A 55,954-nucleotide genomic window follows, 5' to 3' on the forward strand; every position below is an offset into this window, starting at 1 on the left:
TGTGGGAGCGGGTTGTGAGTTAGAAGAAGCCCAGCGGGTTGATGTCGTAGCTCACCAGCAGGTTTTTGGTCTGCTGATAGTGATCAAGCATCATCTTGTGGGTCTCACGGCCCACACCGGACTTCTTGTAACCACCGAACGCGGCATGCGCCGGGTACAGGTGATAGCAGTTGGTCCATACACGCCCGGCCTTGATCGCCCGGCCCATGCGGTACGCGCGGTTGATGTCGCGGGTCCACAGGCCGGCACCCAGGCCGAACTCGGTGTCGTTGGCGATCGCCAGGGCTTCGGCTTCATCCTTGAACGTGGTGATGCTCACCACCGGGCCAAAGATTTCTTCCTGGAACACCCGCATCTTGTTGGTGCCCTTGAGCAGGGTCGGCTGGATGTAATAGCCGGTGGCCAGATCGCCGGTCAGCTTCTCGACCTTGCCACCAGTCAGCAACTCGGCGCCTTCGCCTTTGGCGATTTCGAGGTAGGACAAAATCTTGTCGAACTGCTGCTCGGACGCCTGGGCGCCGACCATGGTGTCGGTGTCCAGCGGGTCGCCACGTTTGATCGACTCGACCTTCTTCATCACCACTTTCATGAAGTCGTCGTAGATCGACTCTTCCACCAGTGCGCGGGAAGGGCAGGTGCACACTTCGCCCTGGTTGAAGAACGCCAGCACCAAACCTTCGGCGGCCTTCTCGATGAATTGCGGTTCGGCTTTCATGATGTCGGCGAAGAAGATGTTCGGCGACTTGCCGCCCAGTTCAACGGTAGACGGAATGATGTTCTCGGCGGCCGCATGCATGATGTGCGAGCCAACAGGCGTGGACCCGGTAAAGGCGATCTTGGCGATGCGCTTGCTGGTGGCCAGGGCTTCGCCGGCTTCTTTGCCGTAGCCGTGCACCACGTTGAGTACGCCCGGCGGCAGCAGGTCGCCGATCAGTTCCATCAGCACGTTGATGCCCAGCGGGGTTTGCTCGGCGGGTTTAAGCACCACGCAGTTACCGGCAGCGAGGGCCGGCGCGAGTTTCCAGGCGGCCATCAGCAGCGGGAAGTTCCACGGGATGATCTGGCCGACCACGCCCAGCGGTTCGTGGAAGTGGTAAGCGGCGGTGTGTTCGTTGATCTCGGCGCTGCTGCCTTCCTGGGCTCGGATGCAGCCGGCGAAGTAGCGGAAGTGATCCGCGGCCAGCGGGATGTCGGCGTTCAGGGTTTCGCGCACGGCCTTGCCGTTGTCCCAGGTTTCGGTGATGGCTAGCAGTTCGAGGTTCTGTTCGATGCGGTCGGCGATTTTCAGCAGTACCAGCGAGCGGTCCTGGGCCGAGGTCTTGCCCCAGGCGTCAGCGGCGGCGTGGGCGGCGTCCAGGGCCTTGTCGATATCCTTGGCAGTGGAGCGCGGGAATTCGGCGATGGGCTTGCCGTTGACCGGCGAGGTGTTGGTGAAATAGTTGCCATCGACCGGCGCGACAAACTCACCGCCGATGTAGTTGCCGTACTTGGCCTTGAACGAAACGATCGCGCCTTCAGTACCGGGGTGTGCGTAACGCATGGTGGGTATCTCCTGGCTTTTTGTGTTTATTGGAGGACGCACGGTTGTGCTTGTTAAAGCGTAGAGCAAAGGTCGGGCCAGTGCCTCGTAGAGCCTGTAAATCAAGGGTTTAGAGGTTGTTGCAAACCGTTGCTGTGGCAAGCTTGGTACAGCCTGGGTGACAGTTTGTGCCATAAGCGGTACAGCCTGTGACCGGTGGGTCTGCTCGGGATTGCAATGGTCGGGAGGCTGGAGGATGCTGGGCACTCGCGCGCGGTGTACTTCACGCAGGGAGAATAATAAGAACATGCAAAACGATCATTTCAGTCGCCATGCCCAACAAGTCCTGACGGTCACCCGTGGGCAGGACCTGCTGCATGGCCCCGGCAGCGATCCGTCCATCGCCCGCTCCTGGCTGCGTTGTCTTGAGGACTATCACCTCGACCCCGCATTGACCATCGCGCCCACGGTGCTCGAACATGGCCGCCTGCTGGAAAGCCGCGAACGCCTGCAACAAGTGCTGAGCATCGCCGGCAATGAAATGAACAGCCTGCATCAACAGCTCTCCGGCGCCGGCCATGCGGTGCTGCTGACCGACGCCCGCGGGGTGATCCTCAACTGCGTCACCGCCCCCAGCGAGCGCAAGATCTTCGAGGGTGCCGGGCTGTGGCTGGGTGCCGATTGGAGCGAGGCCTGCGAAGGCACCAACGGCATCGGCACCTGCCTGGTGGAGCGCCAGTCCCTGACGATTCATCGCGATGAACACTTTCGCGGCCGACATACCGGCCTGACCTGCTCGGCCAGCCCGGTGTTCGACCCTCATGGCGAACTGCTGGCGGTGCTGGATGTGTCTTCGGCCCGGGAGGCGGTGTCGCGTCAGAGCCAGTTCCACACCATGGCGCTGGTCAATCTTTCGGCGAAGATGATCGAGAGCTGTTACTTCCTGCGGCACTTCGAGAACCAATGGTTGCTGCGCTTTCATTTGCAGGCCGAATCTATGGGCCTGTTCAGTGAAGGGTTGCTGGCATTTGATGGTGAAGGGCGCATTTGCGCGGTTAACCAGAGTGCGTTGAACCTGCTCGGGCAAATCCGTGGCGGGTTGTTGGGGCAGCCGGTCGAGGCGTTTTTCGATTCTTCGCTCGATGAGTTGCTCGGGCGTGCCAGCGCGAACGCCAGCGCCAGTTGGCCCCTGCGTACCCGCGATGGCCGTGGCTTGTTCGCGGTGTTGCGCGGCCAGCCACGCAGCGTACCGGTGCCGGTGGCCCACGCCTTGCCGGAGCGGCCGCGATTGCCGGGCATTTGCCTTGGAGACGCGGCGCTGCAAAACGATTTCCGCAGAGCCTTGCGGGTGTTCGAGCGTGATGTGCCTTTGCTGATCCAGGGTGAAACCGGGTCTGGCAAAGAGGCGTTTGCCAAGGCCGTACACCATGCCAGCCTGCGCGCAGATAAAGCCTTTGTGGCCCTCAACTGCGCCGCGATCCCGGAGAGCCTCATCGAAAGCGAGCTGTTCGGTTATCGCGGCGGCAGTTTTACCGGCGCCCGCAAGGAGGGCATGCGCGGCAAGCTGCAGCAGGCGGACGGTGGCACGTTGTTTCTGGATGAAATCGGCGATATGCCGCTGGCTTTGCAAACCCGGCTATTAAGGGTGCTTGAAGACCGCTTGGTGGTGCCCATCGGCGGTGAACCGCAAGCGGTGGATGTCAGAATTATCAGCGCTACCCACCGTAATCTGCTTGATCGGGTGCAGGACGGTAGTTTTCGTGAAGACCTGTATTACCGGCTCAATGGCCTGGAAGTGGCCTTGCCGCCGTTGCGCGAGCGCAGTGACAAGTTGCAACTGCTGGACTTCCTGCTGGCAGAAGAAGCGGGAGATCAGGCGGTGCAGCTTGACGGCGAGGCCCGCCAGGCCCTGTTGGCGTTCGCGTGGCCGGGCAACGTGCGGCAGTTGCGCACGGTGTTGCGCACGCTCGCCGCACTGTGTGAGGACGGGCGGGTGAGGCTTGATGACCTGCCTGCACAGATTCGTGCCGTGCAAACCGTGCCGGTGGCGATGAGTGAACCGGCAAACTCATTGCTGGATGCTGCCGAGCGCCAGGCATTGCTGGCAACATTGGTGCAGCAACGCTGGCATATGACGCACGTGGCGACGGTGCTTGGAGTCAGCAGAAATACGCTTTATAGAAAGTTACGTAAGTATGGAATAGCGCGCCAGGTGTAATGATGGCGTTACTTGCTCCGGCTGTGAATGATCAAGCTGTGTTGTGGGCGACAGTGCGTTAAATAATTGGTGTGCACAGTATTAAAATTTTGTCATATATTTGCGCGTGTCGGTGCCGGTCTTCTGGAACGTTAATTGTCTGTTTAGTTACTAATTTGGTGGTTGTCGGCGGTTCCGATAACTCGATAGTAGCGCTTATGCGTAAATAGTAACAACAAGTGAGATAATAACCATGAATATTACTAGATCTCGGCCCACCACGGTAAATATACCTCCAGTGAATACAGGGCCGGTCACGCGCAATGGTGGTGCACATCCTCCGGTAATACGTACCGGTAGCCAGGGCAGCCCCCATGCGCCCAAAGGCCCCCAAAACAAACCTACCTTAGGAAAAAATCCGGGCACGGAAAAAAGACCAACCCAACCCAAATCGGAGAAAACCAATACCTTTCAAACGCTGACACAACAAAAATTGATGAACCAAACGCCTGCCAACCGGCCGTTCAAGCCTCAGGTCAGCGCAGAGCCGAAAAGCATGGAACAGGTGACTCAAAACCTGATGGTTGCTGATCGCCTGTTCAAAGCCGGGGTGTTCAAGACTCAGTCCGGCCCGGCGACGGTAACTCGCGACGCCTTTATCAGTGCGGGTGTAACCGGTCTGGTCAGTGCTCCCTTCAGTATTGGCACCTACGCAGGCTCGGTTTGGTCTGGGGAGAAAATCAAGGCGCAGTTTACAAACAACACGCCGATGCTCCCTCCGGCTCACCAGCCGGCCCCAAGCACGCAGGTGCCTGCCGCGAAAACCGACGGGACAACATCGGTCGATGCCGGGCAGGACTCCGACGCGGGTACCACGACCGCGCGTTTGAGCCTGGCCGAGTTGCGCATCGACGTCATTGCCAACACTATGGTGGCAATGCGTGAAGGAACAAGTGCTCCGGCACTTCAGATGAGCGACACCTCGTCGGATACGCCAAGCAAACGCCTGAAAACGCTTGAGGACTTGTATAAAGCTGCGGAGGAACAGCTTAAAAAAATGGCGGACGAAAACTCCATGGTATTCCGGCCTTACATTGCCACTACCGCAGACGGCACCGATGATAAAGGCCGTCTGGATGTTATTGATAAAAAATTCGAAGCAATAATCAAGTTTATTGGGAAGTTGTTGCACATGAAAACGCTGGAATTACCGGCGGAGTCAGCAGAAACAAAAGTCGTGTGACATTACCCCGCGTAAACTTTCGAGTCATGGATGATGCTCAGTCAAACTGGCGATGGGTCCGATGCCATGCATGCATCCTGTGGCACCGGACTTATCTAATATTCCCCTACGCGCTGAGAAACAATGGCGGCTACCCGCAAGGCCTGCGTGCTACAGCTAAAGAGTGCGATTTTCCCTTCCCTGCGCTAACCTGCCTCGATGTTTTACGAGGTCGACTATGCACATTCATATTCTCGGTATTTGCGGCACGTTCATGGGCTCGATGGCGGTGCTCGCCAAAGAACTGGGCCATCATGTTACTGGCTCCGATGCCAACGTTTACCCACCCATGAGCACGCAACTGCAGGCCCAGGGTATTGAGCTGACCCAAGGCTACGACCCGGCGCAGTTCGACCCGCTCCCGGACCTAGTGGTGATCGGCAATGCCATGAGCCGCGGTAACCCGGCGGTCGAGTACGTACTGAATAAAGGTTTGCCGTACGTGTCTGGCCCGCAATGGCTGGCCGACCATGTGCTGCAAGGCCGTTGGGTACTCGCCGTTGCCGGTACCCATGGCAAGACCACCACCAGCAGCATGCTGGCCTGGGTGCTGGAGCATGCGGGCATGAGCCCGGGCTTCCTGATTGGTGGCGTGCCGCAGAATTTCTCGGTGTCGGCGCGCCTCGGCGACACCCCGTTTTTTGTCATCGAAGCCGATGAATACGACAGTGCGTTCTTCGACAAACGCTCCAAGTTCGTTCACTACCGCCCGCGTACGGCGATCCTGAACAACCTGGAGTTCGATCACGCGGACATCTTCCCTGATCTGGCGGCCATCGAGCGGCAGTTCCACCACTTGGTGCGCACCATTCCCAGCGAAGGCCTGGTGATTCACCCCACCACCGAACCTGCCCTGCAGCGAGTTATCGAGATGGGCTGCTGGACCCCGGTACAAACCACCGGTGCTGGCGGCCAATGGCAGGTCAAACTGCTGAGCGAAGATGGCTCCAAATTTGAAGTACTGTTCGAAGGCGTCGCCCAAGGCATCGTCGATTGGGACATGACCGGCCAGCACAACGTCGCCAATGCCTTGGTCACCCTGGCGGCTGCGCGGCATGTCGGCGTGGTGCCGTCCATGGGCATTGCGGCCTTGAGCGCGTTCAAAAGCGTCAAGCGCCGGATGGAAAAGGTCGCCGAAGTGAATGGGATTACCATCTATGACGACTTTGCCCACCACCCGACGGCCATCGCCACCACCCTGGATGGCTTGCGCAAGCGTGTGGGTGATGCCCAGGTGATCGCGATTATCGAGCCGCGCTCCAACTCCATGAAGCTGGGCGCCCACCGTGATGGTTTGCCGGAAAGCGTCAACGATGCCGACCAGGTTGTGTGGTACGCGCCGGCCAACCTCGGTTGGGACCTGCCTGCCATCGCCGCGTTGTGCACGGTGCCGTCGATTTGCCGCGACTCACTGGAAGGCATCATCGAGCACGTGAAACACCAGGCCAGGCCCGGCACTCACGTGGTGATCATGAGCAACGGCGGCTTTGGCGGCCTGCATGGCAAACTCGCCGAGGCCCTGAAGTGAGCGGCCCGGAACGCGTCACCCTGGCGATGACCGGCGCGTCCGGCGCGCCCTATGGCTTGCGGCTGCTGGACTGCCTGGTGCGCGAAGACCGCGAGGTGCACTTCCTGATCTCCAAGGCCGCGCAACTGGTGCTGGCCACCGAGACCGATGTGGCGTTGCCGCCCAAAGTGCAGATGATGCAGGCCTTCCTCACCGAGTACACCGGTGCGGCGGCGGGGCAGATCAAGGTCTATGGCAAGGAAGACTGGATGTCACCGGTGGCGTCGGGCTCCGGTGCGCCGGCCGCGATGGTGGTGGTGCCGTGTTCCACCGGGACCCTGTCGGCGATTGCCACGGGCGCCTGCAACAATCTGATCGAGCGCGCGGCGGACGTGACCTTGAAGGAGCGTCGCCAGTTGATTCTGGTGCCGCGCGAAGCGCCGTATTCGAGCATCCATCTGGAGCACATGCTCAAGCTGTCGAACATGGGCGTGACTATCTTGCCGGCGTCGCCGGGCTTCTATCACCAGCCGCAGACCATCGATGACCTGGTGGACTTTGTGGTGGCGCGGATTCTCAACCTGCTGAACATTCCCCAGGACATGCTGCCGCGCTGGGGCGAGCACCATTTGAGCAGTGATGAATAAACTATTGATGGTGCTGCTGGCGCTGCAACTGACCGGGTGTGCGACTGCGCGAACCCTGGACGCAGCCCAGCCCGGCGCGCCGGTGGTGTATGCCGGCACGCGGCTGGACATGTATGCGATTCAGGGCGGGTGCTGCGCGATGGACCGTTTTGGAGCCGAGGCGCCGAGCTATCCCCATGTCGACCTGCCGGCCAGTGCCTTGCTCGACACGCTGCTGTTGCCGCTGTCGGTGCTGACGGTGCTGGGGGTTGGGTTTAACGCGACGGGCGGGCTGTAGTACTTAATCCCAGTATTAACAGAAATCCAATGTGGGAGCGGGCTTGCTCGCGAATGCGGTGGATCAGTCACTGTATCATTGACTGATCCACCGCATTCGCGAGCAAGCCCGCTCCCACATTTTGATTGTGTTCGGCCTGGAATACGTGTTATTTGCCGAGCTTGCGCAACTCGTCCGACTCTATAACCCGCACCCCATCCTGCTCTTCCAGCGCCAGTCGCCACATCGCCCGCGCCAGTTCGCACACTTCAATGCCGTGGTACTTGCCCGGAATCAGCCGCGACAATGGCCCGGCCAGTTGCTCGGCCAGCCGCGGTTCCAATCGCTCACCCAACAACAGCGACGGTCGGACGATGGTCAACTGCGGCCAATCCTGGGCTTTCAACGCCTGTTCCATCTCGCCCTTGACGCGGTTGTAGAAGATCGACGATTTCGGGTCGGCGCCGATTGCGCTGATCACGATCAGGTGCCGCGCCCCCATTTCCCGGGCGCGCTTGGCAAAGGCCACGACCATGTCCAGGTCGACGGCGCGGAACGCTTCTTCGGAGCCGGCCTGCTTGATGGTGGTGCCCAGGCAGCAGAAGGCGATGTCCACCTGGCCGCTCAGTTGCGGCAGGAATACTGCCGGGTCGCCCACCGGGTTTTCCAGGTGTGGATGCTCGGCCAGAGGCTTGCGGCTGGGTGCCAGCACGCGGGTCACGGTCGGCTCGTTGAGCAGGCGGTCCAGCAGGTGCTCCCCGGTCAGGCCGGAGGCTCCGGCGAGCAAGATATGCTGAGGCGTCAGGTACATGATGTTTCCCCCTTGATACAGATTCAGCTTAGTTGCTCTTGGCTTCCTTGCTATTCATTGAGACGCTTTCGAGCGCCTTTCGTGCCTGCTGTTTGCGTAATAATTGCCAATGGGCGATTACGCCTTTGGGGGCCCAGATCTGCGGTTCGGAGGCTTCGAAGTTGTCCGCCTGTTCGCGTTCGGCGACGTGGGTCTGTGCCAGCTTGAAGGCTTGCTGCAAGTCGTCGGTCTGGTTGAAGGCCTGGGCGAAGAGGGCGTCGCCGAAGTAGGTGAAGTCGGCCTCTTCGGAGCAGCCGAACGACACACGATCGGCGCGCGAGGCGGTCATGATCAGGGTGTGTTCGTCCTTCAGGGCCGGGATGAACCCGCCGGAGTAGCAGGCCGAAATCACGATGATCTTGTCGCGGTTCTTCAGCGGTGCCAGCACGGCGGCCAGCTCATCGGCCGGCAGGTCGGCCAGCTCCATGCGCGGCTGGTCGAGCACCAGTTCGTGCTCGTGAGTGCCGTGGCTGGTCAGGTAGATAAACACCAGGTCTTGCGGGCCACTGCGTTCGGCCAGGGTCTGGACTGCGCGGCGCAGGCTTTCGCGAGTGGCCATCGGGCGGTCGGCAATATGGTCGCGATGGTTCACCAGGCGGATCTGGCCGTAGGCGCCGAAGCGTGTGGCGAGCATGTTGCTGACGTAGTCGGCTTCGCGCAGGAACACGCTTTGTTTGCCGTCGCCGGCCACCACCAGGGTGTACAGCTCCACCCCCGATTTGGACGCGGGCACGGCGGCGAGGGCGGCATCCAGCAAGTGGCCCTGGGCAAACAGGCCGATTTCCAGCGGGTCAGGCAACAATTTGCCCTCGGCGTCGCGCACGCGCATGCCGTTGACCCAGGTGCCGGCCTGCACGGTGCCGTCGGTGAGCACCAAAGTGCCACGACCTTGATAGCTGTCGCTGTCGAAGCCGCCAATATAGAAGCTGCCGTCGGTGAGGTTCAGGCGGCCTGTGCCTGTGAAGCGCCAGTCGACGAACTGGCCGACGTAGTGGCTGCCATCGACGCCGATCAGTTCGCCCTTGCCGCTGAGGGCGCCTTCCTTGAATTCGCCGATCCATACGTCGCCGTCGGCGTTTTCGTAGCGGCCCTTGCCGTTGAGCTGGTTTTGTTTGAAATGGCCGATGTACATGTCGCCGTCGGCGCTGTTGAAGGTGCCGTTGCCCTCCAGCTGGCCATCGACGAAGCGGCCGCTGAACTGGTTGCCGCTGTCGTCGTTGCGCTGGCCTTCGCCGTTGGGCTTGCCGTGGGCGAACTGGCCCTGGTACTGGCTGCCGTCGGCCAGCTCGAGGCGGCCGAGGCCGGAATACTGGTCGTCCTTGAATTCGCCGCGATAGGTCATCTGCCCTTCTTTGAGGGTGCCTTCGCCGTTACGTTTGCCTTGCTTGAACCCGCCGACGTAGCTGTTGGCCGCCGTGGTCAGGCTGCCCTGGCCGTCGAACAGGCCCTGCTGGAACTGGCCTTTATAGACCTCGCCGTTGCTGCCATGCCATTCGCCCTGGCCGTGCCACTGGCCTTTATCGAACTGGCCGGCGTACCAACTGCCATTGGGGTAATCCACCCGGCCCTGGCCTTGCAGCAAGCCATTGACCACATCGCCACGGTAACGACCGCCATCGGGCAGCCGCGCATCGGGCGGCAACAGCGATTCGCCGTCGCCGCACGCGGTGAGCAACAGGACAAGAGCAAGGGGAGCGAGTGGGCGCATAGCGGGATCCGGATAATTGAGCGCCGAGTATGCCGCAGCTGCGAGATCTATACATAAATTTACATGAATTGTGGTGAGCGGACGCGCTCACCACAGCCAGGTTTCAGACGAAGCAGAGTGACAACGATTCTGCAATGTAGGCCGGTTTTTCCTGGCCATCGATTTCCAAGGTGCAGGTGGCTTTAAGCAACCATTGCCCAGGTTTTTTCTCGGTGGCGTCGGTCAGGGTCACGGCCAGGCGCACCCTGGAGTCGACCTTCACGGGTTGGATGAAGCGCACGCTGTCCAGGCCATAGTTGACCGCCATCTTCAGGCCTTCGGGCATGATCAGGATGTCTTCGATCAGCTTGGGTATCAGCGACAGCGACAGGAAACCGTGGGCGATGGTGCCGCCAAACGGGGTCTGGGCGGCTTTCACCGGGTCGACGTGGATGAACTGAAAATCGCCGGTGGCTTCCGCGAACAGGTTGATACGTTCCTGGTCGATGGTGAGCCATGCAGAACGTCCCAGTTCCTTGCCGACATATTCTTTGAGTTGCGCTACGGGTACTGAGGGCATTGCGACTCTCCTTCTTTGCTCGGTTGGCTTCATCGTTTTTGTAGTTTTGGACAGGTCCAGAGAACCAATGTAGATCATCACGGGCACTTGGCCCGGTCAACCCACCATGCTTTTGGCGAATGCCGCTCCATAGAGGCAGCGTGCTTATAATGCCGACACGCTTTTGGGGGGAAGAACGGATGCTGTTACGCGGTTTGACATGGCTGGTGCTGTTTCAATTGCTCGGCACGGCGATCAATCATTTGTTTGTCCCGGTGTTGCCGGGGCCGATTATTGGCCTGCTGCTGATGCTGGCCTTCCTGGTATGGCGCGGCGAAGTCGGTGAGCCCCTGAACCTGGCAGCCAGCAGCCTGCTGCGTTATTTGCCATTGCTGCTGGTGCCGCCTGCGGTCGGCGTGATGGTGTATGCCAAGGACATCGCCGCCGACTTCTGGGCCATCGTCGGCGCGCTGGTGTTGTCGCTGGTGATCGCCATGGGCTTTGTCGGCGTGCTGATGCAGAAACTGGTCAAGCGCCAGGCGCAGCGGGAGGACGGCCAATGACACTGGACTGGCAGGGCGCCTGGGCCGCCGTGATTCATCACCCGTTGTTCGGCATCGGCATCACCCTCGGCGCCTATCAACTGGTGCTGGCCGGTTTCGAGAAAACCCGCTGGATTTTCCTGCAACCGGTGCTGGTGTCGATGCTGTTGGTGATCGGCGTGTTGCTCGGCTGTGGCCTGACGTACGTCGAGTACCGCAAGAGTACCGAGATCATGAGCATCCTGCTGGGCCCGGCGACGGTAGCCCTGGCGGTGCCGCTTTACCTGAATCTGCGACGAATTCGCCAATTGTTCTGGCCGATTTTTACTACGCTGGTGGTGGGAGGCGTATTGGCCACCGGCCTGTGCGTGCTGTTGGGCTGGTGGTTTGGCGCCGAACACATGATGCTGATGACCATGGCACCCAAGTCCGTGACCTCACCGATTGCGATGCTGGTGGCCGAGCAGATCGGCGGCGTGGCGGCACTGGCGGCGGTGTTCGTGCTGATCACCGGGGTGATCGGCGCGATGATCGGTCCGGCGTATCTGTCACGGCTGGGCGTGCACAGCCCCGAAGCGCGCGGTATGGCGCTGGGCATGACCGCTCACGCCGTAGGTACGTCGGTGGCCTTGCAGGAAAGCGAAGAGACCGGGGCCTTTGCGGCGCTGGCCATGAGTCTGATGGGCGTGGCCACGGCGGTGTTCCTGCCGTTGGCCGTGTCGCTGGTTATTTAAGTCGGGTTTAAGGAAACCTTTATGAGTCTGGCGCTTTTCCCGCTCAATACCGTGCTGTTTCCCGGGTGCACCCTCGACCTGCAGCTGTTCGAGGCGCGTTACCTGGACATGATCAGCCGCTGCATGAAAAAGGGCGAAAGCTTTGGCGTGGTGTGCATCCTCGACGGCAAGGAAGTGGGGCTGGCGCCGGATGGCTATGCGTTGATTGGCTGCGAGGCGCTGATCCGCGACTTCAAGCAGCAGGACAATGGCCTGCTGGGGATTCGGGTCGAGGGTGGCCGGCGTTTCCGCGTGCGTGATGCCGGTGTGCAGAAGGACCAGTTACTGGTGGCCGAGGTGCAATGGCTGCACGAGCATCCCGAGCAACCGCTGGAAGAGGAAGACGCTGACTTGCTGGCGTTGCTTCATGCCCTGGCCGAGCATCCGATGGTGGCGTCCCTGGATATGGGCACCCACGCCGATGGACAGCAAGCCCTGGGCAATCAGTTGGCCTATCTGCTGCCCTTTACCGAGGCTGACAAGATCGACCTGTTGCAACTCGATGACCCGCAACAGCGCCTGGACGCGATCCAGTTGCTGCTGGATGAGTTGCAGGGCGAGCTGTTCACCTGACCCGCGAGTGTCACTCGGACTTGTCCTTCCCGGTCTTCAGATTTTCCGTGGTTGTCCTGATCCCGTTGCCTGAAATAGTTGGCAGTCACGTAACGATGATCAGGGGGAAAGGATGATTCGGCTTTCGCAATCGGAGCAAGTCGTGTGGGATGCGTTTTTTATGGCCGTCACCACGCAAATTCTTCATATGAACGACGGTCGCGGCGCGGAGTACATCGCCGAACGCGCCGCGGAGATGGCTGACGAAATGCTTCTGGAGCGGCGCGAGCGAAGCGTCGAACGCCGCGCTGCACCCCTGGATTGGCTGGGGCCTGCCTAGTAGGCGTACCTCAGCAGCGCGTGGGAAGTGCCGGTAAACGCAATGAACCCGAGCACTGCGCCACACACCGGCAGGATCAGCCACCAGACTTTCGGCGGCATCGCTGGCAACAGGCTGCGGTGCTGGCTTAACGCCAGGCTGAAGGCGCACACCGTCATTGCCAGCAGGGTGCCGGCCAGGATGTCCGTCGGCCAGTGTGCGCCCAGGTACACCCGGGAAATCGCGATGGTGGCGGCGGGAATGCAGCCAAGCACCAGCCAGGTCAGGCGCAGTCGTGTCGGTTGACCGCGACCGGCAAGCACTGCCAAGGCCAGGAAGAATGCAAACGAACCGGACGCATGGCCGCTGGGCATGCTGAAGCTGGTGAGCGGGTCGGTCAGCACTTCGGGGCGCATCCGCGCAAAAAACAGCTTGGTCCCGGTATTGATCAGCGCTGCGCCCAGCAGGGTGGCGCCGACAAAGATTGCCTGGCGCCATTGCCGAGCCACCACTAGCAGGCCGGTCAGCACCGCGCTGGCGACAAACATCTTCTTGAACTCGCCGAGCTGGGTCACCATCACCATCGCCCGGTCGATCGCCGGGCCGCGGTGTTCCTGCACCAGTGCCATCAAGCCCTGGTCAAAGTCGTTGAGGTAGGGATAGCCGATAAACAACGCGATCAACAGTGTGCCGCCGATGCAGCCAATCCATAGGGTGGCGCGCCGATGGCCGCGCAGGCTGCTGTTGAGGCTTACGCCGATCAACACTGCGAGACAGGCGGCGACAATCCCGGCCTCTGGCCAGAAGCCTTCGGGCAATGGCAAGCGGAAGGCCGCGCCGGTGGCCCAGCCCGGCAACAGATACGCCACCGACCAGCCTGCACCGGCCAGCAGGCTCACGGCGGCAAAACGCGGGAAGGGCATGTCGCACATGCCCGCAACCATCGGCAACATCGGCCGCAGCGGGCCAATGAAGCGGCCTACCAACAGGCTGGCGATGCCGTACTTCTGGAAGTAAGCCTCGGCGCCGCTCATCCATTCCGGGTGATGCCGCAGGCCGGGAAGGCGCCGGATGTTCTGGTGGAAATGGCGACCGAGGAAGTAGGAAACAACATCGCCCAGCACGCCGCCGAGGAAGCCCAGCAACAGGGTTTCTCCCAGTGACAGTGCGCCGCTGCCGGCCAGGGCGGCGATGGCAAACAGCAATACCGTGCCAGGTACGATCAGGCCGGCAATGGCCAGGCACTCCACGCACGCCACGATAAACACCGCCACGGCCAGCCATTGCGGGTTCAGGGTCAGCCAGCCGGTAATGCTATCGAGCCATGGGCCCATACAATCAACTCCCTTTTGTAGATCGTCCTTGTGGGAGCTCGGCTTGCCGGCGATGGCGTCCTTGGGTCCGCTATCGCCGGCACGCCGGGCTCCTACAGGTTTATGTATGTTTTCAAATCAAAAAATAGTCGCGGCCTTCGACCTGGCCCCGGCGCAGCGGGTTCCGTGTGCAATACGGCGCATAACCGGCATCGACGAAGCGGTACATCAGGTGTTCATCGCGCCCACCGGGAATGCCCAGGCGGGTGGTCTGGATGATCTGCGCTGGCGCCAGCCCTACGTCTTCCACGTAGAGCAGTTCCTGGTCAAAGCGCTTGGCGTCCCACATCGGCACCTTCAAACCCAGCGCCTTGCACAGCAGGGTCTGGCCGGCGCACAGCTTTTGCGAGGGCCGTGGCCTGCCGCTGGCGTCCGGGTTATTCAGCAGCATCTGCGCCAGGCTGGCCGGGCCGGAGACTTCGTCGACCCACGGATAGGCTGATTTGATCAGCACCGCATTGCCCGGACCGTGGGCGCTGAAGTTCAGCGAATCACCGCCACGGGCGTAGTACATATAGATGTGCCCGCCATCCAGAAACAAAGCCTTACGCTTTTCTGTGTAGCCCAAGGACGCGTGGCTGCCTTTTTCGGCGAGGTAATACGCTTCGGTTTCGATAATTCGTGCCGACAGCCACAAATCACCAACACGATGGCGAATGACTTTTCCGAGCAATTCGCGCGCGAGCAGTTGCGCGTCACGGTCGAAAAAGCCGTCGGGCAGGGCGTTGGCGGGGATCAGCGGCGAGAAACTGGACATGGCGATCAAAGGTAATACGGCTAAATGTGACAGGATGATAACAACTCCAGCCTTAATTCCCGCTGAACGTCGGGTTTTTACAGTTCATTTCGACCATCCGCCCCTCACCGCTGTCCGTAGGACGGCGTCACAGCTATAATCTGCCGCTTTCCTCTTTGCCAAGACCCCACCAGACCATGACTGAGTCCGTTCTTGACTACATGACCCGCCTGGGTCGCGCTGCCCGTCAGGCCTCGCGGTTGATCGCCCGTGCGAGCACTGCGCAGAAGAACCGCGCCTTGCTGGCGGCCGCCGACGCTCTGGATGCTTCGCGCTCCGAGCTGAGCGCCGCCAATGAACAGGATTTGGCCAACGGTCGCGCCAATGGCCTGGAGCCTGCATTGCTGGATCGCCTGGCGCTGACGCCGGCGCGCATCGACGACATGATCGAAGGCTTGCGTCAGGTGGCCAAGCTGCCTGACCCCATCGGTGAAATCCGCGACATGCGCTACCTGCCATCGGGTATCCAGGTGGGCAAGATGCGCGTGCCCCTGGGCGTGATCGGCATCATCTATGAGTCGCGCCCGAACGTGACCATCGACGCCGCGAGCCTGTGCCTCAAGTCGGGCAACGCCACCATCCTGCGGGGCGGTTCCGAGGCCATCAATTCCAACCGTGCCATCGCCGCGTGCATTCAGCAGGGCCTGGCCGTGGCCGAGCTGCCCGCCGAAGTGGTGCAAGTGGTCGAGACTACCGACCGCGCCGCCGTAGGCGCACTGATCACCATGCCTGAGTTCGTCGACGTGATCGTGCCACGGGGTGGCAAGAGCCTGATCGAACGCGTGAGCCGTGATGCCAAGGTGCCCGTTATCAAGCACCTGGATGGCGTCTGCCACGTGTTCATCGACATCGCCGCTGACCTCGACAAGGCGATCCGCATCGCCGACAACGCCAAGACTCACCGCTACGCCCCGTGCAACACTATGGAAACCCTGCTGGTGCACGTCGGCATTGCCGATCGCGTGCTGCCGCCGCTGGCTGCCATCTACCGCGACAAGGGCGTTGAACTGCGTGGTTGCGAGCGTACCCGGGCGATCCTCGGCAGCGACGTGATCGAGGCCACCGAGCAGGACTGGTACACCGAATACACGGCGCCGATCCTGTCGATCCGCATCGTCGACGACCTGGATCAGGCCATCGAACACATCAATCAATACGGCTCCAAGCACACCGACGCCATTGTCACCGAGCATTTCAGCGATGCCCGGCGTTTCCTCAACGAAGTGGATTCCGCTTCGGTGATGGTCAACGCCTCGACGCGCTTTGCCGACGGCTTCGAGTACGGCCTGGGGGCGGAGATCGGTATCTCCACCGACAAGCTCCACGCACGCGGCCCGGTTGGCCTGGAAGGGCTGACCAGCGAGAAGTACGTGGTGTTCGGTGACGGGCATGTGCGCACTTGATGGGTAAACGCATCGGGCTGCTCGGCGGCACCTTCGACCCCGTGCACATCGGCCATTTGCGCAGTGCACTGGAAGTCGCGGACGCCCTCGGGCTGGATGAACTGCGCCTGGCACCGAATGCCCGGCCGCCGCATCGCGATACGCCGCAGGTGTCTGCGCAGCAGCGCCTGGAGATGGTCCGCCTTGCTGTGGCCGGCATTGCACCGCTGGTGGTGGACGACCGCGAACTCAAGCGCGACAAACCGTCCTACACTGTCGACACCCTGGAACTGATGCGGGCCGAGTTGGCCGCGGATGACCAGTTATTTCTACTTTTGGGCTGGGACGCGTTTTGCGGCCTGCCCACTTGGCACCGCTGGGAAGAGTTGCTCCAGCATTGCCACATCCTGGTGCTGCAACGCCCGGATGCCGACGCAGAATCGCCGGATGCCTTGCGCAACCTGCTGGCGGCGCGGTCGGTAAGTGACCCTTTGGCCCTGACCGGGCCGAGCGGGAATATTGCATTCGTCTGGCAAACCCCGCTTGCGGTGTCTGCCACCCAGATCCGTCAACTGCTGGCCAGCGGGAAGTCGGTACGTTTCCTGGTGCCTGACGCGGTCCTGGCCTACATCGATGCGCACGGGCTTTACCGTGCGTCGAACTGAAAAGGCGCGCTTGAACGCACGAACAGTCGTGCAGCGAGCGCCCGAACATACGAGCAAAACGAGTTTTATATGACGAACAAAGACGTAAGCAAAGTTAAGCGCAAAGGCACGTTCAAGAGCGCTCCTCTGCCAGTAGAAGCCCACACCGGCCCTGAGCTGGCCGGCGAAGAGCTGGTGAAGGTTGCCGTGGCTGCCCTGGAAGACGTGAAGGCCCAGGACATCCAGGTCCTGGACGTGCGCGACAAGCAGAGCATCACCGACTTCATGATCATCGCCACCGGTACTTCCAACCGTCAGATCGGCGCGATGCTGGACAAGGTTCGCGAAGCGGTCAAAGCCCAGGGCGTCAAGCCATTGGGTGAAGAAGGCAAGGGCGACAGCGACTGGGTACTGCTGGACATGGACGACGTGATCGTTCACATGATGACCAGCAACGCCCGTCAGTTCTACGACCTGGAGCGTCTGTGGAAAGGCGCCGAGCAGAGCCGTGCCGCCGATGGCAAGCACCACAGCCCTGAAGTCGGCCACGCGCACTTCGACAAGCTCAACAAAGACCAGGAATAAGGAACGGCTGTGCGCCTGCGTCTGATCGCTGTCGGTTCACGCATGCCCAAGTGGGTGGAAGAAGGCTGGCATGAATATGCCAAGCGCCTGCCATCCGAATTGGCGCTGGAACTGGTGGAAATACCGCTCAATACCCGGGGCAAGAACGCCGACGTGGCTCGCTTTATCCGTCAGGAAGGCGAAGCCATGCTGGCCAAGGTCGGGCCCAACGAGCGGATCGTGACCCTCGAAGTGCACGGCAAGCCCTGGAGCACCGAGCAGTTGGCGGTGGAACTGGATCGCTGGCGCCTGGATTCGCGCACGGTCAACTTCATGGTCGGCGGCCCCGAGGGGCTGGCGCCGGAAGTGTGCGCGCGGGCGGACCAGCGCTGGTCGCTGTCGCCCCTGACACTGCCGCACCCGCTGGTAAGAATTCTGATCGGTGAACAGCTGTATCGCGCCTGGACAGTTCTGTCCGGGCACCCTTACCACAAATAATCTGCGCCCTGCCTGATGACCCAGCCGATCCGCATCAAGGACCACGAGAAAGACGCACGTCTTGTACGCGCGCGGGTGGTGTTTGGCGCGATTTTGGTGGTGGCATTGCTGGGGGTGCTGATTGCGCGCCTGTATTTCCTGCAGGTGATCCAGTACGACTATCACTCCACATTGTCGGAAAACAACCGGGTGCACGTGCAGCCGATTCCGCCGACCCGTGGGCTGATTTTCGACCGCAATGGCGTGGTGGTAGCGGATAACCGGCCCAGCTTCAGCCTGAGCATGACTCGCGAACGCTCCGGGGACTGGCAGCAGATCCTCGATGTGATCGTCGAGGTGCTGCAACTGACGCCGGAAGACCGGGTGATTTTCGAAAAGCGCATGAAGCAGGGGCGCCGGCCGTTTGAGCCGGTGCCGATCCTGTTCGAGCTGACCGAAGAGCAGATCGCCCGGATCGCGGTGAACCAGTTCCGTCTGCCGGGTGTGGAAGTGGTGGCGCAGTTGGTGCGGCACTACCCGCAAGGGGCGCACTTTGCGCATTCGGTCGGCTACATGGGCCGGATCAACGAGAAAGAGCTCAAGACCCTCGACCCGGTCAACTACAGCGGCACCCACCATATCGGCAAGACCGGCATCGAGCGTTTCTACGAGCCGGAACTGCACGGCCAGGTGGGTTACGAGGAAGTCGAGACCAACGCCCGTGGCCGCGTGCTGCGGGTGCTCAAGCGTACCGACCCGGTGCCCGGCAAGGACATCGTGCTGAGCCTGGACATCAAGTTGCAGGAAGCGGCGGAGATGGCCCTGGGCGGGCGTCGGGGTGCCGTGGTGGCACTGGATCCGAGCACTGGCGAAGTGCTGGCGATGGTCAGCCAGCCAAGTTTTGACCCGAACCTGTTTGTCACCGGGATCAGCTTCAAGGCCTATGCCGAGCTGCGTGATTCCATCGACCGGCCGCTGTTCAACCGAGTATTGCGCGGCCTGTATCCGCCAGGCTCGACCATCAAGCCGGCGGTAGCGATTGCCGGCCTGGACTCGGGCGTGGTCACGGCATCGAGCCGGGTGTTCGACCCCGGCTACTACATGCTGCCCAACTACGATCACAAATACCGTAACTGGAACCGCACCGGCGACGGCTATGTGGACCTGGATACGGCGATCATGCGTTCCAACGACACCTACTTCTATGACCTGGCCCACAAGCTGGGGATTGATCGGCTGTCGGCCTACATGGGCAAGTTCGGCCTTGGTCAGAAGGTCTCCCTGGACATGTTCGAAGAGTCCCCGGGCCTGATGCCGTCCCGCGAGTGGAAGCGTGCGACCCGGCGCCAGGCGTGGTTCCCGGGCGAAACCCTGATCCTGGGGATCGGCCAGGGCTACATGCAGGCCACGCCGCTGCAACTGGCCCAGGCCACCGCGCTGGTGGCCAACAAGGGGGTGTGGAACCGTCCGCACCTGGCCAAGACCATCGAGGGTGAACGCCCGGTGGACGAAAACCCGATTCCCGACATTGTGCTGCGCGACCCGTCCGACTGGACCAAGGTCAACCACGGCATGCAGCAAGTGATGCACGGCGCCCGGGGTACCGCGCGTAAAGCGGCAGCCGGCGCGCAATACCGGATTGCCGGCAAGAGCGGTACGGCTCAGGTGGTCGCGATCAAGCAGGGCGAGAAATACGACCGCTCCAAGGTTCAGGAACGCCACCGTGACCACGCCTTGTTCGTCGGCTTTGCCCCGGCCGACAACCCGAAGATCGTCGTGGCGGTGATGGTCGAGAACGGTGAATCCGGTTCCGGCGTAGCAGCGCCCGTGGTGCGTCAGATCATGGATGCCTGGCTGTTGACCGAAGACGGCAAGCTCAAGCCCGAATATGGCGGCACCCCATCCAGTGTGGAGGCTACGGCCCTTGAAGAGTAATTTTGACCGCATCCTCTCCAGCGAGGATGTGATGCGCCGCCGCGCCACTTTGCTGCAGCGCATGCACATTGATGGCCCGTTGCTGATCCTGCTGCTGACCCTGGCCGCCGGCAGCCTGTTCGTGTTGTATTCGGCCAGTGGCAAGAACTGGGACTTGCTGATCAAACAGGCGTCGTCGTTTGGCCTGGGTCTGTTGTCGATGGTGGTGATCGCCCAGCTGGAGCCGCGTTTCATGGCGCGCTGGGTGCCGCTGGGGTATGTCGCCGGGGTGTTGCTGCTGGTGGTGGTGGATGTCATGGGCCACAACGCCATGGGCGCGACGCGCTGGATCAACATCCCGGGGGTGATTCGCTTCCAGCCGTCGGAATTCATGAAGATTTTGATGCCGGCGACCATCGCCTGGTACCTGTCAAAACGCACATTACCGCCGCAGCTCAAGCACGTGGGCATCAGCCTGATATTGATCGGGGTGCCGTTTATCCTGATCGTGCGCCAGCCCGACCTCGGCACTTCGCTGCTGATCCTGGCGGGCGGCGCGTTCGTGCTGTTCATGGGGGGGCTGCGCTGGCGCTGGATCCTCAGCGTGCTGGCCGCGGCCGTGCCGGTGGCCGTGGCCATGTGGTTCTTCTTCATGCACGACTACCAGAAGCAGCGAATCCTCACGTTCCTCGACCCGGAGAGCGATCCGCTGGGCACCGGCTGGAACATCATCCAGTCCAAGGCGGCCATCGGTTCCGGCGGCGTATTCGGCAAGGGCTGGCTGCTGGGCACCCAGTCGCACCTGGACTTTTTGCCGGAAAGCCACACCGACTTCATTATCGCGGTGATGGGCGAGGAGTTCGGCCTGGTGGGCATCTGCGCACTGTTGCTGATTTACTTGCTGCTGATCGGGCGCGGCCTGGTGATTACTGCCCAGGCGCAAACCCTGTTTGGCAAATTGCTCGCCGGCAGCCTCACCATGACGTTTTTTGTTTACGTTTTCGTCAACATCGGTATGGTCAGTGGCCTGTTGCCGGTGGTTGGGGTGCCGTTGCCGTTCATTAGCTACGGCGGAACTTCGCTGGTGACATTGCTGTCAGCGTTTGGGGTTTTGATGTCGATCCATACCCATCGTAAGTGGATCGCACAGGTTTGAATAAGGTGAAGATGTCAATGCAAGTAATGCGCGGCTGGGCTGCCCGGCACGTGTCCTGGATGGGCCTGTTGGGCCTGCTGGGAGCCGCTGTGCAGGAAGCGCAGGCCGGCGACTACGACGGTTCGCCCCAGGTCGCCGAGTTTGTCGGTGAGATGACCCGTGACTATGGTTTCGCCGGTGAACAGCTGATGGGCGTGTTCCGCGAGGCCCAGCGCAAGCAGGCGATCCTCGACGCCATCTCCCGGCCCGCCGAGCGCGTGAAGCAGTGGAAGGAATATCGCCCGATGTTCCTGACCGACGCCCGCGTGGCGCGGGGCGTGGACTTCTGGCGCCAGCACGAAGCGGTGCTGGCCCGCGCCGAGCAGGAGTACGGCGTACCGGCCCAGGTGATCGTGGCAATCATCGGCATCGAAACCTTCTACGGCCGTAACACCGGCAGCTACCGGGTGATCGACGCCTTGTCGACCCTGGGCTTTGACTACCCGCCACGCGCCGAATTCTTCCGCAAGGAACTGCGCGAGTTCCTGTTGTTGGCCCGTGAAGAGCAGGTCGACCCGTTGACCCTCAAGGGCTCCTACGCCGGTGCCATGGGCTTGCCGCAGTTCATGCCGAGCAGCTTTCGCGCCTACGCCGTGGATTTTGACGGCGACGGCCATATCAATATCTGGAGCAACCCCGATGACGCCATTGGCAGCGTTGCCAGCTACTTCAAGCGTCACGGCTGGGTAGCCGGCGAGCCGGTGGTGATTCGCGCCGATGTGACCGGTGACCGCGCCGATGAAGGCCTGACCCAGGGTATCGAGCCGGTCAAGACGGTCGGGGAGTTGCGGGCGCTGGGCTGGTCGAGTCAGAATGCGCCACGCGATGATATGCCGGTGACGGCGTTCCGCCTCGAAGGCGAAAATGGCCCCGAATACTGGATGGGCCTGAAGAATTTCTACGCAATCACGCGTTATAACCGCAGTGTGATGTACGCCATGGCCGTGCATCAACTGTCAGACATGCTGGTCCAAGCACGGGGCGTCAAGTAATGCCGGTATCACCGATGTACAAACCCCTGAAGCTGTTGGCGTACGCCGCATTGTCGTTATTGGTGGTCAGTTGTTCCACCAGTCGTGCACCGGTGCAAAAAACCGCTGGCACGGCGATCCGCTCCCAGCCGGGGCTGGATATCAACCGCGCCCACAAAGACGGCGCGCCGTGGTGGGATGTGGATGTTTCGAAGATCCCGGATGCCACGCCGACCCTGCACACCGGCCCTTACAAGGCCAACCCCTATACCGTGCTGGGCAAAAACTACTTCCCGCTGCAAGACTCCAAGACCTACGTGCAATCAGGTACGGCGTCCTGGTACGGGACCAAGTTCCACGGCCAGAACACCGCCAACGGCGAAGTCTATGACCTGTACGGCATGAGCGCGGCGCACAAGACCCTGCCGCTGCCCAGCTATGTACGCGTGACCAACCTGGACAACAACCGCTCGGTAATCCTGCGGGTCAATGACCGTGGGCCGTTCTATTCGGACCGGATCATCGACTTGTCCTACGCCGCCGCCAAGAAACTCGGGTATGCCGAAATCGGCACCGCCCGGGTGAAGGTCGAAGGTATCGACCCGGCCCAGTACTGGGCCCAGCGTGGCAAGCCGGCGCCGTTGATGCTCAACGAACCGCAAACCCCGCAACCGCAAGTCACGGCCTCGGCCGGCAAGATCGAACAGTGGACCCCGCCGCCGGCGCAGCACGCCCCGGACACGGTGGTCATTCCGCATGCAGCGCCGGGAGCCTCTACCGTGGGCGGCCAGTACCTGCAAGTCGGCGCTTTCGCCAACCCGGACGCGGCAGAGCTGCTAAGGTCCAAGCTCAGCGGGATGGTCAGCGCGCCAGTCTTTATCAGCTCTATTGTGCGTAACCAGCAGACCCTGCACCGTGTGCGCATGGGGCCGATCGGCTCGCCGAGTGAAGTTGCGCAAGTGCAGAACAGCGTGCGCCTGGCCAACCTGGGGCAACCCAGCGTGGTCACCGCCGAGTAAGCAGTACAAAGGATTGATGGCTCAGGCTCGCATGCGGGTTTGAGCCCTGGTTGTTGGCTCGTTGAACAATAAAAACCCAGGGGCAAGGGGTGGGCATGCAACCGAACACGCGACAGTCTGGCGACGGGCTGTCTGAATAGTTTTGCCCGCGAGGGCAAGTTTCCATAAGCAATTTCGAGAGACGGATGAACATCACCACCTTAGCCAAACGCACGTGCCTGCTTCTTTCGCTGATCATCACCCCGGCCGCCTGGGCGGTTGAAATGGTGCCAGCTTCCCCGCAACTGGCTGCCAAGGCCTGGGTCCTGATGGACGCCGCCAGCGGCAACGTGCTGGTGGAGAACAACGGTGACCAGCGCCTGCCCCCAGCCAGCCTGACCAAGCTGATGACCGCCTACATCGCGACCCTGGAAATCCGTCGCGGCCAGATCGGCGAAAACGATCCGGTGACCGTCAGCGAAAACGCCTGGCGCACCGGCGGTTCGCGGATGTTCATCAAGGTCGGATCGCAAGTGACCGTCAGCGACCTGCTGCACGGCATCATCATCCAGTCGGGTAACGACGCCAGCGTAGCCCTGTCCGAGCACATCGCCGGCAGCGAAGATGCGTTCGCCGACATGATGAACAAAACCGTGGCCGACCTGGGCATGACCAACAGCCACTTCATGAACCCGACCGGCCTGCCGAACCCTGAGCACTACTCGTCGGCTCACGACATGGCGATCCTGGCTCGCGCGATCATTCGTGTCGACCCGGTGCACTACGCGATCTACTCCCAGAAAGAGTTCTTCTGGAACAACATCAAGCAGCCTAACCGCAACCTGTTGCTGTGGCGTGACAAGACTGTCGATGGCCTGAAAACCGGCCACACCGAAGAAGCCGGCTACTGCATGGTGTCGTCCGCTGTCCGTGACGGCCAGCGCCTGATTGCCGTGGTATTCGGTACCAACAGCGAGCAGGCCCGTGCGGCCGAGACGCAAAAGCTGCTGACCTATGGCTTCCGTTTCTTCGAAACCCAGACCTTCTACCAGAAAGGCACCGAGCTGGCTCAAGCCCCTGTGTGGAAAGGCGCGACCCATCAAGTCAAGGCTGGCCTGGCTGAAGACCTGACCCTGACCATGCCTAAAGGCCAGCTCAAGAAGCTGGTGGCCAGCATGACCATGAACCCGCAACTGGTCGCACCGATCGCCAAGGGCGATGTGATTGGTAAAGTCGAAGTGAAGCTGGACGACAAGGTGGTGCACAGCGCCGATCTGATCGCTCTGGACGCCGTCGACGAAGGTGGTATCTTCCGACGCGTGTGGGATAGCATCCGTCTATTCTTCTACAGCTTGTTCAACTGATAGTGTGCACCTGCATGACCCCGCGCTGATCCGGCGCGGGGTTATGCCCGTCGCCACGGCTTACGCTTACGAGGCCGTTACGCCATGACCGATACCGAAGTAAAGGCGCCAAAGATCGAATTCCCAAACGTGGACTATCCCGTCAAGGTGATCAGCGATACGGGCGTGGGCAACAAGGATAAGATCATCGAGATCGTCAAGAAACACGCAACGATCAACCATGACCGTGTGGATGAGCGTCAAAGCACCAACGGCAAGTACACCACTATTCAGTTGCACATCGTGGCGACTGATCAGGACCAGCTCTACAACATCAACAGCGAACTGCGGGCTACCGGCTTCGTGCACATGGTGTTGTGATGTCACAGACCCTGGGCTTTCGCGAGCTCGGCCAAATGGCTTACGAACCGGTGTGGCACGCCATGCAGCGGTTCACCAACGAGCGCGGCACTGAAGCCCCGGATGAAATCTGGCTGGTGGAGCACCCGCCGGTTTTCACCCAGGGGCAGGCCGGCAAGGCCGAGCATTTGCTGCTGCCGGGAGAAATCCCGGTGGTGCAGGTCGACCGCGGCGGGCAGGTGACTTACCATGGCCCAGGTCAATTGGTGGCTTATCTGTTGCTGGACGTGCGCAGGCTGGGTTTTGGCGTACGTGAGCTGGTCAGTCGCATGGAGTCATGCCTGATCGAGCTGCTGGCCAGCTACGGTGTGACCGCGGCGGCCAAGCCGGATGCTCCGGGGGTTTATGTTGATGGCGCGAAAATCGCCTCCCTGGGCTTGCGGATTCGCCACGGTTGTTCCTTTCATGGCCTGGCCTTGAATGTGGACATGGACCTGGCGCCGTTTCGACGGATCAATCCCTGCGGCTACGCCGGTTTGGCGATGACCCAGTTGAGCGATCACGCAACACCACTAGAATTTGCCGAGGTAAGTGCCCGGCTGCGCGCGCAGCTCGTCAAACACCTCGACTATGCTGAGCAGACGACCCTAACGGGCGGAATCGACTGATTATGACTACTGATGCAGTGCAAACCATGATCCCGACGCTGGATGTTACCGAGCGTCCGGCCCCGCGTGCCAAGGTAGAAGCCGGCGTCAAGCTGCGCGGCGCCGAGAAGGTTGCACGCATCCCGGTGAAGATCATTCCGACCACCGAACTGCCGAAAAAGCCTGACTGGATTCGCGTGCGTATCCCGGTTTCGCCGGAAGTCGACCGCATCAAGGCCCTGCTGCGCAAACACAAGCTGCACAGCGTGTGCGAAGAAGCGTCCTGCCCGAACCTGGGCGAGTGCTTCTCCGGTGGCACCGCGACCTTCATGATCATGGGTGACATCTGCACCCGTCGTTGCCCGTTCTGCGACGTTGGTCACGGCCGGCCGAAGCCACTGGACGTCAACGAGCCGGAAAGCCTGGCCATCGCCATCGCCGACCTGAAACTCAAGTATGTCGTGATTACCTCGGTAGACCGCGACGACCTGCGTGACGGCGGTGCCCAGCACTTTGCCGACTGCATCCGCGAGATCCGCAAGCTGTCGCCGAACGTGATGCTTGAGACCCTGGTGCCGGACTACCGTGGCCGTATGGACGTGGCGCTGGAAATCACCGCCGCCGAGCCGCCTGACGTGTTCAACCACAACCTGGAAACCGTACCGCGCCTGTACAAGGCTGCGCGTCCGGGTTCGGACTACCAGTGGTCGCTGACCCTGCTGCAGAAATTCAAGCAGATGATGCCGCACATTCCGACCAAATCCGGCCTGATGCTGGGCCTGGGCGAAACCGACGAAGAAGTCATCGAAGTCATGAAGCGCATGCGCGAACACGACATCGACATGCTGACCCTCGGCCAGTACCTGCAGCCGTCCCGCAGCCACTTGCCGGTACAGCGCTTCGTGCACCCGGATGTGTTCGCCTGGTTTGCCGAAGAAGGCTACAAGATGGGCTTCAAGAACGTCGCTTCCGGCCCGCTGGTACGTTCCTCGTACCACGCCGACGAGCAGGCGAAACTGGTCAAGGCCAGCCTGGTGTCCTGATACGCGGAACGCCGGACACTGCAGGACCCATGTGGGAGCCGGCTTGAGTGGGAGCGGGCTTGTTCGCGAATGCGTTGGATCAGTTGACCTGTCCGGTGACTGACTGACCGTCTTCGCGAGCAAGCCCGCTCCCACCCAGGCCCGCTCCCACATTTGCTACTGACTCTTCCTCTTCTGTTTGCAACCATTGCTGTTTAGAGTGCCTTGGGCAATCCACACGAGGAGAACCATGGATGACGACTCAATTGACCACTTGTGCGGTACCTGCGCTGCGCGCCGAAGGCGTGATCGGGCTGATTGCCCCTGCCGGGCCGGCCGAGCTGGATATCGACACGGCCACGCAATGGATGCGCGCCCGGGGCTACACACTGCGGATCTTTCCGGGCGTGAGCCAGCGTGATGGCTATCTGGCCGGCAGTGATGAGGTACGCCTTGATGACCTGCACGCGGCGTTCGCCGATTCGACCATCGACGCAATTTTCTGCCTGCGCGGCGGCTACGGCACGCCACGCCTGCTGGACCGCCTGGACTTTGACCTGCTGCGGGCCAACCCCAAGCCATTCGTAGGCTACAGCGATATCACCGCCCTGCACCTGGCGATCAACCGGTATGCCGGTTTCGTCACCTTCCATGGTCCGATGTTCAACGCTGACCTGTTAGGTGAAAAGCAACAACCAACCGAGTCGTCGCTGTTCAGCATGCTGCGTGGGCAATTGAAAGCCGGTAGCCCGCTGGCTCACCCGGTGGCCTACCCGTTGACCACCGTCGAGCCGGGCATCGCCTGTGGGCGGCTGCTGGGCGGCAATCTATCAATGATCGCAGCAGTGATGGGCACGGCTTACGAGATTGATGCCGAGGGCATCATTCTGTTTATCGAAGATGTGAACGAGCCGTTGTACCGCATTGACCGGTTGCTCACCCATTTGCGCCTGGCGGGCAAGCTGGCCCAGGTGGCGGGTGTGGTGGTGGGGGATGTGGCTGGGGTTGATAGCCTTGCGCTTGAGCGCTTGCTGAAGCAGACCTTCGGGCCGTTGTGCATTCCTGTGCTGTCCGGCTGGCGCAGCGGGCACTGCAACCCGAACCTGACCTTGCCATTGGGCGCCAGGGTGCGGTTGGATGCGGGGGAGAGGCGGTTGGTGTTGGAGCAGGATGTGGTGTTTAAGGCCTGAACTTTGTAGCGCCGATAAATGCCTCTTCGCGAGCAAGCCCGCTCCCACATTTCGATCGCGTTCCTTCAGGAAGTGCACGGTCAAAATGTGGGAGCGGGCTTGCTCGCGAATGCGGTAGCAGCCATACGCCGATCTATCGGCTTTGCAGCGACTCCAGCAACTTCACCGTCGGATACCCATCCGCCGGCCAGCCCAGGGACTGCTGCGCGGCACGAATCGCCTTGCGGGTATTCGCACCGATGATCCCGTCCGGGTTGCCTGCGTCATAACCATTGGCACTGAGTACCGTCTGCAGGTCAATTCGCTGCGAGCGAGTCAACGGCAGCTCATCTTTCGGCCAGCTCCCACGAATCAAGCCACCGCCCCCGAAGCGTTCCGACAACAAGCCAACTGCCAACGCGTAGGACGACGAGTTGTTGTACTTGAGGATCGCGCGGAAGTTATCCAGCACCAGGAACGCCGGGCCACGATAGCCGGCCGGCAGCAGCAGGGCGGCGGAAAGCTGGTCGACGTTGGCCGGCACGCTGGCGCCCGGCGGTACCTGGATTCCCAGTTTCAACCACTCGCCAACGGTCTTGCGTACGCTGCCATCGGCCAGGGCGTAATCAAAATTCAACGGCAGTTGCTGCACCTCGAAGCCCCAGGGCTGACCTTTCTGCCAGCCGGAGCTTTGCAGGTAGTGCGCGGTGGAGGCGAGGGCGTCGGCCGGGCTGTTCCAGATATCGCGGCGGCCGTCACCGTCGAAGTCTACGGCGTGGGTGTTATAGGTGGTCGGGATGAACTGGGTCTGGCCCATGGCCCCGGCCCAGGAGCCTTTCATCTGGTCGGCGGCGATATCGCCATGCTGGATGATTTGCAGCGCCGCCAGCAGCTGCGCCTGGGCGAAGGCCGGGCGACGGCCTTCATAGGCCAGGGTCGCCAGTGAGCGGATCACCGAGTTGTTGCCCTGGAACTGGCCGAAGTTACTCTCCATGCCCCACACCGAGACCAGCGCCTGGCGGTCGACGCCGTAACGGTCCTCAATGCGTTGCAGAATGTCGGCGTACTTCACCAGCAGCGACTGGCCATTGCGCACCCGCAGCGGCGACAGCGCGCCATCGAGGTATTCCCATACCGGCCGGGAGAACTCCGGCTGGCTGCGGTCGGCGCGGATCACCGCCATGTCGGGTACGACATTGGCAAAGGCCGTGTCGAAAACCTGCGGCGTGATACCGGCCTTCAAGGCGTCCACGCGAAACCCCGCCTGCCATTCGGCAAAGGTCTGGGTCGGCTGGATATCAAGATTGTCTGCCACCAGTGGCGCAACGACGGCAGGCGCAGCTACCGGTGCAGTCTGGAGCGGGGGCAGGGGTTGGGCATCGGCAGCGGTGGGTTTTTCCGCGCAGGCGACTAACAGAATGAGGCTGGAGGCAGCGATCAGTTGGCGAAGGTGCCAACGACGGGAAAGACTAGAGGGCATGCACAGGTCCAGGGAATACGAATCAGGTACAGACCTTATCATGCCGGAGGGGCGCTTGCCTTCAGGCAGCCAGAAAGTAAGAAGCCTCCCAGCTATTAGACTGGAAGGCTTCGCGGCGGTAGCTGCCTTTGCCTTTGCCGGCTCGTTCCTGGCGACTGCGGAACAACGGCTGGGCGATGATGGATTTGGCCTTGTTGGGGCCATGCTTTGATGGCTTTTTGCTCATGATGGGTACTCTCTGGCGGGTTGATGATGCGGTGCGAATCATCTGCCGAAGTTTGGATTCTGTCCAGCCCAGCGATACGTAGGACTATTCAGCAGGCAGCGCCAAGCGCTGTCCTGACATCAAAAGTGACAAACGACTCAGGCTCATCCACGGCGATCCAGCCGCCTGGCCCTTGATTTGCGCATCAATGCGTTGGGCTTCCAGCAGCAATTGCGCCCAGCGTTGCGCCGAGTGCCGTTGCAGGGCTTTGCTGATCAGTGGTTTGCGCTTGTCCCATACCGGTGGCCGCGCCTGGCTGAAGGCCTTGTCCAGTGGGATGCCCTGGCTGTACTGCAGGGCAATATTGGCCAGCAGCCGTAATTCTCGCGCCAGGGCCCAGAGAATCACCGGCGGCTCGACGCCTTCGCCGCGCAGCCCTTCGAGCATGCGCAGGGCATGGGCGGGTTCGCCATTGAGGATCGCATCCACCAGGCCAAATACGTCAAAGCGCGCGCTGTCCGCCACGGCGCCTTGTACGGTTTCGACGGTGATCTGGCCACCCTCGGCCATCAGCTTGAGCTTTTCGATTTCCTGGGCGGCGGCCAGCAGGTTGCCTTCCACCCGCGCCGCGATCAGCTCCACCGCATCCTGGCTGGCACTCAGCCCGGATTGCGACAGGCGCTGACGAATCCACTGCGGCAGTTGGCTGCTGTCCACCGGCCAGATCTGTATGAACTGAGTCTGGCCACCTTCCACCAGCGCCTTGCCCCACTTGGTTTTCTGCGCACTGCCATCGAGCTTGGGCAGGCTGATCAGCAGCAGCGTGTCTTCGGCAGGGCGTGCGCAGTATTCCATCAACGCCGCCGCGCCTTTGTCGCCGGGCTTGCCCGAAGGCAGGCGCAGTTCCAGCAGGCGTTTTTCGGCGAACAGCGACATGCTCGCCCCGGCTTGCAGCAGCGTACCCCAGTCGAAACTGGCGTTGGCGCTGAATACCTGGCGTTCATCGAAGCCCTGTTGGCGGGCGGCGGTGCGAATTGCGTCCGCAGCCTCCTGGCACAGCAGCGGGTCATCACCGCTGACGATGTAGACGGGCGCAAGGCTGCCTTGCAGGTGCTTGGCGAGTTGGGCGGGGGCGAGTTTCATAGGCAGGGCGAACGGGGCGCCAGGGGCGCCCCGTCTGGCTTACTCGACAGGAACTTCGACAGGCGATTGTTTCGGCTGGCTGTTTTCATACTCTTGCGCCGCTTTCAGCGCATCGGCATCTGCCTTGGCCTTGTTATCTGCCGTTTGCTGCAGTTGATCCAGTTTTTCCGGAGTGATCAGTTGCAGGCGCAGAAGCATGCGCTGAACCAGCTCACGACGCATTTCCTTGCGCACCTGGATGGTTTCGGAGTCCGAACCCACCAGGTTGTTGCCGTCGTGGCTCACGACTTTCTGTACCTGGATCTTGTCGCCCATCAACGGCAGGTGGTCGTGGCCCTGGATTTCGAAGAAGAGCGTGGTGCTCAGCTCGATGTCCGAAGCACGCCCGGCACTGGCATAGCTGAGGTTGCGCTGCTCTTCTTTCTCATCCAGCAGGTTCAGCTTGTAAGCCGCGCCTGAATAGACTTTGACGCCACTGTTTTCCAGGACCTGGCGCAGCTGTTGCACTGTCTCGCCGTAGGAGTTGCGGGCGGTGACGTCCAGTTCCTTGATCGCCAGTTCGGTGTGGCCGGTGCCGCGCAGCTGGAAGCCGCAAGCGCTCAGCAGCACGGCAAGGCCCATAACCAGCAGATTGCGTTTGATCATTTTGATGCTCCCCTTGAAACCATGTGGGCCTTATCGAGGCCCTGGAGGTTTTGTTCGGCGCCAGGGTTATTCCCTTGGCGCCCGATCCGATTAGCTAGCGACGATATTGACCAGTTTGCCGGGCACCACGATCACTTTGCGGATCGTCAGGCCTTCGGTGAAGCGCAGCACGTTCTCATTGATACGGGCGGCGGCTTCGACGTCTTCACGGCTGGCGCTGGCCGGCATGTCGATCTGGCCACGCAGCTTGCCGTTGACCTGAATCACCAGTTGCAGCGTGTCCTGTACCAGGGCGCTGTCATCCTGTACCGGCCAGCCGGCATCGATGACGGCACCGCTGTGGCCCAACTGGTTCCACAGTTCGTGGCTGATGTGTGGCGTGATCGGCGCCAGCAGCAGGGTGACCGTTTCCAGGCCTTCCTGTACCAGTGCGCGGTCCTGTTCGGTAGCCTGCGGCGCTTTCTCCAGCACGTTCATCAGCGTCATCACCTGGGCGATGGCGGTGTTGAATTTGTGGTGCTGGCCCACGTCCTGGCTGGCGTGCTTGATGGCCAGGTGGGTGCTGCGGCGAATGACTTTTTGCTCATCGCTCAGGGTCGCCACGTCCAGCTTGCCCGGCAAGCCTTGGCTGACATGGGCGTGCGCCAGGCGCCAGACGCGCTTGAGGAAGCGATGCGAACCTTCGACGCCGGAGTCCGACCATTCCGCGCTCATGTCAGGCGGCGAGGCGAACATCATGAACAGGCGGCAGGTGTCCGCGCCGAACTGGTCGATCATCGACTGTGGGTCGACGCCGTTGTTCTTCGACTTGGCCATCTTCTCGGTGCCGCCGATTTCCACCGGCAGGCCGTCGGATTTCAGCTTGGCGCTGATCACCTTGGCCTTGCTGTCACGTTCCAGCTCGACATCTGCTGGGTTGAACCAGGTGTAGGCGCCATTGGCTTCGCGGCGGTAATAAGTCTCGGCAATCACCATGCCCTGGGTCAGCAGGTTTTTGAACGGCTCATCGGAACTCACCAGGCCTTCGTCACGCATCAGCTTGTGGAAGAAGCGCGCGTACAGCAGGTGAAGGATGGCGTGTTCGATACCGCCGATGTACTGGTCTACCGGCAGCCAGTGGTCGGCCGCGGATTTTTCCACCAGGCCGCCTTCATAGTGCGGCGAGGCGTAGCGGGCGTAGTACCACGAAGACTCCACGAAGGTGTCCATGGTGTCGGTTTCGCGTTTGGCCGGGGCACCGCAGTTCGGGCAGGTGCACTCGTAGAATTCGGGCATGCGCGCCAATGGCGAGCCAGCACCGTCCGGCACCACGTCTTCGGGCAATACGACCGGCAGTTGGTCTTCCGGTACCGGCACGTCACCGCAGGTTTCGCAGTGGATGATCGGGATCGGGCAGCCCCAGTAGCGCTGGCGGCTGATGCCCCAGTCACGCAGGCGGAACTGGGTGCGCGAGGCACCGAGGTTTTTCTTGATCAGCGCGACTTCGATGGCGTCGAAGGCGCCTTCGAAATCCAGGCCGTCGAACTCGCCGGAATTGATCAGTGTGCCGTGTTCGTTGTACGCGTCCTGCCACGGAGCCGGGTTGGTGTCGCCCGAACTGGTGCGCACCACGGACTTGATCGGCAGGTTGTATTTGACGGCAAATTCGAAATCGCGCTCGTCGTGGGCCGGCACCGCCATTACTGCGCCATCACCGTAGTGCATCAGCACGTAGTTGGCGACCCACACCGGCAGCTTCTCGCCGGTCAATGGGTGCTCGACGAACAACGAGGTCGGCAGGCCTTTTTTCTCCTGGGTGGCGACGTCGGCTTCGGCGACGCTGCCGCCCTTGCATTCGGCGATGAACGCCTGCAGCTCAGGGTTGTTCTGTGCAGCCTGGGTGGCCAGCGGGTGTTCGGCGGCCACGGCGACGTAGGTCGCGCCCATCAGGGTGTCCGGACGGGTGGTGAAGACTTTCAGTACACCTTCTGCGCCGATGGAGTCGACGTTGTAGGGGAACTGCACTTCCATGCCCTTGGATTTGCCGATCCAGTTGCGTTGCATGGTCTTGACCTGCTCGGGCCAGCCCGGCAAATCGTCGAGGCTCGACAAGAGTTCATCCGCGTAGGCGGTGATCTTGAAGTAGTACATCGGGATTTCGCGCTTTTCGATCAGCGCGCCGGAACGCCAGCCGCGGCCGTCGATCACTTGTTCGTTGGCCAGTACGGTCTGGTCCACCGGGTCCCAGTTGACGGTGCCGCTCTTCTTGTAGATCACGCCTTTTTCGAACAGGCGAGTGAACAGCCATTGTTCCCAGCGGTAGTAATCAGGCTTGCAGGTGGTCACCTCGCGGGACCAGTCCACCGCCAGGCCCAGGCTGCGCAGCTGGGTCTTCATGTAGGCGATGTTTTCGTAGGTCCACTTGGCGGGCGCTACGTTGTTCTTCATCGCGGCGTTTTCCGCCGGCATGCCGAAGGCGTCCCAACCCATGGGTTGCAGGACGTTCTTGCCCAGCATGCGCTGGTAGCGGGAGATGACGTCGCCGATGGTGTAGTTGCGCACATGCCCCATGTGTAGCTTGCCGCTGGGGTAAGGGAACATCGATAGGCAATAGAAAGTCTCCTTGCCTGGCTGTTCACTGACTTCAAAGGACTTTTGCTCATCCCAGAACGACTGGGCGGCATTTTCTATTTCACGGGGCTGATATTGTTCGTGCATGGCTACTTTTGAACTGAATAGGGGTGGCCTAATCCTCTTCGGTGCAACGTTCAGGTTGATCGACACCAAAAAGCGGCGCGTCCGTGCCCAAACCCTGCGGGAAGTGGAGTTACAGGAAGCGCCGTAGCATACATGACCCCACTCTATCGAGGGAAACCCTGATTGCGCCGCCGAGGCCGTTGGTCGCGGCGCCAGGCAGGCAGGGCAAGCAGGACTACGCTGTTTAGTGGGGAGTGAGTCTTATCTTCAATGAGGTGAGGGATGGTTGATTCGCAGCGAACTTTAACGAAACCGCAGGTGTACGAAGGACTGATCGACCGTTTGGGTCGAGCACTGGATGCAGCAAAAACCGCAGGCCGATTGTGTGATGAACGGCCTCTGGAGTTGGAACTGCGTGGCTTGAGCCAGGCAGAGCTGGACGTGATCAGGGTGTATCTGGAGTTGAATGAGCATCGCGCGTCCCATGGCATGGCCTCCCCGCCAGCCCAGGAGTTTTCGCGATCGGCCAAGGTGGTATGGCTCAAGGATTTTTCGGCCGGTCGCAGCCCGGAAAAACTCCGGTCCGTGCGTTTCAAGTGAAGTACCGCGTTAGTGATCTGTAGCCTTCTCAGCGTCTGTTCCTGTAAAGATTGTCGCTTAACCCCGTTACACCTTAGGCTTCGGGCATCTTTGGAGATGCCCGATGCCTATTCGCTATTTCATTAAACAATTGTTGTTGCCGCCCGGCATCCTGTTGCTGTTGCTGGCCCTTGCCTGGTGGTTTCGTCGCAGCCGACCGCGGCTGGCGGCCGTGTGCTTTGCCCTGGGGTTTGGCGGGATGTTGCTGATGAGCCTGCCGGTGGCGGTTCAATGGGGCGCAAAGGCCCTGGAGACCGAGCCGCCTCTGGCCCGTGATGAATGGGCGACCTTGGCGCAGCGGGCTGATGCCATCGTGGTGTTGGGCTCGGGGCGTGAGCGCGGGGATCCGGCGTGGGGCTCCGATCAGCCGACGGGTATCGGCCTTGAGCGCCAGCGCTATGCAGCCCGCCTGGCCAAGGCTTCGGGCTTGCCGGTGCTGACCACCGGCGGCTTGCACTACGGCACACCGCCCAGCGAGGCGGAGTTGATGGCGGTATCGATGCAGGATGACTTTGGCGTGAGCGTGCGCTGGAAGGAAGAGCGCAGCCGTACCACGTGGGAAAACGCGCAGATGAGTGCCGAGATTCTGCTGCCGCAGGGAATCAAGCGTGTGGTGGTCGTGACTCAGGCCTGGCATATGCCGCGCTCGCGCTGGAGCTTCGAAAAGGCCGGGTTCACGGTTGTTCCGGCGCCAGTGGGGTTTCTTGGTTTGGACAATGCCCGGCCATTGGGGGGCTGGATGCCGGAGTTCAAGTCGGTATGGCAGAGCGGGCAGTTGCTGAATGAAGCGGTGGGGCAGGTGGGTTACCGGATGTTTTACAGGTAATACCGCAGGTCAAATGTGGGAGCGGGCTTGCTCGCGAATACAGTGTGTCAGTCACTGGTGCTTTAACTGACAGATCGCATTCGCGAGCAAGCCCGCTCCCACATTGTCGTCCGAGTATTTCTTTTAAACCGTTTTGGACATCCGGCCCGCCAACAGCGCCCAGCCAAACAGGCCAAGGCACAGGATGATCAACGGCCACGAACGCCATTCCAGATACGGCGTGAGGTTGTGCATCGGCACCACCTCGCCGTAGAGAATCCCGCGTTCAAACTGCGGGATCTGCACGGTGATCTGCCCGTACGGGTTGATCAGCCCGGTGACACCGTTGTTGGTGGCGCGGATCATCCAGCGCCCGGCTTCCAGGGCGCGCATCTGGGCCATCTGCAAATGTTGCAGCGGGCCGATGGAGCGGCCGAACCAGGTGTCGTTGCTGATGGTCAGCAACAAATCGCTGCGGGCCGACAGGCCGGCGGCGAACTCCGGGTACACCACTTCATAGCAAATGAACGGCGCAATCTGATAGCCCTTGGCTTGCAGCAAAGCCTGGTCGGACGGCCCGCGGGCGAAGTCCGACATCGGCAGGTCAAAGAACGCGATCAAGCCGCGCAGCATGTCCTGCAGCGGCACGTACTCGCCAAACGGCACCAGCTTCTGCTTCAGGTAGGTGCCGTCGCCTTCGCCCACCACCGTGATGCCGTTGAAGAAGCGCTTGTGGTGATGCACTTCCTGGCGGATCGGTACACCGGTGATCAGCGCAGTGTGCCGGTCAGCGGCGAACTTGCCCATCATGCCCAGGTAACCCTCCACGGATTCCTTGAGCACCGGCACGGCGGTTTCCGGCCATACCAGCAGGTCGACAGGCTTGGAGCTGAAGCTCATGTCGCGGTACAGCGCGAGCTGCGCATTCAACTGCTCGGGATCCCACTTCATGCTTTGTTCGACGTTGCCCTGGACGGCCGCCACGGTCAGCGGTGCGCCAGAGGGGCTGGTCCAGGCGTGATGCTTGAGTGCCAGGCCGATAGCCCATGGCGCCACCAACAACAGCAAGCCGGCACCGATGAACAGGTTGCGCTTAGCCGCCAGCAGACGCGGCAGGTTGCAGATCAGTGCGGCGGTCAGCGCCAGGGCAAAGGAAATCAGCCACATCCCGCCCAGCGGCGCGAGGCCGGTGAGAGGGCCGTCGAGCTGGCTGTAACCGGAATAGAGCCAGGGAAAACCGGTGAGGAACCAGCCGCGAAACGCTTCCTGGCCAACCCACAAGGCCGCGAAGGCCAGGGCATCGGCCAGTGGCGCTTCGTTGCGGCGCAGCCAGCGCGCCCACAGCCAGGCGGGCAGGGCAAAGAACCAGGCAATGGCCGCCGTAAACGCCAGCATCAGCATGCCCGCCAGCAATACCGAAGCGCCGCCGAAGTGGTGAATGCTGTAGTAGATCCAGCTGGTACCGGCACCAAACAGGCCGAAACCGAAACACCAGCCACGCCACAGGGCCTGGCGCGGTGTCAGTTCACGCAATCCCGCATAAAAGAACCCGGCCGCCACCAGCGCAAACGGCCAGAGGTCGAACGGCGCCAGCGCCAGGGTGGTGATGGCGCCGGCCACCACGGCCAGCAGGTTACCGGGCCAGCCGGGTGCAATCATACGGCGCATGTCAGTCCTTAGCGGGCAATAGGTGTCAAACGGATCAAGTGAATACGGCGGCTGTCGGCATTCAGGATGCGGAAGCGATAGGCACCGATTTCCGTGGTCTCGTTACGCTTGGGCAGGTGCCCGAACGCACTCATCACCAGGCCGCCAACCGTGTCGAATTCATCGTCGGAGAATTCGCTGTCGAAGAACTCGTTGAAGTTCTCGATCGGCGTCAGGGCCTTGACCAGGAAATCACCGCTGGGCAGCGGCTTGATGTAGCTGTCTTCTTCGACGTCGTGCTCGTCTTCGATGTCGCCGACGATCTGTTCCAGCACGTCTTCGATGGTCACCAAACCCGCTACACCGCCGTACTCGTCAATCACGATGGCCATGTGATTGTGGTTCGCACGAAATTCGCGCAACAGCACATTCAGGCGCTTGGATTCGGGGACGAAGGTGGCAGGACGCAGCAGGTCCTTGATGTTGAAGCTGTCGCCGTTCTCCTTGAGGATCAGCGGCAGCAGGTCCTTGGCCAGCAGGACGCCCATGACGTCGTCATGGCTTTCGCCGATCACCGGGTAGCGCGAGTGCGCCGAGTCGATCACGGCTGGGAGGAATTCCCGAGGGGTCTGGGTCGCCTTGATGCTGACCATCTGCGAGCGCGGAACCATGATGTCCCGTACTTGCAGGTCAGCTACCTGGATGGCGCCTTCGACGATGGCCAGCGCTTCGCTGTCCAGCAACTTGTTCTGATGCGCCTCGCGCAGCAGCTCCAGCAGCTCCTGGCGGTTTTTCGGCTCGTGGGCAAAGGCCTGGGTGAGTTTCCCCAGCCATGACTTTTGCCCGTTGCTCGATCGGTCTTCGCTCATAGCGATTACTCTAAATCCTTTATTGTTTCAGTTAGGTGTAGTTGCAATTTCGTCGTCTGCATACGGGTCACGATGACCCAGTTCTGCAAGCAACGTTCGTTCCAGTGCTTCCATTTCTTCGGCTTCGTCATCGTCTATATGGTCGTAACCCAAGAGATGCAAGCAGCCGTGGATGACTAGATGGGCCCAATGGGCCTCAAGTTCCTTGCCCTGTTCCTTTGCTTCACGCTCGACCACTTCGACGCAGATCACCAGGTCGCCCAGCAACGGGATATCCAGCAGCTCATCGGGTACGTCGGCGGGAAACGACAGCACGTTGGTCGCGTAGTCTTTTTGTCGCCAGGTGTGATTCAGTTCACGGCCTTCGGGCTCGTCCACCAGGCGAATGGTCAGCTCCGAGTCGGCGGTGCGCTGGCGCAGGGCCAGGGTGCACCACTGGCGGAACTGTTCTTCGCTGGGGGCGGGCGCTTCGGTGGCCAGCTGCAGGTCAAGCTCAAGCATCGCGGCGAGTGTCCTTGGCCGGTTGGTCGTCGCGGTGTTCGAAGCGCTCGTAGGCTTCGACAATGCGCTGCACCAACGGGTGACGTACCACGTCTTTGGGCATGAAGTGCGTGAAGCTGATCCCCGGCACGTCCTTGAGTACGTCGATCACCTGGGCCAGGCCCGACTTGGTGCCTTTGGGCAGGTCGACCTGGGTGACGTCGCCGGTGATCACGGCGGTGGAGCCGAAACCGATCCGGGTCAGGAACATCTTCATCTGCTCAACGGTGGTGTTCTGGCTTTCGTCGAGAATGATGAAGCTGTTGTTCAGCGTACGGCCACGCATGTAGGCCAGCGGGGCGATCTCGATCACCTGGCGCTCGATCAGCTTGGCCACGTATTCGAAGCCGAGCATCTCGTAGAGCGCGTCGTAGAGCGGGCGCAGGTACGGGTCGATCTTCTGGGCCAGGTCGCCGGGCAAAAAGCCCAGCTTCTCGCCGGCTTCCACCGCCGGACGCACCAGCAGGATGCGTCGCACCTGCTCGCGCTCCAGGGCGTCGACCGCGCAGGCCACGGCCAGGTAGGTCTTGCCGGTACCGGCAGGGCCGATGCCGAAGTTGATGTCGTTGCCCAGGATCTCTTTGACGTAGCGCTGCTGGTTCAAGCCGCGAGGGCGAATCATGCCTTTCTTGGTGCGCAACGCGACGCTGGCTTCGGCTACCGGGTTATTGGCCAGGTCCTCCACGGCGGATTCCTGCAGGTACAGGTGCACCGTTTCCGGCGACAGCTCGCTACCTTTGGTTTCCCGGTAGAGGCGGCGCAGAAGGTTTTCTGCCGAGGTGGTGTGCTGGGGTTCACCAATCAGCTCGAATTGATTGCCGCGGTTGCGGATCTCGATGCTCAGGCGTTGTTCGATCAGGCGCAGGTGCTCGTCGAATTGTCCGCACAGATTGGCGAAACGGCGAGCCTCAAAGGGCTCGAGGAGAAAACGATGTGGTTCTATGGGTGCGTTCAAGGTCGTTTTTAGCCGCCCTGGGGCAATTAAGATGAAATCAAGGATAACGCCAGTGGCGCGGGTACGAAAGCACTTATATAGCCCGGGCCCGCTCTCAAGAACAACGGGGATCCACTGTGGGAGCTGGCTTGCCTGCGATGGGGCCGGCACGGCCGAAATATATGCTGCCTGTTATATCGCAATCGCAGGCAAGCCAGCTCCCACATTTGATCTTCATTTGCCTTGAAAACCGGAGTCTCAGTTAATCAGCGAACCGCGCAGCGAGTGCGGTTGTGCCGCGTCGATGTGCACGTCGGCGAACTGCCCGATCAGCGTCGGATTATCACAGCGGAAGTTGACGATCCGGTTGTTCTCGGTCCGGCCCTGCAATTCGCCAGGGTCTTTTTTCGAGTAGTCGGTCACCAGGATGCGCTGGGTCGAGCCCACCATCTGTCGGCTGATCTCGAAACCCTGTTGGTTGAGGCGGTGTTGCAGGGCGTTCAAACGCTCCTTCTTCAACGCTTCCGGGGTTTCGTCGAGCAGGTCTGCCGCGGGGGTGCCCGGGCGCTGGCTGTAGACGAAGGAGTAGGAGAAGTCGAAGCCGACGTCTTCAATCAACTTCATGGTCTGCTGGAAGTCTTTCTCGGTCTCGCCCGGGAAGCCGACGATAAAGTCCGAGCTGATGCAGATCCCCGGCACCGCCGCACGCAATTTGCGCAATTTGGATTTGTATTCCAGGGCGGTGTGGTTGCGCTTCATCGCCGAGAGAATGCGGTCCGAGCCCGATTGCACCGGCAAGTGCAGGTGCTTGACCAGCTCCGGCACTTCGGCGTGGGCCTGGATCAGGCTGTCGGAGAACTCCAGCGGGTGCGAAGTGGTGTAGCGAATCCGCTCGATCCCGTCGACGGCGGCCACTACGCGGATCAACTCCGCGAGGTCCGCCAGGCGCCCGTCGTGGGTCTGGCCACGGTAGCCGTTGACGTTCTGTCCCAGCAGGGTCACTTCACGCACGCCGTTCTCGGCCAGGTGAATGATCTCTGCCAGCACGTCGTCGAACGGGCGGCTGACTTCTTCGCCGCGGGTGTAGGGCACCACGCAGAAGGTGCAGTACTTGCTGCAGCCTTCCATTACCGACACATAAGCGCTTGGGCCGTCGATGCGCGGCTCGGGCAAATGGTCGAATTTTTCGATTTCCGGGAACGAGACGTCGACTTGCGGCAGCTTGGTGATGCGCGCGGCGTCGATCATTTCCGGCAGGCGGTGCAGGGTCTGCGGGCCGAAGACCACGTCGACGTACGGTGCGCGGTCACGAATGGCGGCGCCTTCCTGGCTGGCCACGCAACCGCCGACGGCGATCACCATGTCCGGGTTGGCCAGTTTCAGTTCACGCCAGCGGCCCAGCTGCGAGTAGACCCGGTCCTGGGCCCGCTCGCGGATCGAGCAGGTATTGAGCAGTATCACGTCGGCGTCTTCAGCGCGAGCGGTGACTTCCAGGGCCTGATGTTCACCCAGCAGATCGACCATGCGCGAGCTGTCGTACTCGTTCATCTGGCAACCGTGGGTTTCGATGTAAAGCTTCTTGGCCATGGGGATCGTCAACTGGTGGTAAAGAACCGCGCATTATAGGGGGCATGCCGATAGGTTCCTAGCACTGTGCATCGGACGCCATGCTATAGTTCGCGCCCTCTTTTAAATCCCCCGATGTGTTACCCGCCCACCATGACCAAACGTGAAGCTCCAATCTACAAGGTGATTTTTCTTAACCAGGGCCAGGTGTTCGAAATGTACGCCAAGCAGATCTATCAAAGTGATCTGTGGGGCTTCCTGGAAGTGGAAGAGTTCGTCTTTGGCGAGCGCACGCAGCTGGTCGTCGACCCGGGCGAGGAAAAACTCAAGGCTCAGTTCGAAGGCGTGGTGCGCAGTTTTGTGCCGATGCATTCGATCGTGCGCATCGACGAAGTCGAGCGCCTGGGCACGCCGAAAATCAGCGAGGCCCGGGGCATGAGCAATGTCATGCCGTTTCCGATGCCGATGCCTGAGAAGTAAGGCTTAAGACCGCGCCGACCCCTTCGCGAGCAAGCCCGCTCCCACATTCGACCGAGTTCCACCTTTGGAATACAGTCGAATGTGGGAGCGGGCTTGCTCGCGAAGGCGGTAGTAAAGGCGCTACAAAACTCAGGGCAGCGGCGAAAACGGCGAGCTGCCATCTGCGCTCTGCAGTTCCTGCAGGTAGTTGCGGAAAATCTGTCCCAGCACTTGGGTAGCCACTTCCAGTTCGTCGCGCTGCATGTGTTCGGCCACTTCGTCGGCCGTGTCCAGTGCATCTTCGGCGCCGTTCACCGCCGCCATTTTCAGCACGATGTACGCCTGGACGTTATTGGCCGGTACGCCTTCGCCGTGGAAAAACATGGTGCCCAGCTGGAATTGCGCCTGCGCGTGGCCCTGCAACGAGGCTTTCTCGAAGTAGCTCAAGGCTTTGTTGAGGTCGCGTGCGGGGTTTTTACTGTCGTAGAAGTACTCGCCCAACTCGTATTGCGCCTGCGCATCCCCGCCATCGGCCTGTTTCTGGCACGCGCTCAGGGCTTCGGCCTGGCTTTCCGGCTGGGTATTGAGGGTGCAACGACCCATCGCTGGGATTAACAACGAGTTGCCGCCTGCCTGGGCATACGCCAGCAGCGGCTGAAGGAGCAACAGGCAGCCCAGAACCAGGGTGCGGCCGGTGCGTTTCATGGGAATCGACTTACCTCTGACGGGGCGCGGGACCCACGGGGGGATCCAATAAGCGCGCATTATGAAATAAGCAGGCACCTGCTTACAAAGTCTTTACTCGTTTTTCTGCTGCGTGGGCAAGTTATCTGCCGGATTGCAGGTGAATTCTCGAAAAAAGACGGAAATGCCTGTAAGCAAAGTAGCAAATCTGACGCCGCCAGGGGCGACGTCGGATTTTTACGCCGCTTATTTCAAGGCGGCGAAGGCGCGCTCGGCGGCATCGAGGGTCAGTTTCAGCTCGGCATCACCATGGGCGATCGAGGTGAAGCCGGCTTCAAAAGCGCTCGGGGCGAGGTACACGCCACCTTCCAGCATCAGGTGGAAGAAGCGCTTGAACAGGTCGGCATCGCTGCCCATCACGTCGTCGAAGGTGACGATGTCGTCAGCGCCGCTGAAGTACAGGCCGAACATGCCGCCCGCCTGGGTGGTCACGAACGGAATGCCGGCGGCATCGGCGCGCTGTTGCAGGCCGTCCAGCAGGCGAGTGGTGTAGTCGGTCAGCTCGGCGTGGAAGCCCGGGCGGCTGATCAGGCGCAGGGTGGTCAGGCCGGCGGCCATGGCCAGCGGGTTACCCGACAGGGTGCCTGCCTGGTACACCGGGCCCAGCGGCGCGATGTGTTGCATGATTTCGCGCTTGCCGCCGAAGCAGCCCACCGGCATGCCGCCGCCGATGATCTTGCCGAAGGTGCTCAGGTCCGGCGTGACGCCGTAGTAAGCCTGGGCGCCGCCGAGGGCAACGCGGAAGCCGGTCATCACTTCATCAAAAATCAGCACCACGCCGTGCTTGTCGCACTGTTCCCGCAGGCCTTCCAGGAAGCCCGGCGCCGGCGGCACGCAGTTCATGTTGCCGGCCACCGGCTCGACGATGATGCACGCCACTTCCTGGCCGACTTCGCTGAGCATCTGCTCGACGGCAGCGATGTCGTTGAACGGCAGGGTCAGGGTGTGTTTGGCGAACGCGGCCGGCACCCCGGCGGAGCTCGGTACGCCCTGGGTCAGTGCACCGGAACCGGCCTTGACCAGCAGGCTGTCGGAGTGGCCGTGGTAGCAGCCTTCGAACTTGATGATGCTGTCGCGGCCGGTAAACCCACGGGCCAGGCGAATCGCGCTCATGGTGGCTTCGGTGCCGGAGCTGACCATCCGCACCATCTCCATGGAGGGCACGATGGAGCACACCAGGTCAGCCATCTCGGTTTCCATGGCGGTCGGTGCGCCATAGGAAAGGCCGTGTTGCAGCTGCTGGCGCACCGCGTCCAGTACTTCCGGATGGCTGTGGCCGAGGATCATCGGGCCCCACGAACCCACGTAGTCGACGTAGCGCTTGTCATCTTCGTCGGTGACGTAGGCGCCTTCGGCATGCTTGAAGAACAGTGGGGTGCCGCCAACGCTCTTGAACGCTCGCACGGGAGAGTTCACACCGCCGGGGATGTGTTTCTGGGCATTGGCAAACAGGGTTTCGGAACGGGACATGATCGTGTTCTCTGAATTCAAGATTTTAGAAGATCGTTGAAAGCGCGGGCGCGGCGCGTGACTTCCTGGGGGCTGTCGGCACCAAACAGGCCGTGGACCACTGCCAGCAAGTCGGCACCGTGGGCCACCAGCGGCTCGGCGTTTTCCAGGGTGATGCCGCCGATCACGCAGATCGGCAGGTGCAACCGCGCGCGGGCCTGGGCCAGCAGTTCAACGGTGGCTGCCGGCGCGCCGGGCTTGGTGTTGGAATTGAAGAAGCGGCCGAAGGCGACATAACTGGCACCTTCGCGGGCAGCCTGCTCGGCCAGTTCGATCTGGCTGTGGCAGGTGGAGCCGATGATCGCCTTGGAGCCCAGCAGCGCGCGGGCCGGCGTCAGCGGGCCGTCGGTCTGGCCCAGGTGCACGCCGACGCCGAGGCGTGCGGCCAGTTCGGCGTCATCGTTGATGATCAGTTGGGTCTTGTAGCGCGAGCACAGCTCTCGCAGTTTTTCGGCTTCCCGCAGGCGGCGCGCTTCGTCGCTGCTTTTATCGCGGTATTGCAGCAGGGTCACGCCACCGTCCAACGCCGCTTCGACGTAGGCCAGGAACTTGCCGGCCAACAGTTGGCTGTCGGTAATGGCATAAAGGCCACGTAGTTTCATCGGGCAGGCCTCTTGGTGTTACGAGCAGAAATCCAACGGCAGACGACGAGGCACGAATTGCCCCTGGCCGAGTTGTTCAGCGTCACGCAGGGTGCGCCAAGTGTAGTTGAGGGCCGATTGCACCGCGCTGACCAACCCTTCGCCTTGTGCCAACCGACCGGCCAGCGCGCTGGCCAGGGTGCAGCCCGAACCGTGGTAACTGCCGGGCAGGCGCTGGCAGGTAAAGGTCTGGTGCGTGCCGTCGCGGCTGTAGAGGCGGTTGTGCACTTCGTGCTCGTCGCCATGGCCGCCGGTGATCAGCAGGTGCTTGATGAACGGCAGCAGTTTCGCTGCGCATTCGTCCGCCGTGCCCTCGGGCAATTCGGCGAGGATGCGCGCTTCGGGCAGGTTGGGGGTGGCGATCATCGACAGCGGCAACAGCCGCTCGCGCATGGCGTAGCCGACCTCGTCCTTGCCCAGGCTGCCGCCGCCGCCGGCACGCAGCACCGGGTCGCAGACCACCGGCAAATGCGGGTGCGCCTTGAGCAGTTCGACCACGGTGTCGACCATCTCCAGGGAACCGAGCATGCCCAGTTTCACCGCGGCCACTTCGGAGTCACCGAGCACGGCGTTGGCCTGGGCCAGCACCCACTCGCGATCCAGCACGCGGAAATCGCTGACGTTGACGGTGTTCTGCACAGTCAGCGCGGTGACGGCCGGGGCCGCATGACAGCCCTGGGCGAGCAGGGCTTCGATATCTGCCTGCAAGCCGGCGCCACCACTGGGATCATGGCCGGAGAGACAGAGGACAACGGGGCGAGAGCTGTAGATATTCATGGTGCGCGAGCTTACCACCAAACGCTTTTTGGGTGGCTGTCGGGCGATGGTTGAATTTTTAGCGGAGGGGAAGGTGGAAATGGCTGTTTGCTATCATCGTGAAATGCAGGTCAAATGCCCTGTAATGCCCGCTCTAGAGCCTTTCAAAAAATTATTTCAATGGTGTCTTTTGGCCTGTAATGGCTATGCTAGAGTGGATTCAAACCAATAACTGTATCGCCGGTTTACGTCTGCTCAAAAGGAATGGAGGCTTTTGACATAACCGGACAGGTCACGCTGGGGCTCTATGCGCTATTTGCTGATGTTACTGTTGACCGGGCTGCCGATGCTGGCCGGCGCAGTCGAGTTCAACGAGACCACCACGCGGTTGCCCCTGGGCCAAGTGATGCAAGTCCTTGAGGACCCCAGTGGCGCCCTGACCATTGGCGATATCAGCTCGCCGGTCCTCGCCAGTCGTTTCAAGACCCACGACAAAGCCACATTGAATGCCGGCTATTCGCGCTCGGTGTTCTGGCTCAAGGTCGATTTGCATTACCGCGCACAGCGCCCGGATGCCCCGCGCCGCTGGCTGCTGGAACTGGCTTACCCGCCGCTGAACCAACTGGAGCTGTACGAGCCTGACAGTGTCGGCAACTATCGACTGGTGTCGCGCACCGGCAGCATCCTGCCGTTTTCCAGCCGCGAAATCCGCCAGAGCAACTACCTGTTCAAGCTCGACTTCGTCCCTGGCCAGCAGGAAACCCTGTACCTGCGCCTGCAAAGCCAGGGCTCGATCCAGGCACCGCTGACCCTCTGGTCCACCACCGCGTACCTCGAAGAACAGCCATTGCGCCTGTACGTGCTGGGTGTGATCTACGGCGTGTTGCTCGGCATGCTGATCTACAACCTGTTCATCTACCTGAGCGTGCGCGACACCAGCTACCTCTATTACATCCTCTATATCGCCTCGTTCGGCCTGTATCAGCTGTCGGTGAACGGCGTGGCCGTGCAGTATTTCTGGCCGAATAACCCGTGGTGGGCGAACGCGGCGGTGCCCTTCCTGATCGGTTCGGCGGCGCTGTTCGGCAGCCTCTTTGCCCGCAGTTTCCTGCACACCGCGCTTTACAGTCGCTGGATCAACCGGCTGTTGCTGGCCCTGGCGGTCAGCGGCGGGGTGGTGATGGTGCTGGCACTGTTCACCAGTTATGCGCTGGCGCTGCGCCTGGCCACCGCCCTTGCGCTGGTCTTTACCGTGACCATCTTCGTCGCGGCCATCAAGGCCTGGTATTGCGGCCAGCGCATGGCGCGCTACTTCATCATCGCCTGGACCGCGTTCCTGCTGGGCGGTGTAGTCAATACGATGATGGTGCTGGGCTACCTGCCCAATGTGTTCCTCACGATGTACGCCAGCCAGATCGGCTCGGCACTGGAAGTGGCCTTGCTGTCCCTGGCGCTGGCCGACCGGATCAATTCGATGCGCGAGCAACAGGCGCAAATCCTGTTCGACGCCAGCCAGAAACTCGAAGTGCTCAACACGCAACTGGCCCACAGCAACCAGCTCAAGGATGAATTCCTCGCCACCTTGACCCACGAGCTGCGCACGCCGATGAACGGTGTGATCGGCTCCCTGGAATTGATGCAGACCGAGCCGCTGCCAGGCGACCTCGCGCAGTACCATCAAACCGCCTCCGGTGCGGCCCGCGAGATGATGCGCATGGTCAACGGCATCCTTACCCTCACCGAATTGCAGGCCGGGCGCCTCAGCCCGCAACCCCAAGTGTTCAGCCTGCGTGGGCTGCTCGACACCTTGCGCCAGCAGTTCGCGGCCAGCGCCCAGAACAAAGGGTTGGCGTTCTCCATTGATCTGGCAGAAGACCTGCCGGACCGCATCAACGGTGATCCTGGCAAGCTGGCGCAATGCCTGGATTGCCTGTTGGACAATGCCTTCAAGTTCACTCACGAGGGCTCGGTGCGTGTACGGGTGGTCGGTGTACCCCAGGCGGATGGAACGCTGCGCCTGACCTTCATTGTCACTGACACCGGCATCGGCTTCGCCTACCTCGATGAGGCGACCCTGTATCAGCGCTTCTTCCAGCTCGATGGCTCGACCACTCGCCAATACGGCGGCATGGGCATTGGCCTGGCGATCTGCCGGCAATTGATCGAGTTGCTCGGTGGGCGCCTCACCCACAATTCCGAGCCGCGGCGCGGCAGTCGCTTCCAGCTGGAGCTTGCGGTCAGCCCCGTCCAGCCCGAACCCGCTGCCGTGCGGCGAGTACCGCAGGCGCAACGCACGCCGCAGGAGTGCACGGTGCTGCTGGTAGACGACAACAGCGTGGCGCAACTGGTGGTGCGCGGCATGTTGCTCAAGCTCGGTTATCGGGTGAAAACCGTCGACAATGGGCCGGCCGCCCTGGCGTTGCTGCAGAGTCAAACCTTCGACGCAGTGTTGCTGGATGTGCCCGAGGGCGGCTTTTCGCTGTGCTGCCAGATCCGTGCGTTGCCCGGCTGTGGTGAGCTGCCGGTGATCGCCTTGAGCACCTCGTTACAAGCCCCGGAACGCGAGCGCTGCCACGGCGTGGGTATCACCGACCGAGTGGCCAAACCGGTACGTTTCGAGGCCCTGCAACGGGTGCTGCAACTGCGGTTGTTGCATATGGTTGAGGGTGAAAGCGCCGCCAATTAGGCGTTTATGCCACTTTTTTAACCCGGGTGACGGTGCTTAACTGAAATTCAGGCCTCAATGAACGTGGCCTTTTTTCAGGAGGCCCGTCATGCACCTGCACCAGTTCGCCGAAACCCACGACGTCACCAACCAGCCACCGTCCCTGGACGGCACCAATCTGTACCGTATCGACTTGCCGCTGCAAGACTGGTCCCGGCGCTTCAGCGCCGGCTGGGCCGAGCAGCGCATCGACACCTATGGTGCGCTGGCGGGCGGGCCGCTGATGGAAGCCGGGTTCCTGGCCAACCAGAACAAACCGGTGTTCAACAGCCATGACCGGTTTGGCCATCGCATCGACCTGGTGGAGTTTCATCCGGCCTACCACGAACTGATGCGCACCGCCGTCGAACACGGCCTGCCGTCGTTGCCGTGGGCCCATCCGCAATCCGGCGCCCATGTGGCCCGTGCGGCGATGACCTACCTGCACAGCCAGGCCGAAGCCGGCACCGGCTGCCCGCTGACCATGACGTTCGCCTGCGTCCCGGCCCTGCGCCTGCAGCCAGACCTGGCTGAAACCTGGCTGCCGAAAATCCTCGCCACCGAATACGACCCGCGCAACGTCGGCATCGCCCACAAGGCCGGCGCCACCATCGGCATGGCCATGACCGAGAAACAGGGTGGCACCGACGTGCGCGCCAACACCACCCGCGCTTACCCGGTGGGCGCTGGCGGCCCGGGCCAGGCGTATGAGTTGGTGGGGCACAAGTGGTTCTGTTCGGCGCCGATGTGCGATGGCTTCCTCACCCTGGCCCAGACCGACAAGGGCCTGACCTGTTTCCTGCTGCCCCGGCACCGCCCGGATGACACCCGCAACGAGTTCTACATCCAGCGCCTGAAAAACAAGCTCGGCAACTGCTCCAACGCTTCCAGCGAAGTGGAGTTTCGTGGCGCGCTGGCCTGGATGATCGGTGAAGAAGGGCGCGGCGTACCGACCATCATCGAGATGGTGGCGATGACCCGCTTCGATTGCATGGTCGGCTCCAGCGCCCTGATGCGCCAGGCGCTGACCCAGGCCAGCCATCATTGCGCTCACCGCCTGGTAGGTGGCCGGGTGCTCAGCGAGCAACCGTTGATGCAGAACGTACTGGCCGACCTGGCCCTGGAAAGCGAGGCGTCCCTGGCCTTGAGCATGCGCATGGGGCGCGCGCTGGACCATCTGGATAACGAACAGGAAGCCAAATTCGCCCGGCTGGTGACGGCGGTGGGCAAGTACTGGATCTGCAAGCGCGCTCCCGCGATGATCAACGAAGCCGCCGAGTGCATGGGCGGTGCGGGGTATGTCGAGGACAGTATCCTGCCGCGCTTGTACCGTGAGGCGCCGGTCAACTCGACGTGGGAAGGTTCCGGCAATGTGCAGTGCCTGGATGTGCTGCGGGCCCTGTCCAAAGAACCGGGCGTATTGGAGGCGCTGTTTGTCGAGCTGGGGGATGGTCATGGCCACAAGCACCTGGCGCGGCATATCGAGCAGTTGAAGTCGGCCTTCATGGACACTCAGGACATTCAGTACCGTGCCCGGCAATTGACCGAGGACATTGCGGTGGCGTTGCAGGCCAAGCTGCTGCTGGAGGCGGGCAATGCCAGTGTGAGTGATGGCTTTATCGCCAGCCGACTGGGTGAGTCGTCGGGCCGGGTCTATGGCACCTTGCCGCGCGGTGTGGATGTGGAGGCCATCGTCGCCCGGTCGACACCTCAAATCCTCTGAATGAATGCGGGCAAAAATGTGGGAGCGGGCTTGCTCGCGAAGGCGGTGGATCAGCCAATACATGTGCTGACTGACCTAGCGCTTTCGCGAGCAACCCCGCTCCCACATTATTGATCGCATTCCAATTCCGGTGTTCCAGTGCGCCAGGGATACAGGCAAGATGAAGGCCTGCAAGTCAGAACACAGGATGCTTACCGTGACCGAAGCTTTTGTTGTCGTTCAAACCGCCGAAGAAGCCGTGGATCGGCTGGCGGCTCTCCATGAGCGTGCTACCGGCGCGCTCAATCAAGCCCTCAAGCGCTACCTCAAAGACCGCGTCGAACCCGACGCTGAACAACGTGCGATGTTTCGCTACCCGGAACTTCGCCTGACCTACCTGGTGCAGGGCGAAGTCCCACAGACCACCCGGGCGTATGCCAAGGTCCAGTTGCCGGGGACCTACAGCGTTACCGTCACCCATCCGTCGGCCTTCCGCAAATACCTGCTGGAGCAACTGGTGCCGTTGATGCACGACTTCACCGTGACGGTGGAAGTGGGCGTCAGCCAGCAGAACATTCCCTACCCGTACGTGGTGGAGCAGGGTGACGAACTGGCCGGCTCCGGTGTAACTGCCGCCACGCTGGCGCGGGTGTTTCCGAGTACCGACCTGTCTGCCGCCACCGATGGCATCGCCGACGGCCTGTACGACTGGGAAAACACCGACCCGCTGCCATTGGCGTTGTTCGATGCCGCCCGCGTCGACTTCTCCCTGCGCCGGCTGGTGCACTACACCGGCAGCGACTGGCGCCATGTGCAGCCGTGGATTTTGCTGACCAACTACCACCGCTACGTTGACCAGTTCATCGTGCATGGCCTGGAACAGTTGCGCAGCGACCCGCGCTTTATCCGCATGGTGCTGCCGGGCAATGTGATCATCGACAAGAGCATGGACCACGGCGAAGCGTCTGCCATTGCTGCCGGCGTGGTCTGGCACCGTTATCAGATGCCGGCCTACCACTTGCAAGCCAGCGACGGCCATGGTGTGACCCTGGTGAACATCGGCGTCGGCCCGTCCAATGCCAAGAACATCACCGACCACCTCGCCGTATTGCGTCCGCATTGCTGGCTGATGATTGGTCACTGCGGCGGGCTGCGCCAATCCCAGACCATCGGTGACTACGTGCTGGCTCACGCCTACATGCGTCGCGACGGGATTCTCGACCGGGTAGTGCCGCCGAACATTCCGATCCCGGCCCTGGCCGAAGTGCAGATGGCCTTGCAGCAAGCCGCGGCCAACGTCACCGGCGAGAAAGGCGAAGAGCTGAAAAAACGCCTGCGCACCGGCACCGTGCTGACCTACGACGACCGCAACTGGGAGCTGCGCTGGGCCCAGGAGCGGCCGCTGATCAACCTGTCCCGCGCCGTGGCCGTGGACATGGAAAGCGGCACCATCGCCGCCCAGGGCTACCGCCTGCGGGTGCCGTACGGCACGTTGCTGTGTGTGTCGGATAAACCGCTGCACAGCGAGATCAAGCTGCCGGGATCGGCCAACGCGTTCTACGAGCGTGCGGTCAGCCAGCACTTGAAGATCGGCATCGAGGCGGTGGATCTGTTGCGCACCGAACTCAACTCGCTGCACTCGCGCAAACTGCGCAGCTTCGACGAGCCGCCGTTCCGCTAAACGGTTGGGATGGTTATTTAACGGTCAGGCCACTAGCATTGTCGGTCCTGACCGTTAGATGTTCCTTTGCCATGTCCCGTCCTGCCCGTCCTGTTTCCCGCCGCCCCGGTGTGAAAAGTCCGCAAACCTCGTCAGCCCCGCGTCGTGTCGCCAAGGCGCCACCGGCCGATCCCAAGTTGATCCTGTTCAATAAACCCTTCGATGTGCTGACCCAGTTCAGCGATGAAGGCGGGCGCGCGACCCTCAAGGATTTCATCGACATCCCTGGCATTTACCCGGCCGGGCGCCTGGACCGTGACAGTGAAGGCCTGTTGCTGCTGACCAACGACGGCCAATTGCAGGCGCGCATCGCGGACCCCAAGCACAAGCTGGCGAAAACCTATTGGGTGCAGGTGGAAGGCGAGCCGACCGAGGAACAGCTGCAACGCCTGCGCGACGGTGTGGCGCTCAACGACGGCATGACCCTGCCCGCCGAAGCCCGGCAACTGGACGAGCCACAACTGTGGCCACGCAACCCGCCGGTGCGGTTTCGCAAAAGCGTGCCGACCCATTGGCTGGAGTTGGTGATTCGTGAAGGGCGTAACCGCCAGGTACGGCGCATGACGGCCGCCGTAGGCTTGCCGACGCTGCGTCTGGTGCGGGTGCGGATTGGTGACTGGTCGATCGACGGCCTGGACCAAGGCCAATGGAAAGAAGTGCCGGCGCGCTTATAAGGCGCCGGACTCGATCAGGCCGATCACCACGCTCTTGATGATGAACGCGGCAACGCCCAGGCCCAGCACGAAGAACAGGATCATCGAGCCAAAGCGCCCGGCCTTGGATTTCTTCGCCAGGTCCCAGACGATAAAGCCCATGAAAATGATCAGGATGCTGACCAGGCCGGTCATCATCCATTCTTCAAACACGGCGGGATCAATCGAGTTCATCGGGTCGTTTCCGGCTGGGGCAGGGCGGGAAGTATACGCCAGCATCATCAGCTCATCATTGACCTGCGTCGGTCTGCCGCAGACTTATCACCCTGCTGGAACACAGTCAAAATGTGGGAGCGGGCTTGCTCGCGAATGCGGTGGATCAGTCAGAACATTCGGTGCCTGGCACACCGCATTCGCGAGCAAGCCCGCTCCCACATTTGTTCCGCGCTGGTCTTAAGTGCGCAGGTGGGTCAGCGGCAGCTCGGTGCTGTTGAGCACCTGGTTCAGCACAAAGCTTGAACGCACGCTGGTGACGCCTTCGATGCGGGTCAGGTGGCCCAGCAGCAGCTTCTGGTAGTGATCCATGTCTGGCACCACCACTTTCAGCTGATAGTCGGCGTCCATCCCGGTCACCAGGCTGCATTCCAGTACTTGCGGCAAGGTGCGGATGGCCGCTTCGAAGTTCTCGAAACGTTCGGGGGTGTGTCGGTCCATGCCGATCAGCACGTAGGCCGTGAGACTCAGGCCGAGCATCTTGCGGTCGAGCAAGGCGACCTGGCGGGCGATGTAGCCGTCGTCTTCGAGTTGCTTGACCCGGCGTGAGCACGGCGAAGGCGACAGGCCGATGCGCTCGGCCAACTCCTGGTTGGAGATCCTCGCGTCGCGCTGCAATTCCGCCAAAATACTCAGGTCGTATCGGTCAAGTTTGCTCATGGGGCTGGCCTTTGTCGTAACTATTGCGGTGAATTATCTATCCAGGGTTAAAAATTGCGCAAGCACTGTTTATTGACGCAATCTTCGCAATCATCTGCCCGAGGCCGAGGCGTAGAGTTATCAACAGAATCACTGCCCGGACATACAGTCCACTGCAGCCCGCCAATAAGGCCGGCTGCGGCCGCCAACCCCACAGGGTTGCCCCGGCCCCCGGGCTGCACACTGTCCACAAGACGGCGTGAGGTGAGCCAACGTCAAAAGCGTTGAGCCAGGACGAAGTTCTCAAGGGGCGACCGACGGGTCGCCCCTTTTTATTGCCTGCGAAAATAGTTCTCGTGACTGATAACCTCTCGCAGAACCGGGCCCCGGTTTTCCAGTCTTACGTGTAGGCCCTAATCCGCAGTGAGGAATAGCATGAAGCGCATCTGGCGTTTGGCAGGTGTTGGTTTGCTGATGATGAGCGTTGGTGCGCAAGTGATGGCCGACGACCCGCCACGCCAGGAAGGCGGTGGTCAGCATGAAAGAGGCCCGGAAGGGCATCCAGGCAATAATCAGCCTCGGCCGCAGAACAACCAACCGCGACCACAAAATAGTCAACCGCGCCCTGTAGCCCCTCGGCCCGAGAACAATCAGCCGCGTCCGCAGAATCAGCATTTCGAAAACAATCAGCCACGGCCGCAGAACCAGAACATTGAGCGCCCGAACGGAGGTGGCCAATGGCAAGGTCGCCCGCAAGGCAACCAGCAGCAACCTCCGCACCCGGCGCCGCAGCCGGCCAATAACCTGCCGATCCAGGGTCGCCCGGACACCGTGCGCCAGACCCAGGAACCGCGCCCCGGCAATTACCAGGACATTCCGCGTCGCAACGACGGCAACCAGCATTGGCAGGCCGGCAATGGCGGCCCGGGTCGTCCCGGTTTCAACGGCGGTAACGGTGGTGGCAATAACCACCCCAACGATCACCGCTGGCCAGGCCGCCCCGACGGGCACGGCAATGGCTGGGGCCCAGGCCCGCAATACCGTCCGGGTTACATCGTCGACCGCTTCCCCGACCGCAATTACCGCGTGCCGTATCGCGGCCAGGACTACTTCTTCTCGGGTGGCTACTGGTATCGCCCACAAGGCCCGCGCTATGTCGTCGTGACGCCGCCTTACGGGATTCGCGTGCAATACCTGCCCGACTACGCGCGGGAAGTGTGGGTGGGCAGTGCGCTGTTCTTCCTCGCCGCCGGTGCCTATTACACCTACGAAGAAAGCAGCCAGCAGTACGTTGTGGTGCAGCCGCCACCCGCCGCGCCAGCGCCGCAACCCGTGCCCCAGGGCAATGGTTATGACGTGGTGGCTTACCCGGCCAACGGCCAGTCACCGGCGCAGGTCCAGCAGGATGGTTACGACTGCTATCGCTGGGCGGTGCAACAAAGTGGCTTTGACCCAAGGACCGTCACCTACGCCCCCGACCCGGCCGTGGTGCAAACCTACCGCCAGGCCCAGGGCAACTGCCTGAGCAGTCGCGGGTATCAGGTGCAGTACTAGGCCTTCGCGCCCTTGACCACTTCCTGCGGGTCGGCGTGCACCAGCACTTCGGCTCGCGGGTAGGCTTTGTGGATGGCATCGGCGGCCTGGTCGCTGATGCCGTGTGCCACGGACAAACTCAATTCCCCCGGTAACTCCAGGTGGAGCTGCACGAACCAGTGGCTGCCGGAAATCCGCGTGCGCAGGTCATGGGCACCCAATACACCGGGCACGCTGCACGCCAGTTCCAGCATGTGCTGGCTGACATCCGGCGGCAGTTCCTCGTCCATCAGCACCGAAAAGCTTTCCCGGGCGATCTGGATGGCGCTCCACAAAATGTAGGCCGCGATGCCCAGGCCGAACCAGGCGTCCACCTGATGAAAACCAAACGCCGCCAGCACCAGTGCCACCAGGATGCTGCCGTTGAGCATCATGTCTGAGCGATAGTGCAGCGAGTCGGCGCGGATGGCGTTGGAGCCGGTTTCTCGGATCACCCGGTATTGCAGGATCAGCAGCGCCGCCGTCAACGCCAGGGACAGAACGATCACGCCGATGCTCAGCCACGGCGCACCCACCGGCTCTGGATGCTGCAAGCGCTGGAAGGCCTGGAACGCGATCAATACTGCACTGCCGGCGATGAACAACGCCTGGGCCATGCCCGACAGGGATTCCGCCTTGCCATGGCCATAACGATGATCGTCATCCGCCGGGCGCAACGCATAGTGCACGGCCAGCAAGTTGAGCAGCGAGGTAACGCCGTCGAGCAGCGAGTCGGTCAGCCCGGCGAGCATGCTCACCGAGCCGCTGAGCCACCAGGCGATGGCCTTGGTCACAATCAGCACACAGGCCACGCCGACGGAAGCGCGGGTGGCCAGGCGCAACAGCCGGGCGTGTTCGGGACTGGTGGTCATGGGGCGGGTCAGTCCTTAAGCGGCGGGTTGCAGGCCCAGGGTGGCGAGTTGTTGCACGCTGCCCTTGAACTGGATCATGCGCGGGTCGTCCAGCGGCAGGTTATGCCCGGTTTCTTTCTGGATGATGGTTTGCAGCTTGGCGTTATCGACCTTGCCGTCGGCGCCGATGGCTTGCTGGAGTTTTTCCGGGGCCACCTGGGCGGTCTTGCCAGGCTCGAAGTAGATCGCGCCGGTGGCGAAGTCGACACCAAAGGCGATCAGGCCCGGGATCACGTAGAACAGCAGGCCTACCGCATCGAGCACGGCAATTGCCGGGTCGATCTTGCCGTCGATCTGGCCCCGGCGGTCGGGGTAGAAAATCGAGCCGCAGGCCGTCAACTGGCTCAGCAGGGTGACGGCCAGAACACCGCCGATGACACGGGAAGCAACACGCATGGGACTCTCCTTGAACATAATGAAAATGACTATAAGCCAGTCTACAAGGCGACGATGATCAAATGTGGGAGCTGGCTTGCCTGCGATGGCGGTGGTTCAGTGTCAGGTGTGTTGGCTGAACACCGCTATCGCAGGCAAGCCAGTTCCCACCCGTGACCGCATTCCAGTCAGGACGGGGCCGTGTCGTTGAGACCATCACCGACACCCGGCAGTTCGCCGTTATACTCGCCGCTCTGCTTTGGAGCCAGTATGAATTCGTTGCCAATCGATGATGTTTTACCCGCCCTGCGTGACGCCCTGGCGACGCGCCATGAAGCCGTGCTCGAAGCACCGCCCGGCGCCGGTAAAACCACACGGGTGCCATTGGCGCTGTTGAATGAACCCTGGCTGGCCGGGCAAACCATCCTGATGCTCGAGCCCCGCCGCCTGGCCGCCCGTGCAGCGGCAGAAAGGCTGGCCAGCGAGTTGGGGGAAAAGGTCGGCGAAACCGTTGGCTACCGCATTCGCCTCGACAGTAAGGTCGGCCCCAACACCCGCATCGAAGTGGTCACCGAAGGCATCCTCACTCGGCGCCTGCAGGA

Annotated in this window: 55 protein-coding genes (1 of these 55 only partly in view); 31 read left to right on the plus strand and 24 right to left on the minus strand. The window is 61.6% G+C overall.

The features are described from left to right. Positions 1-19: 19 nt before the first annotated feature. Positions 20-1,540 carry an aldehyde dehydrogenase family protein gene (locus HX811_RS09935; RefSeq protein ID WP_003219398.1) on the minus strand — a complete coding sequence of 507 codons (1,521 nt, stop codon included), beginning with the start codon at positions 1,538-1,540 and terminating at the stop codon, positions 20-22. A gap of 286 nt (positions 1,541-1,826) precedes the next feature. Here HX811_RS09935 and HX811_RS09940 point away from each other — a divergent pair, with 286 nt between their 5' ends. The 5 genes from HX811_RS09940 to HX811_RS09960 all read left to right on the plus strand — a co-directional run bounded on the left by HX811_RS09940 (position 1,827) and on the right by HX811_RS09960 (position 7,429). Then, entirely contained in the window at positions 1,827-3,737 is a 1,911-nt protein-coding gene (locus HX811_RS09940) for a sigma-54-dependent Fis family transcriptional regulator (RefSeq protein WP_177045738.1), read from the plus strand. 232 nt (positions 3,738-3,969) lie between these two features. Further along, on the plus strand, positions 3,970-4,959 hold the full coding sequence (locus HX811_RS09945; protein WP_256344406.1) for a hypothetical protein: 990 nt from the start codon (positions 3,970-3,972) through the stop codon (positions 4,957-4,959). A gap of 217 nt (positions 4,960-5,176) precedes the next feature. Further along, on the plus strand, positions 5,177-6,526 hold the full coding sequence (mpl, locus tag HX811_RS09950; RefSeq protein ID WP_177045740.1) for a UDP-N-acetylmuramate:L-alanyl-gamma-D-glutamyl-meso-diaminopimelate ligase: 1,350 nt from the start codon (positions 5,177-5,179) through the stop codon (positions 6,524-6,526). After that, complete coding sequence (gene ubiX, locus HX811_RS09955) at positions 6,523-7,152, plus strand: flavin prenyltransferase UbiX (RefSeq protein ID WP_003219402.1); 630 nt, start codon at positions 6,523-6,525, stop codon at positions 7,150-7,152. Before mpl ends, ubiX begins: the two co-directional genes overlap by 4 nt. Next, positions 7,145-7,429, plus strand: coding sequence for a YceK/YidQ family lipoprotein (locus tag HX811_RS09960; RefSeq protein ID WP_023659172.1), 285 nt, complete (start codon positions 7,145-7,147; stop codon positions 7,427-7,429). Before ubiX ends, HX811_RS09960 begins: the two co-directional genes overlap by 8 nt. A gap of 148 nt (positions 7,430-7,577) precedes the next feature. On the opposite strand, the gene HX811_RS09965 is transcribed toward HX811_RS09960, so the two are convergent. From HX811_RS09965 to HX811_RS09975, 3 genes are all read right to left on the minus strand, one after another. Next, positions 7,578-8,219, minus strand: a complete 642-nt coding sequence (locus HX811_RS09965) for an oxidoreductase (protein WP_003215421.1) — start codon at positions 8,217-8,219, stop codon at positions 7,578-7,580. 28 nt (positions 8,220-8,247) lie between these two features. Continuing rightward, positions 8,248-9,966, minus strand: coding sequence for a C13 family peptidase (locus HX811_RS09970; protein ID WP_177045742.1), 1,719 nt, complete (start codon positions 9,964-9,966; stop codon positions 8,248-8,250). A gap of 103 nt (positions 9,967-10,069) precedes the next feature. Beyond that, positions 10,070-10,525: a MaoC family dehydratase gene (locus HX811_RS09975; protein WP_003215423.1), complete on the minus strand. Its 456-nt coding sequence runs from the start codon at positions 10,523-10,525 to the stop codon at positions 10,070-10,072. Between the two features lie 179 nt (positions 10,526-10,704). Here HX811_RS09975 and HX811_RS09980 point away from each other — a divergent pair, with 179 nt between their 5' ends. The 4 genes from HX811_RS09980 to HX811_RS09995 all read left to right on the plus strand — a co-directional run bounded on the left by HX811_RS09980 (position 10,705) and on the right by HX811_RS09995 (position 12,711). Then, complete coding sequence (locus tag HX811_RS09980; protein WP_008436537.1) at positions 10,705-11,067, plus strand: CidA/LrgA family protein; 363 nt, start codon at positions 10,705-10,707, stop codon at positions 11,065-11,067. Next, positions 11,064-11,780 carry an LrgB family protein gene (locus HX811_RS09985; protein ID WP_003215425.1) on the plus strand — a complete coding sequence of 239 codons (717 nt, stop codon included), beginning with the start codon at positions 11,064-11,066 and terminating at the stop codon, positions 11,778-11,780. Before HX811_RS09980 ends, HX811_RS09985 begins: the two co-directional genes overlap by 4 nt. Positions 11,781-11,801: 21 nt before the next feature. After that, positions 11,802-12,392, plus strand: coding sequence for an LON peptidase substrate-binding domain-containing protein (locus tag HX811_RS09990; protein ID WP_003215426.1), 591 nt, complete (start codon positions 11,802-11,804; stop codon positions 12,390-12,392). A gap of 112 nt (positions 12,393-12,504) precedes the next feature. Next, positions 12,505-12,711 carry a hypothetical protein gene (locus HX811_RS09995; protein WP_003215427.1) on the plus strand — a complete coding sequence of 69 codons (207 nt, stop codon included), beginning with the start codon at positions 12,505-12,507 and terminating at the stop codon, positions 12,709-12,711. Here the strand turns inward: HX811_RS09995 and HX811_RS10000 are convergent. Together HX811_RS10000 and HX811_RS10005 are read right to left on the minus strand one after the other, a co-directional pair. Then, entirely contained in the window at positions 12,708-14,024 is a 1,317-nt protein-coding gene (locus tag HX811_RS10000; protein WP_177045744.1) for a bifunctional DedA family/phosphatase PAP2 family protein, read from the minus strand. The genes HX811_RS09995 and HX811_RS10000 overlap by 4 nt on opposite strands. A 112-nt stretch (positions 14,025-14,136) precedes the next feature. Then, on the minus strand, positions 14,137-14,820 hold the full coding sequence (locus HX811_RS10005; protein ID WP_102369965.1) for a DNA-3-methyladenine glycosylase: 684 nt from the start codon (positions 14,818-14,820) through the stop codon (positions 14,137-14,139). Between the two features lie 176 nt (positions 14,821-14,996). Here HX811_RS10005 and HX811_RS10010 point away from each other — a divergent pair, with 176 nt between their 5' ends. The 13 genes from HX811_RS10010 to HX811_RS10070 all read left to right on the plus strand — a co-directional run bounded on the left by HX811_RS10010 (position 14,997) and on the right by HX811_RS10070 (position 27,566). After that, positions 14,997-16,262, plus strand: coding sequence for a glutamate-5-semialdehyde dehydrogenase (locus HX811_RS10010; RefSeq protein ID WP_003215430.1), 1,266 nt, complete (start codon positions 14,997-14,999; stop codon positions 16,260-16,262). Next, entirely contained in the window at positions 16,262-16,906 is a 645-nt protein-coding gene (gene nadD, locus HX811_RS10015) for a nicotinate-nucleotide adenylyltransferase (RefSeq protein ID WP_003215431.1), read from the plus strand. Before HX811_RS10010 ends, nadD begins: the two co-directional genes overlap by 1 nt. A 69-nt stretch (positions 16,907-16,975) precedes the next feature. Continuing rightward, a complete protein-coding gene (gene rsfS, locus HX811_RS10020) occupies positions 16,976-17,470 on the plus strand; it encodes a ribosome silencing factor (RefSeq protein ID WP_003215432.1) in 495 nt (164 codons plus the stop codon). Between the two features lie 9 nt (positions 17,471-17,479). Beyond that, complete coding sequence (gene rlmH / locus HX811_RS10025) at positions 17,480-17,947, plus strand: 23S rRNA (pseudouridine(1915)-N(3))-methyltransferase RlmH (RefSeq protein ID WP_003185785.1); 468 nt, start codon at positions 17,480-17,482, stop codon at positions 17,945-17,947. A 15-nt stretch (positions 17,948-17,962) separates the two neighbouring features. Then, positions 17,963-19,861, plus strand: a complete 1,899-nt coding sequence (gene mrdA / locus HX811_RS10030) for a penicillin-binding protein 2 (protein ID WP_003215433.1) — start codon at positions 17,963-17,965, stop codon at positions 19,859-19,861. A gap of 31 nt (positions 19,862-19,892) precedes the next feature. Continuing rightward, positions 19,893-20,996 carry a rod shape-determining protein RodA gene (rodA, locus tag HX811_RS10035; protein ID WP_050442794.1) on the plus strand — a complete coding sequence of 368 codons (1,104 nt, stop codon included), beginning with the start codon at positions 19,893-19,895 and terminating at the stop codon, positions 20,994-20,996. 17 nt (positions 20,997-21,013) lie between these two features. Next, a complete protein-coding gene (gene mltB, locus HX811_RS10040; protein ID WP_063026905.1) occupies positions 21,014-22,027 on the plus strand; it encodes a lytic murein transglycosylase B in 1,014 nt (337 codons plus the stop codon). Beyond that, positions 22,027-23,025, plus strand: coding sequence for a septal ring lytic transglycosylase RlpA family protein (locus tag HX811_RS10045; protein WP_003215436.1), 999 nt, complete (start codon positions 22,027-22,029; stop codon positions 23,023-23,025). Before mltB ends, HX811_RS10045 begins: the two co-directional genes overlap by 1 nt. 185 nt (positions 23,026-23,210) lie before the next feature. Beyond that, a complete protein-coding gene (locus HX811_RS10050) occupies positions 23,211-24,368 on the plus strand; it encodes a D-alanyl-D-alanine carboxypeptidase family protein (protein ID WP_003215437.1) in 1,158 nt (385 codons plus the stop codon). Between the two features lie 84 nt (positions 24,369-24,452). Then, positions 24,453-24,728, plus strand: coding sequence for a DUF493 domain-containing protein (locus HX811_RS10055; RefSeq protein ID WP_003215438.1), 276 nt, complete (start codon positions 24,453-24,455; stop codon positions 24,726-24,728). Then, entirely contained in the window at positions 24,728-25,375 is a 648-nt protein-coding gene (gene lipB / locus HX811_RS10060) for a lipoyl(octanoyl) transferase LipB (protein WP_003215439.1), read from the plus strand. Before HX811_RS10055 ends, lipB begins: the two co-directional genes overlap by 1 nt. A 2-nt stretch (positions 25,376-25,377) precedes the next feature. Continuing rightward, positions 25,378-26,397, plus strand: coding sequence for a lipoyl synthase (gene lipA, locus HX811_RS10065; RefSeq protein ID WP_003215441.1), 1,020 nt, complete (start codon positions 25,378-25,380; stop codon positions 26,395-26,397). A 233-nt stretch (positions 26,398-26,630) separates the two neighbouring features. Continuing rightward, positions 26,631-27,566 (plus strand): LD-carboxypeptidase, encoded by a 936-nt coding sequence (locus HX811_RS10070; RefSeq protein WP_177045746.1) that lies wholly within the window; start codon positions 26,631-26,633, stop codon positions 27,564-27,566. 133 nt (positions 27,567-27,699) lie between these two features. On the opposite strand, the gene HX811_RS10075 is transcribed toward HX811_RS10070, so the two are convergent. From HX811_RS10075 to leuS, 5 genes are all read right to left on the minus strand, one after another. Continuing rightward, positions 27,700-29,025, minus strand: a complete 1,326-nt coding sequence (locus tag HX811_RS10075) for a lytic murein transglycosylase (protein WP_177045749.1) — start codon at positions 29,023-29,025, stop codon at positions 27,700-27,702. Positions 29,026-29,086: 61 nt separating this feature from the next. After that, on the minus strand, positions 29,087-29,251 hold the full coding sequence (gene arfA, locus HX811_RS10080) for an alternative ribosome rescue factor ArfA (RefSeq protein WP_003176285.1): 165 nt from the start codon (positions 29,249-29,251) through the stop codon (positions 29,087-29,089). A gap of 84 nt (positions 29,252-29,335) precedes the next feature. Further along, on the minus strand, positions 29,336-30,373 hold the full coding sequence (gene holA, locus HX811_RS10085) for a DNA polymerase III subunit delta (RefSeq protein ID WP_177045751.1): 1,038 nt from the start codon (positions 30,371-30,373) through the stop codon (positions 29,336-29,338). A 39-nt stretch (positions 30,374-30,412) separates the two neighbouring features. After that, positions 30,413-31,018: an LPS assembly lipoprotein LptE gene (gene lptE, locus HX811_RS10090; protein WP_177045753.1), complete on the minus strand. Its 606-nt coding sequence runs from the start codon at positions 31,016-31,018 to the stop codon at positions 30,413-30,415. 90 nt (positions 31,019-31,108) lie between these two features. Further along, positions 31,109-33,715: a leucine--tRNA ligase gene (gene leuS, locus HX811_RS10095; protein ID WP_177045755.1), complete on the minus strand. Its 2,607-nt coding sequence runs from the start codon at positions 33,713-33,715 to the stop codon at positions 31,109-31,111. Between the two features lie 261 nt (positions 33,716-33,976). Between leuS and HX811_RS10100 the strand changes: the two genes are divergently transcribed. Next, positions 33,977-34,294, plus strand: coding sequence for a hypothetical protein (locus HX811_RS10100; RefSeq protein ID WP_008436575.1), 318 nt, complete (start codon positions 33,977-33,979; stop codon positions 34,292-34,294). Positions 34,295-34,397: 103 nt separating this feature from the next. After that, on the plus strand, positions 34,398-35,159 hold the full coding sequence (locus HX811_RS10105) for a YdcF family protein (RefSeq protein WP_102369961.1): 762 nt from the start codon (positions 34,398-34,400) through the stop codon (positions 35,157-35,159). Positions 35,160-35,282: 123 nt separating this feature from the next. On the opposite strand, the gene lnt is transcribed toward HX811_RS10105, so the two are convergent. The 5 genes from lnt to miaB form a co-directional block, all read right to left on the minus strand. Further along, positions 35,283-36,806, minus strand: coding sequence for an apolipoprotein N-acyltransferase (lnt, locus tag HX811_RS10110; protein WP_177045756.1), 1,524 nt, complete (start codon positions 36,804-36,806; stop codon positions 35,283-35,285). Positions 36,807-36,814: 8 nt separating this feature from the next. Then, complete coding sequence (locus HX811_RS10115; RefSeq protein ID WP_003215451.1) at positions 36,815-37,654, minus strand: HlyC/CorC family transporter; 840 nt, start codon at positions 37,652-37,654, stop codon at positions 36,815-36,817. A gap of 27 nt (positions 37,655-37,681) precedes the next feature. Further along, entirely contained in the window at positions 37,682-38,155 is a 474-nt protein-coding gene (gene ybeY, locus HX811_RS10120; RefSeq protein ID WP_003215452.1) for an rRNA maturation RNase YbeY, read from the minus strand. Further along, positions 38,148-39,149, minus strand: a complete 1,002-nt coding sequence (locus HX811_RS10125; protein ID WP_003215453.1) for a PhoH family protein — start codon at positions 39,147-39,149, stop codon at positions 38,148-38,150. The genes ybeY and HX811_RS10125 overlap by 8 nt, the downstream gene beginning before the upstream one ends. Positions 39,150-39,386: 237 nt before the next feature. Continuing rightward, positions 39,387-40,715 (minus strand): tRNA (N6-isopentenyl adenosine(37)-C2)-methylthiotransferase MiaB, encoded by a 1,329-nt coding sequence (gene miaB, locus HX811_RS10130; protein ID WP_003215455.1) that lies wholly within the window; start codon positions 40,713-40,715, stop codon positions 39,387-39,389. Between the two features lie 132 nt (positions 40,716-40,847). Between miaB and HX811_RS10135 the strand changes: the two genes are divergently transcribed. Further along, on the plus strand, positions 40,848-41,174 hold the full coding sequence (locus HX811_RS10135) for a DUF1820 family protein (RefSeq protein ID WP_003215457.1): 327 nt from the start codon (positions 40,848-40,850) through the stop codon (positions 41,172-41,174). 129 nt (positions 41,175-41,303) lie between these two features. Here HX811_RS10135 and HX811_RS10140 read toward each other — a convergent pair whose 3' ends face one another. The 4 genes from HX811_RS10140 to HX811_RS10155 form a co-directional block, all read right to left on the minus strand. Then, on the minus strand, positions 41,304-41,858 hold the full coding sequence (locus HX811_RS10140) for a tetratricopeptide repeat protein (protein ID WP_008436585.1): 555 nt from the start codon (positions 41,856-41,858) through the stop codon (positions 41,304-41,306). A 225-nt stretch (positions 41,859-42,083) separates the two neighbouring features. Then, positions 42,084-43,367: a glutamate-1-semialdehyde 2,1-aminomutase gene (gene hemL / locus HX811_RS10145; RefSeq protein ID WP_003215470.1), complete on the minus strand. Its 1,284-nt coding sequence runs from the start codon at positions 43,365-43,367 to the stop codon at positions 42,084-42,086. Between the two features lie 17 nt (positions 43,368-43,384). Further along, the gene (gene thiE / locus HX811_RS10150; protein ID WP_177045757.1) at positions 43,385-44,008 is read right to left on the minus strand and encodes a thiamine phosphate synthase; all 624 of its coding nucleotides are present in this window, start codon (positions 44,006-44,008) and stop codon (positions 43,385-43,387) included. Between the two features lie 18 nt (positions 44,009-44,026). After that, on the minus strand, positions 44,027-44,824 hold the full coding sequence (locus HX811_RS10155) for a hydroxymethylpyrimidine/phosphomethylpyrimidine kinase (protein ID WP_177008849.1): 798 nt from the start codon (positions 44,822-44,824) through the stop codon (positions 44,027-44,029). Between the two features lie 286 nt (positions 44,825-45,110). On the opposite strand from HX811_RS10155, the gene HX811_RS10160 reads away from it, so the two are divergent. The 4 genes from HX811_RS10160 (at position 45,111) to HX811_RS10175 (ending at position 51,603) form a co-directional block, all read left to right on the plus strand. Beyond that, positions 45,111-47,489, plus strand: coding sequence for a hybrid sensor histidine kinase/response regulator (locus HX811_RS10160; RefSeq protein ID WP_008436587.1), 2,379 nt, complete (start codon positions 45,111-45,113; stop codon positions 47,487-47,489). Positions 47,490-47,577: 88 nt separating this feature from the next. Continuing rightward, positions 47,578-49,230: an acyl-CoA dehydrogenase family protein gene (locus HX811_RS10165; RefSeq protein WP_177045758.1), complete on the plus strand. Its 1,653-nt coding sequence runs from the start codon at positions 47,578-47,580 to the stop codon at positions 49,228-49,230. Positions 49,231-49,390: 160 nt separating this feature from the next. Beyond that, on the plus strand, positions 49,391-50,890 hold the full coding sequence (gene amn / locus HX811_RS10170; protein WP_172834544.1) for an AMP nucleosidase: 1,500 nt from the start codon (positions 49,391-49,393) through the stop codon (positions 50,888-50,890). Positions 50,891-50,961: 71 nt separating this feature from the next. Continuing rightward, positions 50,962-51,603 carry a pseudouridine synthase gene (locus HX811_RS10175; RefSeq protein ID WP_256344407.1) on the plus strand — a complete coding sequence of 214 codons (642 nt, stop codon included), beginning with the start codon at positions 50,962-50,964 and terminating at the stop codon, positions 51,601-51,603. Here HX811_RS10175 and HX811_RS10180 read toward each other — a convergent pair. Beyond that, entirely contained in the window at positions 51,598-51,807 is a 210-nt protein-coding gene (locus tag HX811_RS10180; protein WP_026077819.1) for a DUF2788 domain-containing protein, read from the minus strand. The two genes, HX811_RS10175 and HX811_RS10180, sit on opposite strands and share 6 nt — an antisense overlap. Positions 51,808-52,035: 228 nt before the next feature. Further along, positions 52,036-52,515: an Lrp/AsnC family transcriptional regulator gene (locus HX811_RS10185; protein ID WP_003194418.1), complete on the minus strand. Its 480-nt coding sequence runs from the start codon at positions 52,513-52,515 to the stop codon at positions 52,036-52,038. A gap of 414 nt (positions 52,516-52,929) precedes the next feature. Between HX811_RS10185 and HX811_RS10190 the strand changes: the two genes are divergently transcribed. Further along, positions 52,930-54,048 (plus strand): DUF6515 family protein, encoded by a 1,119-nt coding sequence (locus HX811_RS10190; protein WP_177045759.1) that lies wholly within the window; start codon positions 52,930-52,932, stop codon positions 54,046-54,048. Here HX811_RS10190 and HX811_RS10195 read toward each other — a convergent pair. Together HX811_RS10195 and HX811_RS10200 are read right to left on the minus strand one after the other, a co-directional pair. Beyond that, positions 54,045-54,938 carry a cation diffusion facilitator family transporter gene (locus tag HX811_RS10195; protein WP_008436590.1) on the minus strand — a complete coding sequence of 298 codons (894 nt, stop codon included), beginning with the start codon at positions 54,936-54,938 and terminating at the stop codon, positions 54,045-54,047. The genes HX811_RS10190 and HX811_RS10195 overlap by 4 nt on opposite strands. Before the next feature lie 15 nt (positions 54,939-54,953). After that, positions 54,954-55,373, minus strand: coding sequence for a hypothetical protein (locus HX811_RS10200; RefSeq protein ID WP_017476229.1), 420 nt, complete (start codon positions 55,371-55,373; stop codon positions 54,954-54,956). A 249-nt stretch (positions 55,374-55,622) separates the two neighbouring features. Between HX811_RS10200 and hrpB the strand changes: the two genes are divergently transcribed. Beyond that, positions 55,623-55,954 carry the start of an ATP-dependent helicase HrpB gene (gene hrpB / locus HX811_RS10205; RefSeq protein WP_177045760.1) on the plus strand. 2,143 nt of this gene lie beyond the right edge of the window, so 332 of the gene's 2,475 nt are visible here — the first part of the coding sequence; its start codon is at positions 55,623-55,625; the stop codon falls past the right edge of the window.

Origin of the sequence: Pseudomonas sp. F8002 (assembly GCF_013385495.1) — a bacterium.
Lineage (GTDB): Bacteria > Pseudomonadota > Gammaproteobacteria > Pseudomonadales > Pseudomonadaceae > Aquipseudomonas.

What these genes read in the sequence shown, in the direction of transcription:
- HX811_RS09965 (WP_003215421.1), bottom strand. Translation starts at nt 8,219, where the DNA reads ATGTACCTGACGCCTCAGCATATCTTGCTCGCCGGAGCCTCCGGCCTG.
- lptE (WP_177045753.1), bottom strand. Translation starts at nt 31,018, where the DNA reads ATGATCAAACGCAATCTGCTGGTTATGGGCCTTGCCGTGCTGCTGAGC.
- nadD (WP_003215431.1), top strand. Translation starts at nt 16,262, where the DNA reads ATGGGTAAACGCATCGGGCTGCTCGGCGGCACCTTCGACCCCGTGCAC.
- mltB (WP_063026905.1), top strand. Translation starts at nt 21,014, where the DNA reads ATGCAAGTAATGCGCGGCTGGGCTGCCCGGCACGTGTCCTGGATGGGC.
- lnt (WP_177045756.1), bottom strand. Translation starts at nt 36,806, where the DNA reads ATGCGCCGTATGATTGCACCCGGCTGGCCCGGTAACCTGCTGGCCGTG.
- HX811_RS10105 (WP_102369961.1), top strand. Translation starts at nt 34,398, where the DNA reads ATGCCTATTCGCTATTTCATTAAACAATTGTTGTTGCCGCCCGGCATC.
- rodA (WP_050442794.1), top strand. Translation starts at nt 19,893, where the DNA reads ATGCGCCGCCGCGCCACTTTGCTGCAGCGCATGCACATTGATGGCCCG.
- HX811_RS09940 (WP_177045738.1), top strand. Translation starts at nt 1,827, where the DNA reads ATGCAAAACGATCATTTCAGTCGCCATGCCCAACAAGTCCTGACGGTC.
- HX811_RS10165 (WP_177045758.1), top strand. Translation starts at nt 47,578, where the DNA reads ATGCACCTGCACCAGTTCGCCGAAACCCACGACGTCACCAACCAGCCA.
- HX811_RS09970 (WP_177045742.1), bottom strand. Translation starts at nt 9,966, where the DNA reads ATGCGCCCACTCGCTCCCCTTGCTCTTGTCCTGTTGCTCACCGCGTGC.
- thiE (WP_177045757.1), bottom strand. Translation starts at nt 44,008, where the DNA reads ATGAAACTACGTGGCCTTTATGCCATTACCGACAGCCAACTGTTGGCC.
- HX811_RS09980 (WP_008436537.1), top strand. Translation starts at nt 10,705, where the DNA reads ATGCTGTTACGCGGTTTGACATGGCTGGTGCTGTTTCAATTGCTCGGC.
- HX811_RS10160 (WP_008436587.1), top strand. Translation starts at nt 45,111, where the DNA reads ATGCGCTATTTGCTGATGTTACTGTTGACCGGGCTGCCGATGCTGGCC.
- HX811_RS10010 (WP_003215430.1), top strand. Translation starts at nt 14,997, where the DNA reads ATGACTGAGTCCGTTCTTGACTACATGACCCGCCTGGGTCGCGCTGCC.
- HX811_RS09985 (WP_003215425.1), top strand. Translation starts at nt 11,064, where the DNA reads ATGACACTGGACTGGCAGGGCGCCTGGGCCGCCGTGATTCATCACCCG.
- HX811_RS10200 (WP_017476229.1), bottom strand. Translation starts at nt 55,373, where the DNA reads ATGCGTGTTGCTTCCCGTGTCATCGGCGGTGTTCTGGCCGTCACCCTG.
- HX811_RS10195 (WP_008436590.1), bottom strand. Translation starts at nt 54,938, where the DNA reads ATGACCACCAGTCCCGAACACGCCCGGCTGTTGCGCCTGGCCACCCGC.
- HX811_RS09975 (WP_003215423.1), bottom strand. Translation starts at nt 10,525, where the DNA reads ATGCCCTCAGTACCCGTAGCGCAACTCAAAGAATATGTCGGCAAGGAA.
- HX811_RS10055 (WP_003215438.1), top strand. Translation starts at nt 24,453, where the DNA reads ATGACCGATACCGAAGTAAAGGCGCCAAAGATCGAATTCCCAAACGTG.
- lipB (WP_003215439.1), top strand. Translation starts at nt 24,728, where the DNA reads ATGTCACAGACCCTGGGCTTTCGCGAGCTCGGCCAAATGGCTTACGAA.
- HX811_RS09960 (WP_023659172.1), top strand. Translation starts at nt 7,145, where the DNA reads ATGAATAAACTATTGATGGTGCTGCTGGCGCTGCAACTGACCGGGTGT.
- HX811_RS10140 (WP_008436585.1), bottom strand. Translation starts at nt 41,858, where the DNA reads ATGAAACGCACCGGCCGCACCCTGGTTCTGGGCTGCCTGTTGCTCCTT.
- arfA (WP_003176285.1), bottom strand. Translation starts at nt 29,251, where the DNA reads ATGAGCAAAAAGCCATCAAAGCATGGCCCCAACAAGGCCAAATCCATC.
- HX811_RS10135 (WP_003215457.1), top strand. Translation starts at nt 40,848, where the DNA reads ATGACCAAACGTGAAGCTCCAATCTACAAGGTGATTTTTCTTAACCAG.
- HX811_RS10185 (WP_003194418.1), bottom strand. Translation starts at nt 52,515, where the DNA reads ATGAGCAAACTTGACCGATACGACCTGAGTATTTTGGCGGAATTGCAG.
- HX811_RS09995 (WP_003215427.1), top strand. Translation starts at nt 12,505, where the DNA reads ATGATTCGGCTTTCGCAATCGGAGCAAGTCGTGTGGGATGCGTTTTTT.
- leuS (WP_177045755.1), bottom strand. Translation starts at nt 33,715, where the DNA reads ATGCACGAACAATATCAGCCCCGTGAAATAGAAAATGCCGCCCAGTCG.
- HX811_RS10075 (WP_177045749.1), bottom strand. Translation starts at nt 29,025, where the DNA reads ATGCCCTCTAGTCTTTCCCGTCGTTGGCACCTTCGCCAACTGATCGCT.
- hemL (WP_003215470.1), bottom strand. Translation starts at nt 43,367, where the DNA reads ATGTCCCGTTCCGAAACCCTGTTTGCCAATGCCCAGAAACACATCCCC.
- mrdA (WP_003215433.1), top strand. Translation starts at nt 17,963, where the DNA reads ATGACCCAGCCGATCCGCATCAAGGACCACGAGAAAGACGCACGTCTT.
- HX811_RS10050 (WP_003215437.1), top strand. Translation starts at nt 23,211, where the DNA reads ATGAACATCACCACCTTAGCCAAACGCACGTGCCTGCTTCTTTCGCTG.
- HX811_RS10000 (WP_177045744.1), bottom strand. Translation starts at nt 14,024, where the DNA reads ATGGGCCCATGGCTCGATAGCATTACCGGCTGGCTGACCCTGAACCCG.
- miaB (WP_003215455.1), bottom strand. Translation starts at nt 40,715, where the DNA reads ATGGCCAAGAAGCTTTACATCGAAACCCACGGTTGCCAGATGAACGAG.
- HX811_RS10005 (WP_102369965.1), bottom strand. Translation starts at nt 14,820, where the DNA reads ATGTCCAGTTTCTCGCCGCTGATCCCCGCCAACGCCCTGCCCGACGGC.
- mpl (WP_177045740.1), top strand. Translation starts at nt 5,177, where the DNA reads ATGCACATTCATATTCTCGGTATTTGCGGCACGTTCATGGGCTCGATG.
- HX811_RS10155 (WP_177008849.1), bottom strand. Translation starts at nt 44,824, where the DNA reads ATGAATATCTACAGCTCTCGCCCCGTTGTCCTCTGTCTCTCCGGCCAT.
- lipA (WP_003215441.1), top strand. Translation starts at nt 25,378, where the DNA reads ATGACTACTGATGCAGTGCAAACCATGATCCCGACGCTGGATGTTACC.
- HX811_RS10190 (WP_177045759.1), top strand. Translation starts at nt 52,930, where the DNA reads ATGAAGCGCATCTGGCGTTTGGCAGGTGTTGGTTTGCTGATGATGAGC.
- HX811_RS10070 (WP_177045746.1), top strand. Translation starts at nt 26,631, where the DNA reads ATGACGACTCAATTGACCACTTGTGCGGTACCTGCGCTGCGCGCCGAA.
- amn (WP_172834544.1), top strand. Translation starts at nt 49,391, where the DNA reads ATGAAGGCCTGCAAGTCAGAACACAGGATGCTTACCGTGACCGAAGCT.
- ybeY (WP_003215452.1), bottom strand. Translation starts at nt 38,155, where the DNA reads ATGCTTGAGCTTGACCTGCAGCTGGCCACCGAAGCGCCCGCCCCCAGC.
- HX811_RS09945 (WP_256344406.1), top strand. Translation starts at nt 3,970, where the DNA reads ATGAATATTACTAGATCTCGGCCCACCACGGTAAATATACCTCCAGTG.
- HX811_RS10100 (WP_008436575.1), top strand. Translation starts at nt 33,977, where the DNA reads ATGGTTGATTCGCAGCGAACTTTAACGAAACCGCAGGTGTACGAAGGA.
- rsfS (WP_003215432.1), top strand. Translation starts at nt 16,976, where the DNA reads ATGACGAACAAAGACGTAAGCAAAGTTAAGCGCAAAGGCACGTTCAAG.
- HX811_RS10045 (WP_003215436.1), top strand. Translation starts at nt 22,027, where the DNA reads ATGCCGGTATCACCGATGTACAAACCCCTGAAGCTGTTGGCGTACGCC.
- HX811_RS09990 (WP_003215426.1), top strand. Translation starts at nt 11,802, where the DNA reads ATGAGTCTGGCGCTTTTCCCGCTCAATACCGTGCTGTTTCCCGGGTGC.
- HX811_RS09935 (WP_003219398.1), bottom strand. Translation starts at nt 1,540, where the DNA reads ATGCGTTACGCACACCCCGGTACTGAAGGCGCGATCGTTTCGTTCAAG.
- HX811_RS10115 (WP_003215451.1), bottom strand. Translation starts at nt 37,654, where the DNA reads ATGAGCGAAGACCGATCGAGCAACGGGCAAAAGTCATGGCTGGGGAAA.
- HX811_RS10175 (WP_256344407.1), top strand. Translation starts at nt 50,962, where the DNA reads ATGTCCCGTCCTGCCCGTCCTGTTTCCCGCCGCCCCGGTGTGAAAAGT.
- holA (WP_177045751.1), bottom strand. Translation starts at nt 30,373, where the DNA reads ATGAAACTCGCCCCCGCCCAACTCGCCAAGCACCTGCAAGGCAGCCTT.